55 protein-coding genes and 1 riboswitch (1 of these 56 running past the window's edge) are annotated in these 57,671 nt (G+C 48.4%); of the genes, 28 read left to right on the top strand and 27 right to left on the bottom strand.

Annotated features, from left to right (window positions below; translation table 11 throughout):
• Window positions 1-1,045 carry the 3' portion of an L-lactate MFS transporter gene (locus V7051_RS12495; protein ID WP_333875270.1) on the top strand. It extends 344 nt beyond the left edge of the window, so the window shows 1,045 of its 1,389 coding nt (coding positions 345-1,389); its start codon lies off the left edge, out of view; its stop codon occupies window positions 1,043-1,045.
• A 294-nt stretch (window positions 1,046-1,339) separates the two neighbouring features.
• Here the strand turns inward: V7051_RS12495 and V7051_RS12490 are convergent, their stop codons facing one another.
• The 3 genes from V7051_RS12490 to V7051_RS12480 form a co-directional block, all read right to left on the bottom strand.
• Window positions 1,340-2,422, bottom strand: coding sequence for a protein-glutamate methylesterase/protein-glutamine glutaminase (locus V7051_RS12490; RefSeq protein WP_442919655.1), 1,083 nt, complete (start codon window positions 2,420-2,422; stop codon window positions 1,340-1,342).
• A 30-nt stretch (window positions 2,423-2,452) separates the two neighbouring features.
• Entirely contained in the window at window positions 2,453-2,905 is a 453-nt protein-coding gene (locus V7051_RS12485; protein WP_333875272.1) for a chemotaxis protein CheD, read from the bottom strand.
• Window positions 2,906-3,042: 137 nt separating this feature from the next.
• The gene (locus V7051_RS12480) at window positions 3,043-3,834 is read right to left on the bottom strand and encodes a CheR family methyltransferase (protein WP_334168739.1); all 792 of its coding nucleotides are present in this window, start codon (window positions 3,832-3,834) and stop codon (window positions 3,043-3,045) included.
• A 129-nt stretch (window positions 3,835-3,963) separates the two neighbouring features.
• Here V7051_RS12480 and V7051_RS12475 point away from each other — a divergent pair, with 129 nt between their 5' ends.
• From V7051_RS12475 to V7051_RS12445, 7 genes are all read left to right on the top strand, one after another.
• Window positions 3,964-5,148, top strand: a complete 1,185-nt coding sequence (locus tag V7051_RS12475) for a methyl-accepting chemotaxis protein (RefSeq protein WP_333875273.1) — start codon at window positions 3,964-3,966, stop codon at window positions 5,146-5,148.
• A 33-nt stretch (window positions 5,149-5,181) separates the two neighbouring features.
• A complete protein-coding gene (locus V7051_RS12470; protein ID WP_333875274.1) occupies window positions 5,182-5,550 on the top strand; it encodes a response regulator in 369 nt (122 codons plus the stop codon).
• 18 nt (window positions 5,551-5,568) lie between these two features.
• Complete coding sequence (locus V7051_RS12465) at window positions 5,569-5,901, top strand: STAS domain-containing protein (RefSeq protein WP_333875275.1); 333 nt, start codon at window positions 5,569-5,571, stop codon at window positions 5,899-5,901.
• On the top strand, window positions 5,898-8,084 hold the full coding sequence (locus V7051_RS12460; RefSeq protein ID WP_333875276.1) for a chemotaxis protein CheA: 2,187 nt from the start codon (window positions 5,898-5,900) through the stop codon (window positions 8,082-8,084). The genes V7051_RS12465 and V7051_RS12460 overlap by 4 nt, the downstream gene beginning before the upstream one ends.
• Before the next feature lie 90 nt (window positions 8,085-8,174).
• Window positions 8,175-10,331, top strand: coding sequence for a methyl-accepting chemotaxis protein (locus tag V7051_RS12455; protein ID WP_333875277.1), 2,157 nt, complete (start codon window positions 8,175-8,177; stop codon window positions 10,329-10,331).
• Window positions 10,332-10,346: 15 nt separating this feature from the next.
• The gene (locus V7051_RS12450; RefSeq protein ID WP_333875279.1) at window positions 10,347-10,913 is read left to right on the top strand and encodes a chemotaxis protein CheW; all 567 of its coding nucleotides are present in this window, start codon (window positions 10,347-10,349) and stop codon (window positions 10,911-10,913) included.
• Window positions 10,914-10,938: 25 nt separating this feature from the next.
• Entirely contained in the window at window positions 10,939-12,813 is a 1,875-nt protein-coding gene (locus V7051_RS12445; RefSeq protein WP_333875281.1) for a methyl-accepting chemotaxis protein, read from the top strand.
• Window positions 12,814-12,888: 75 nt separating this feature from the next.
• Here V7051_RS12445 and V7051_RS12440 read toward each other — a convergent pair whose 3' ends face one another.
• The 17 genes from V7051_RS12440 to V7051_RS12360 form a co-directional block, all read right to left on the bottom strand.
• Entirely contained in the window at window positions 12,889-14,256 is a 1,368-nt protein-coding gene (locus V7051_RS12440; RefSeq protein WP_333875283.1) for a cobyrinate a,c-diamide synthase, read from the bottom strand.
• Entirely contained in the window at window positions 14,253-15,380 is a 1,128-nt protein-coding gene (locus tag V7051_RS12435; protein WP_333875284.1) for a CobW family GTP-binding protein, read from the bottom strand. Before V7051_RS12435 ends, V7051_RS12440 begins: the two co-directional genes overlap by 4 nt.
• Window positions 15,362-16,909, bottom strand: coding sequence for a precorrin-3B C(17)-methyltransferase (gene cobJ / locus V7051_RS12430; RefSeq protein WP_333875287.1), 1,548 nt, complete (start codon window positions 16,907-16,909; stop codon window positions 15,362-15,364). The genes V7051_RS12435 and cobJ overlap by 19 nt, the downstream gene beginning before the upstream one ends.
• Window positions 16,910-17,549: 640 nt before the next feature.
• On the bottom strand, window positions 17,550-18,293 hold the full coding sequence (locus V7051_RS12425; protein WP_333875289.1) for a cobalamin biosynthesis protein: 744 nt from the start codon (window positions 18,291-18,293) through the stop codon (window positions 17,550-17,552).
• Between the two features lie 154 nt (window positions 18,294-18,447).
• Window positions 18,448-19,218, bottom strand: a complete 771-nt coding sequence (gene cobM, locus V7051_RS12420) for a precorrin-4 C(11)-methyltransferase (RefSeq protein WP_333875291.1) — start codon at window positions 19,216-19,218, stop codon at window positions 18,448-18,450.
• 166 nt (window positions 19,219-19,384) lie between these two features.
• Window positions 19,385-20,119, bottom strand: coding sequence for a precorrin-2 C(20)-methyltransferase (gene cobI / locus V7051_RS12415; protein ID WP_333875293.1), 735 nt, complete (start codon window positions 20,117-20,119; stop codon window positions 19,385-19,387).
• A 216-nt stretch (window positions 20,120-20,335) separates the two neighbouring features.
• On the bottom strand, window positions 20,336-21,466 hold the full coding sequence (gene cbiD, locus V7051_RS12410) for a cobalt-precorrin-5B (C(1))-methyltransferase CbiD (protein ID WP_333875295.1): 1,131 nt from the start codon (window positions 21,464-21,466) through the stop codon (window positions 20,336-20,338).
• On the bottom strand, window positions 21,447-23,021 hold the full coding sequence (locus tag V7051_RS12405) for a precorrin-8X methylmutase (protein ID WP_333875297.1): 1,575 nt from the start codon (window positions 23,019-23,021) through the stop codon (window positions 21,447-21,449). The genes cbiD and V7051_RS12405 overlap by 20 nt, the downstream gene beginning before the upstream one ends.
• Complete coding sequence (locus tag V7051_RS12400) at window positions 23,011-23,730, bottom strand: cobalt-precorrin-7 (C(5))-methyltransferase (protein WP_333875299.1); 720 nt, start codon at window positions 23,728-23,730, stop codon at window positions 23,011-23,013. The genes V7051_RS12405 and V7051_RS12400 overlap by 11 nt, the downstream gene beginning before the upstream one ends.
• A 128-nt stretch (window positions 23,731-23,858) precedes the next feature.
• Window positions 23,859-24,407, bottom strand: coding sequence for a HEPN domain-containing protein (locus V7051_RS12395; protein WP_333875301.1), 549 nt, complete (start codon window positions 24,405-24,407; stop codon window positions 23,859-23,861).
• Between the two features lie 4 nt (window positions 24,408-24,411).
• Window positions 24,412-25,596: a DUF262 domain-containing protein gene (locus tag V7051_RS12390; protein ID WP_333875302.1), complete on the bottom strand. Its 1,185-nt coding sequence runs from the start codon at window positions 25,594-25,596 to the stop codon at window positions 24,412-24,414.
• A gap of 83 nt (window positions 25,597-25,679) precedes the next feature.
• Entirely contained in the window at window positions 25,680-27,626 is a 1,947-nt protein-coding gene (locus V7051_RS12385; RefSeq protein WP_333875304.1) for a putative cobaltochelatase, read from the bottom strand.
• Window position 27,627: 1 nt separating this feature from the next.
• A complete protein-coding gene (locus V7051_RS12380) occupies window positions 27,628-27,987 on the bottom strand; it encodes a hypothetical protein (RefSeq protein ID WP_333875306.1) in 360 nt (119 codons plus the stop codon).
• Entirely contained in the window at window positions 27,984-32,255 is a 4,272-nt protein-coding gene (locus V7051_RS12375) for a cobaltochelatase subunit CobN (RefSeq protein WP_334168738.1), read from the bottom strand. The genes V7051_RS12380 and V7051_RS12375 overlap by 4 nt, the downstream gene beginning before the upstream one ends.
• Window positions 32,248-32,550, bottom strand: a complete 303-nt coding sequence (locus V7051_RS12370; protein WP_333875309.1) for a (2Fe-2S) ferredoxin domain-containing protein — start codon at window positions 32,548-32,550, stop codon at window positions 32,248-32,250. The genes V7051_RS12375 and V7051_RS12370 overlap by 8 nt, the downstream gene beginning before the upstream one ends.
• On the bottom strand, window positions 32,547-33,227 hold the full coding sequence (locus tag V7051_RS12365; RefSeq protein ID WP_333875312.1) for a CbtA family protein: 681 nt from the start codon (window positions 33,225-33,227) through the stop codon (window positions 32,547-32,549). The genes V7051_RS12370 and V7051_RS12365 overlap by 4 nt, the downstream gene beginning before the upstream one ends.
• Window positions 33,227-33,424, bottom strand: a complete 198-nt coding sequence (locus V7051_RS12360; RefSeq protein ID WP_333875314.1) for a CbtB domain-containing protein — start codon at window positions 33,422-33,424, stop codon at window positions 33,227-33,229. The genes V7051_RS12365 and V7051_RS12360 overlap by 1 nt, the downstream gene beginning before the upstream one ends.
• Window positions 33,425-33,548: 124 nt before the next feature.
• A riboswitch (cobalamin riboswitch) is annotated at window positions 33,549-33,780 on the bottom strand.
• Between the two features lie 158 nt (window positions 33,781-33,938).
• On the opposite strand from V7051_RS12360, the gene V7051_RS12355 reads away from it, so the two are divergent.
• On the top strand, window positions 33,939-34,682 hold the full coding sequence (locus tag V7051_RS12355) for a 3-oxoacyl-ACP reductase family protein (protein ID WP_333875316.1): 744 nt from the start codon (window positions 33,939-33,941) through the stop codon (window positions 34,680-34,682).
• A gap of 36 nt (window positions 34,683-34,718) precedes the next feature.
• Here the strand turns inward: V7051_RS12355 and V7051_RS12350 are convergent, their stop codons facing one another.
• On the bottom strand, window positions 34,719-36,344 hold the full coding sequence (locus tag V7051_RS12350; RefSeq protein ID WP_333875318.1) for a Na+/H+ antiporter: 1,626 nt from the start codon (window positions 36,342-36,344) through the stop codon (window positions 34,719-34,721).
• Between the two features lie 495 nt (window positions 36,345-36,839).
• Between V7051_RS12350 and V7051_RS12345 the strand changes: the two genes are divergently transcribed.
• The 10 genes from V7051_RS12345 (at window position 36,840) to fae (ending at window position 45,206) form a co-directional block, all read left to right on the top strand.
• The gene (locus V7051_RS12345) at window positions 36,840-37,562 is read left to right on the top strand and encodes a DUF5765 domain-containing protein (protein ID WP_333875320.1); all 723 of its coding nucleotides are present in this window, start codon (window positions 36,840-36,842) and stop codon (window positions 37,560-37,562) included.
• A 78-nt stretch (window positions 37,563-37,640) separates the two neighbouring features.
• Window positions 37,641-38,627, top strand: a complete 987-nt coding sequence (locus V7051_RS12340) for a hypothetical protein (RefSeq protein ID WP_333875321.1) — start codon at window positions 37,641-37,643, stop codon at window positions 38,625-38,627.
• Window positions 38,615-39,277 (top strand): HAD family hydrolase, encoded by a 663-nt coding sequence (locus tag V7051_RS12335; protein WP_333875323.1) that lies wholly within the window; start codon window positions 38,615-38,617, stop codon window positions 39,275-39,277. Before V7051_RS12340 ends, V7051_RS12335 begins: the two co-directional genes overlap by 13 nt.
• Before the next feature lie 133 nt (window positions 39,278-39,410).
• Window positions 39,411-40,322 carry a beta-ribofuranosylaminobenzene 5'-phosphate synthase family protein gene (locus V7051_RS12330; RefSeq protein ID WP_442919656.1) on the top strand — a complete coding sequence of 304 codons (912 nt, stop codon included), beginning with the start codon at window positions 39,411-39,413 and terminating at the stop codon, window positions 40,320-40,322.
• 8 nt (window positions 40,323-40,330) lie between these two features.
• Complete coding sequence (locus V7051_RS12325) at window positions 40,331-41,473, top strand: ATP-grasp domain-containing protein (RefSeq protein ID WP_333875327.1); 1,143 nt, start codon at window positions 40,331-40,333, stop codon at window positions 41,471-41,473.
• Window positions 41,474-41,478: 5 nt separating this feature from the next.
• Window positions 41,479-42,462: a methenyltetrahydromethanopterin cyclohydrolase gene (gene mch / locus V7051_RS12320; protein WP_333875329.1), complete on the top strand. Its 984-nt coding sequence runs from the start codon at window positions 41,479-41,481 to the stop codon at window positions 42,460-42,462.
• 11 nt (window positions 42,463-42,473) lie between these two features.
• Window positions 42,474-42,824 (top strand): DUF3147 family protein, encoded by a 351-nt coding sequence (locus tag V7051_RS12315; protein ID WP_333875331.1) that lies wholly within the window; start codon window positions 42,474-42,476, stop codon window positions 42,822-42,824.
• Complete coding sequence (locus V7051_RS12310; RefSeq protein ID WP_333875333.1) at window positions 42,821-43,726, top strand: ATP-grasp domain-containing protein; 906 nt, start codon at window positions 42,821-42,823, stop codon at window positions 43,724-43,726. Before V7051_RS12315 ends, V7051_RS12310 begins: the two co-directional genes overlap by 4 nt.
• Window positions 43,726-44,574 (top strand): triphosphoribosyl-dephospho-CoA synthase, encoded by an 849-nt coding sequence (locus V7051_RS12305; RefSeq protein ID WP_333875363.1) that lies wholly within the window; start codon window positions 43,726-43,728, stop codon window positions 44,572-44,574. The genes V7051_RS12310 and V7051_RS12305 overlap by 1 nt, the downstream gene beginning before the upstream one ends.
• A gap of 122 nt (window positions 44,575-44,696) precedes the next feature.
• Window positions 44,697-45,206, top strand: coding sequence for a formaldehyde-activating enzyme (fae, locus tag V7051_RS12300; RefSeq protein ID WP_027150261.1), 510 nt, complete (start codon window positions 44,697-44,699; stop codon window positions 45,204-45,206).
• 60 nt (window positions 45,207-45,266) lie between these two features.
• On the opposite strand, the gene V7051_RS12295 is transcribed toward fae, so the two are convergent.
• Complete coding sequence (locus V7051_RS12295; RefSeq protein WP_333875335.1) at window positions 45,267-45,953, bottom strand: HisA/HisF-related TIM barrel protein; 687 nt, start codon at window positions 45,951-45,953, stop codon at window positions 45,267-45,269.
• Window positions 45,954-46,014: 61 nt separating this feature from the next.
• On the opposite strand from V7051_RS12295, the gene V7051_RS12290 reads away from it, so the two are divergent.
• From V7051_RS12290 to V7051_RS12275, 4 genes are all read left to right on the top strand, one after another.
• Window positions 46,015-46,992 carry an ATP-grasp domain-containing protein gene (locus V7051_RS12290; protein WP_333875337.1) on the top strand — a complete coding sequence of 326 codons (978 nt, stop codon included), beginning with the start codon at window positions 46,015-46,017 and terminating at the stop codon, window positions 46,990-46,992.
• Window positions 46,982-48,034: a hydantoinase/oxoprolinase family protein gene (locus tag V7051_RS12285; protein WP_333875339.1), complete on the top strand. Its 1,053-nt coding sequence runs from the start codon at window positions 46,982-46,984 to the stop codon at window positions 48,032-48,034. Before V7051_RS12290 ends, V7051_RS12285 begins: the two co-directional genes overlap by 11 nt.
• 95 nt (window positions 48,035-48,129) lie before the next feature.
• A complete protein-coding gene (locus V7051_RS12280) occupies window positions 48,130-48,684 on the top strand; it encodes a MarR family winged helix-turn-helix transcriptional regulator (protein ID WP_333875368.1) in 555 nt (184 codons plus the stop codon).
• A 170-nt stretch (window positions 48,685-48,854) separates the two neighbouring features.
• Window positions 48,855-49,958, top strand: coding sequence for a sensor domain-containing diguanylate cyclase (locus V7051_RS12275; RefSeq protein WP_333875341.1), 1,104 nt, complete (start codon window positions 48,855-48,857; stop codon window positions 49,956-49,958).
• A gap of 201 nt (window positions 49,959-50,159) precedes the next feature.
• On the opposite strand, the gene pntB is transcribed toward V7051_RS12275, so the two are convergent.
• Together pntB and V7051_RS12265 are read right to left on the bottom strand one after the other, a co-directional pair.
• Window positions 50,160-51,551 (bottom strand): Re/Si-specific NAD(P)(+) transhydrogenase subunit beta, encoded by a 1,392-nt coding sequence (pntB, locus tag V7051_RS12270; protein ID WP_333875370.1) that lies wholly within the window; start codon window positions 51,549-51,551, stop codon window positions 50,160-50,162.
• 12 nt (window positions 51,552-51,563) lie between these two features.
• On the bottom strand, window positions 51,564-53,126 hold the full coding sequence (locus V7051_RS12265) for a Re/Si-specific NAD(P)(+) transhydrogenase subunit alpha (RefSeq protein WP_333875342.1): 1,563 nt from the start codon (window positions 53,124-53,126) through the stop codon (window positions 51,564-51,566).
• Between the two features lie 394 nt (window positions 53,127-53,520).
• Between V7051_RS12265 and V7051_RS12260 the strand changes: the two genes are divergently transcribed.
• From V7051_RS12260 to V7051_RS12240, 5 genes are all read left to right on the top strand, one after another.
• Window positions 53,521-53,697 (top strand): CsbD family protein, encoded by a 177-nt coding sequence (locus V7051_RS12260; RefSeq protein ID WP_333875344.1) that lies wholly within the window; start codon window positions 53,521-53,523, stop codon window positions 53,695-53,697.
• Window positions 53,698-53,789: 92 nt separating this feature from the next.
• Window positions 53,790-54,068 (top strand): CsbD family protein, encoded by a 279-nt coding sequence (locus tag V7051_RS12255; protein WP_333875346.1) that lies wholly within the window; start codon window positions 53,790-53,792, stop codon window positions 54,066-54,068.
• A 57-nt stretch (window positions 54,069-54,125) separates the two neighbouring features.
• Window positions 54,126-54,266 (top strand): hypothetical protein, encoded by a 141-nt coding sequence (locus V7051_RS12250; RefSeq protein WP_333875348.1) that lies wholly within the window; start codon window positions 54,126-54,128, stop codon window positions 54,264-54,266.
• Window positions 54,267-54,295: 29 nt separating this feature from the next.
• Window positions 54,296-54,703 (top strand): BON domain-containing protein, encoded by a 408-nt coding sequence (locus tag V7051_RS12245; protein WP_333875351.1) that lies wholly within the window; start codon window positions 54,296-54,298, stop codon window positions 54,701-54,703.
• A gap of 17 nt (window positions 54,704-54,720) precedes the next feature.
• Window positions 54,721-55,236 (top strand): hypothetical protein, encoded by a 516-nt coding sequence (locus tag V7051_RS12240; protein ID WP_333875352.1) that lies wholly within the window; start codon window positions 54,721-54,723, stop codon window positions 55,234-55,236.
• A gap of 201 nt (window positions 55,237-55,437) precedes the next feature.
• Here V7051_RS12240 and V7051_RS12235 read toward each other — a convergent pair whose 3' ends face one another.
• The 3 genes from V7051_RS12235 to V7051_RS12225 form a co-directional block, all read right to left on the bottom strand.
• Window positions 55,438-55,911, bottom strand: coding sequence for a hypothetical protein (locus V7051_RS12235; RefSeq protein WP_333875354.1), 474 nt, complete (start codon window positions 55,909-55,911; stop codon window positions 55,438-55,440).
• A 16-nt stretch (window positions 55,912-55,927) separates the two neighbouring features.
• Window positions 55,928-56,683, bottom strand: coding sequence for a tetratricopeptide repeat protein (locus V7051_RS12230; RefSeq protein WP_333875356.1), 756 nt, complete (start codon window positions 56,681-56,683; stop codon window positions 55,928-55,930).
• Window positions 56,684-56,790: 107 nt separating this feature from the next.
• Entirely contained in the window at window positions 56,791-57,537 is a 747-nt protein-coding gene (locus V7051_RS12225; RefSeq protein WP_333875358.1) for a COG4705 family protein, read from the bottom strand.
• Window positions 57,538-57,671 lie beyond the last annotated feature (134 nt).

Below are 57,671 nucleotides of genomic sequence, written 5' to 3'. Positions count from 1 at the left end.
GCTGGGCGTTGAGCTGCATGCCATCTGGCTGCTGTATTTGGGTTACGGCGTGTTGGGCGGTATCGGTTTGGGCTTGGGCTATGTGTCGCCGGTTTCAACATTGATCAAGTGGTTCCCGGACCGGCGCGGCATGGCGACCGGCTTGGCCATTATGGGCTTTGGCGGCGGTGCGATGATCGGCGCGCCGTTAAGCGTATTTTTGATGAAGCATTTCTCGTCACCGACATCGGTCGGCGTTGCCGAGACTTTTGCGGTCATGGGCTGTATCTACTTGGTTTTTATGATGATCGGGGCATTCAGCATCCGTTTGCCGGAAGAGGGCTGGTTACCGGCTAATTTTCAGCCGGACACACGTAAAAGCAAGTTGATAACCGACAACCATGTGCATGTCGAGCAGGTGCTTAAAACGCCGCAGTTTTATCTGATGTGGTTGGTGTTATGCCTGAATGTGACGGCCGGAATCGGTGTTTTGGGTCAGGCTTCGGCGATGAGCCAGGAAATGTTTAAGGATCAAATTACACCTGAAAAAGCCGCCGCGTTCGTTGGTATGCTTAGCTTTTTCAATATGGGCGGGCGGTTTTTCTGGTCAACGTTGTCCGATTATCTGGGCAGGAAAAGCACTTATTTCACTTTTTTCATGTTGGGCTGTGTGCTGTATTCGATCGTGCCTTATACCGGACGAATGAACAATGTACTGCTGTTTATGGGTTGCTATGCGGTGATTATGAGCATGTACGGCGGCGGTTTCTCAACCATCCCGGCTTATCTGGCCGATATTTTCGGCACCAAATATGTCGGTGCGATTCATGGCCGCTTGTTGACGGCCTGGGCCACGGCAGGGGTTGCAGGCCCGGTGTTGGTGAATTACCTCAGGGAAAGCCAAATCGCTCAGGGCGTGCCTAAAGCCGATGCCTATAATATGACCATGCAGATTATGGCCGGATTATTGTTGGTAGGCTTTTTTTGTAACCTGGGCATCAAGGCCGTCGATGAGAAACATCATCTCAAGCATGACCAAGTGAATGATGAGTATGATGCGGCATAAGGCTGTCAGCTAACTGATATAGGCTGGACTTTTTTGATATTGCAATAGCTCAAAACTCTGTAGTTAAATTTTTTATTAGTTTTGAGTCCCGCTGCATTTTTGAGATAGTTCAGGCGTTGTGATCTCTTTACTTGTTCATGCGGTTCTTCCGCTTTCGCCAGAAGGCAATGCTGCTAACTCAAGCTTAGATAACTGTCGTTATTGTCCTTGTTTTTTGTATTACAGAGGACAGGGACTTCATATATATTTAAAGCGTGCAATTTGCCCGCACTGTAGATATCCGGGTTTAGCTATTTACGATTTTTTAAATAGTGCTCGGGTAGGCGCTTGCATAATGAGTTGCGGGATAGCCGATAAAGGCAAAATACCATCGACGGCGTCCAGCTTGACCGCTTCTTTAGGCATACCATAGACCACGCAACTGGCTTCATCCTGGGCTATCGTAAGAGCACCGGCATCGTGCATCTCTTTCATGCCGCGAGCGCCGTCATCACCCATGCCGGTTAGGATGATGCCTATCGCATTAGCCCCGGCAGACTGCGCACTGGAGCGAAACAGTACATCCACAGACGGGCGATGCCTGCTTACAAGCGGGCCGTCTTTGACATCCACCCGATACTGGGCTCCGCTACGTTGCAGTAACATATGCTTGCCGCCGGGGGCTATTAGGACTACACCGGGTAAAGCCCGGTCATTTTGAGTGGCTTCTTTTATCGTCACTTGACAAATACCGTCCAGCCTTTTGGCAAAAGCAGCAGTAAAATGTTCAGGCATGTGTTGTACCACGACTATCGGCGGAGCAGTGCGCGGCAGCTGAGTGAACAGGTATTCCAACGCTTGCGTGCCGCCGGTTGAGGTGCCGATGACGATCACCCGGTCAGTCGTTTGTGTCATAGGCTTTAGAGCGCTGGTATTTAACATACTATCTGCGTTGGCAACGGCACGGCTGGGCGCGATATGAGTTGACTTGATTATTTTGGGCCGAGATTGGGCCGCGGCTTTAATGACGTCAATAATGATCGATTTAGACTCTTGCAGGAAGTTACGCAAGTTTACTTTGGGTTTGGTAATAATATCGACCGCACCGGCGCTCATAGCCTGCATCGTCACTTCCGCGCCTTTTTCCGTTAAGGTGGAACAAATGACCACTGGCGTCGGGTGCTCACTCATCAGTTTTTTAAGGAAAGTCACTCCATCCATGCGCGGCATCTCAATGTCCAATACAATGACATCAGGCCATTCAATCTGCATGCGCTTCAACGCAAAAATAGGGTCAGGCGCTGCGCCGATTACTTTTATGCAGGATACGCCATCCAATAACCCGGTTAATACCTGCCGCACTACGGCAGAATCATCGACAATTAACACTTTAATCATGTGCATGTTCTTTAATTATTAAGAATGCCGTTACCAAAAAATTACCGGTTCCGGTGGCGGTGGAGTTTGAGCTGCGGCATTTTTCCATAAACGGTTGTTCCTGTTTAATATCGACTGTTCTTCGGTGTGTTCAATGCGTTTAAGATATACGGAAAAATCGTTCGCCAGAAAAAAAATATTGCGGCCTATGTTACCGCCCAAATCGGAGGCTACTAATGGGATACGTTCAGTGCTTAAAAAGGTTTTTATAAATGCGCAATTGATCGCACCAATGGATTTTCTGCCATGTAATTCATTGTTCAGTTTTAGTACATCGCCGCCGCCGAAAGCCTTGGCTTTTAAATACGCGCGTTCAGCACCCTGTTTTAACATCTGGTTGATCAGTAACTCCATCGCATGTATGCCGTAGCGTCCGCCTTCAGTGCCTAATAAGTTCGTTTCATCAGCAGAATGATGATGTTGAACCAATAAAAAATGATTCATGCCAATTATGCGATTGACCGGATCATATAAGCACGTCGCTACACATGAACCCAGTAGCGTGGAAATGATTTCATCTTTTTTTGTGACATAATTTTCTCCGGTATTAATGATGACACGCGGAAATCCTTGGTATCGTGCTATTTGCATAGCTTTTGATAAATCGAAGGTATTACCATGGACAATTCAGTTTTAATGCTATGCAGCGTTTCAGAATGGCTGATAAAAAAATAGCCACCCGGCTTTAGTGTTGAAATCACGCGCTGGACTATATCCTGTTTGGTTTCTGTATCAAAGTAGATCAATACATTACGCAAAAAGATAACATCAAATTGCCCAAGGCTTTTAGGTAGCGGAGCTTTAAGATTGATTTGCTTAAAACTTATGTGTTTTCTGATATTTTCATCGACGCGAAAATAACCTTCCTGAGAACGTACGCCTTTAAGACAGTATTTATCCAGATAATGCTGACTCATGTTGTCCAGCCTGTCCATCAAATAAACACCTTTCTGTGCGGTTTCCAATACTTCGGTGTTGACATCGGAACCGAAAACTTCCCATTTCTTCATGCCCAAATTCTCGGCTAATAACATACCGATGGAATAACTTTCTTCGCCTGTAGAACTTGCAGCGCTCCACAGGCGGAAATTATCACCGTGCCAGGGTTTAATGATGCGTTCCTGAAGAAAATCAAAATGCTTGGGTTCACGAAAAAAATAAGTTTCATTAGTAGTCAATATATTGACCATCAATTGAAATTCGTAGGGATATTGGCCGGTATTCAGCAATTGGTAGTATTGCCCGTAAGTTTGCAATCCATAATGTAGTAAACGCTTGGCTAGCCGGCTGGCGACCATGATTTTTTTTTCAGGTGTGAGGGCGATGCCTGCATAATCGTAAATTAAACGCCTGAAATGGGAAAACTCTTCGATGCTGATGGGGTCAATACAGATAGCAATCTCCCTGCTTTGTAATAAACATATGCATATAACACAATCAAAATAGCACTAAGCAAAAATACATACTAGACTATGTCCTTTACAAGAACAACGGGGATTTTAATGCTGCAGGACCAAAGAAACAGCAACAATAAGTTTTTGTATGGTTCACTGCCGACCTTGCCGGTAATCCTGGGTGCAATAATCATTACTTGGCAACAAGGAGTTACTTTCTATAACGTGTTTGCCGGCTTGCTGCTAGTGTTCTGCGGAGTGATGAGTGGTTTGTTTTTGTGGCATCGCCATGTTAACGAATTGACGCAAATTAATTCAAGTTGGCTGTTAGACGAGACTAGCAAGATAGATGCGGTTGCGACCTATACCACCGAATTGGAGCGTTTGCTGTTGACCGTTAGTCCCATAATTTCTCAGCAAGTAATGGTTTCACGTGAACATACCGAGCAGGAGATTATCTCGCTAACCAATCGTTTTGCCGGCATGATCAATGGACTTCAGCAGATCGTTGATAGTACCGATGATACCTTGAGCGGACAGCAGCATTATCATCTGGACAGTGTCATCAATAACAGTCGTGACTTACTGCAACCGGTCCTGGAATCACTCAGACAGATTCAACAGATAGAACATAATACGATGGATGAGTTGAAAGAATTATCCAGTCGCATTAGCGGCCTGAATGCCATTACAGCAGAAGTAAATAGCCTGACAGCACAAATCAATTTGTTGGCGCTTAGTGCAGCTAATGAGGCATCTTTAGCCGGAGAGCAGGGGCAAGGCTTTACGGTTGTTGCTGGTAATGCACGCAGATTGGCGGATGGTGCTTCAAAAACCAGTAAGCAACTGATAGGTAAAGTTAATGATATTGTTGCGGCGGTTAATGATGCGCTAAAAACGTCTGAGAATTCTGTACAGGTTGATGATTCAACGCTGTTTCAGGCCGAAGCCAATATCAACCAAACTTTATCCCTTTTGAGCCGGACATTAATCCATTACCGCGGTGATGTTGATGCGCTTAGAAATAACGCTGAACAAATTCACGGCGAGATCAATAGTGTGTTGGTGGCCTTGCAATTTCAGGATCGTGTCAGTCAGATATTAACGCAAGTCGAAAATAATTTGCTGAATCTGCAAAAAACCATTGAAAAAATACAACAGCAAGGCAGTGATCGTGACAGCAATATGCTTCAAGTCGATGAAGCCGTTGAGCATATAGAAGAAAATTACAAGTCGGTCAGTGCGCGGCCTAATCATGGGCCGAACAGCTCAGACGACTTAACCTTTTTTTAATCATTTTTTTAATACAAAGGTAGGCTTTTAGTTATGGCAAAAACAATTATGATCGTGGACGATTCCGCTTCAATGCGACAGGTTGTCAGTATTGCACTTAATGGTGCAGGCTATGAGGTGATCGAAGCGTGTAACGGTAAAGAGGCATTAAGCAAGCTAACGGGCGTTAAAATCCATCTTATTATCAGCGATATTAATATGCCGGTTATGGACGGCATTACTTTTGTTAAAGAGGTTAAACAACTCGACCATTACAGATTCGTCCCTATCATTATGCTGACAACCGAAATGGAGCAGGAAAAAAAACAAGCGGCTAGAGATGCCGGCGCCAAAGCTTGGGTAACCAAACCCTTCCAGCCACCTACCTTACTCGCGGCCATTGCCAAATTGGTGCTGCCTTAACCTTATACGAGAGATGTCATGACTGAAAAAACAAATAAAAAAGACGAGGCACTGTGTGTGTCCATTAAAGACGACATGACTATCTACAACTCGCAATCGTTAAAGGAAACTTTGTTGAGCTATTGCCATTCCGGTACGCAGGAGCTGCAACTTGATTTATCGGCGGTTACCGAAATAGACAGTGCAGGTTTACAGTTGCTGCTGTTATTGAAGGCTGAAGCACAGAAGCGCGGGTTTACCCTGCGTTTAGTGCAACATAGCGAAGCGGTGATTGAGGTCTTTGAACTGCTCAAACTCGGCATGTATTTTGGCGATCCTATCGTAATTCCCGCTAATTGGACAAAATCATGAGCGATATAAATTCTGCTTTGGAAACTTTTTCCCAGGAAGTTGACGAATTGCTGGCAGCAATGGAAGAATCCCTGTTAGGTTTGGAAGAGGCACCCGATGATGCCGATTGTATTAACAGTATTTTCCGCGCCATGCATACCATTAAAGGCTCCTCCGGGCTATTCGGTTTTGATGATGTCGTTGCTTTCACTCATGAAGCTGAAACTGTCTTGGACCAGGTCAGAAACGGTGAGCGAGCAATTGATGCCGAACTCGTCTCTGTTTTGCTGGCCTGTAAAGATCATACGGCACATATCATTCAATATTTTCTTTCCAGCGAAAACGAACCGCTGCCGGAGACGCTGAAACAGCAAAGTCAGGCACTGATTATTCAATTAACCGGCCGACCGTCCGCAGCTGGCATGCCCTCCACCCAAGAGGAAAAAACCGGTCATTTTGAAGTTGATGTCAACACCACGAACAGTAGCGATAATTGGGTTATTACCCTGACATTCAAACAAAATACGCTACGCAACGGTATGGATCCGCTGTCGTTTATTCGTTATTTGCAAACGCTGGGCAAAATCATTGAAGTGATTGTCACCATGCCAACGCTTCCTCGTATTGAGGATATAGATCCCGAAGACTGTTATCTGAATTTTAAAATCGCTTTTAACAGCAGCATCGATAAAAAAACGATAGAAGACGTGTTTGAGTTTGCCGAAGATGATTGCGATATTTATATTTTGCCGCCAAATTCCAGGCAGGAACACTATCAGCAGTTACTGGAAAATTTACCGGAAGATCAAGTTAAACGCTTAGGTGAAATGCTTATTGAGATAGGCGCCTTAACTGACAAAGAAGTTGCACACACACTCCACGAGCAGAGTAAAAATGACAAAGCCGAGGCGAAACTGCTGGGTGAAATGCTGGTGGATAAAAATATTTTGCAGCAGCCTGTCATAGAACAGGCGCTTAAAAAACAAGAATCGGTCAAACAAAAAGTCAACAAGGAGTCCAATTACATCAGGGTAGATGCCGGTAAGCTGGGCTACCTCATCGACTTGGTTGGCGAGTTAGTGATTTCAGGGGCTGCGATGCGGCTTATGGTCGATAAGCATGGCTTATCCGATGTCGATGACGTTGCTTCGACCATGAGCAATTTGGTCGAAAATATACGCGACACTGCATTGCAATTGCGTATGGTGCAAATCGGCGAAACGTTTACCCGCTTCCAGAGAGTAGTGCATGATGTCAGCAAGGAATTGGGTAAGCAAATTCAATTGCAAATAACCGGCGGCGAATCCGAATTGGATAAAACCGTAGTGGAAAAAATCAACGATCCGCTGACCCATCTGGTACGTAATTCGCTCGATCATGGTATTGAAACGCCCGAAGTGCGTATTCAGGCGGGTAAGCCTGAAAAAGGCACCATACAACTTAACGCCTATCATGACTCAGGACGTATCGTGATTCAGATCAGCGACGATGGTCGGGGTTTGGACCCTGAAAGAATTGTTGCCAAAGCGATAGCCAAAGGACTGGTTAAACCGGATCAAATACTGAGTAAAAATGAAATTTATAATCTTATTTTTGAACCCGGCTTAAGCACTAAAGAGGAAGCAAGCAATCTGTCCGGTCGAGGGGTTGGCATGGACGTGGTCAGACGCAATATCGAAGCATTACGAGGTAGCGTCTCCGTCGATAGCGAGTTGGGAGAGGGCACTACAGTAACCATACACTTGCCGTTAACATTGGCAATTATTGATGGATTTATGGTGGAAGCGCAAAAAGAACGCTACATCATCCCGCTGAGCATGGTCGAAGAATGTGTCGAAATGAGCAGCAATGAATGGCAAATTGATGAAGTTCAACATTACATCAATTTACGCGGGCAAATTTTACCCTATTTGCGTTTGGGCGATTTTTTCCATAATCATAAAAAACACACTCATACTCAGCGGGAAAGTCTGGTCGTTGTACGTTTTGGCGAGGCAAAGGCGGGGTTTGTCGTCGATGAATTACACGGCGAAAACCAAACAGTCATTAAACCCCTTGGCAAACTGTTTGAGAATTTGAATGGTATTGGTGGAGCAACTGTGCTCGGAAGTGGTGATGTTGCGTTAATTCTCGATGTGCAAGGACTTATTCAACATGCAAAAAAACGGACAGTTCCGACTTTAGCACTGTCATCGGCTGTTTAAAATCAGTTTTTGCAGCTTGGGTTACAAACTCAATCCTGCGCAAAAGCTTTTAAATTATTTAATTTCCATTCCCAAATAAGAGAACGCTCCATGAAGATTAACATGCCGATCACTAATGTTGAACATGCTCTTACAGAGTCCATTACTACCAAGACCGACCTAAAGGGGAGAATTACTTATGCCAATGAGGCTTTTATCAAAATTAGCGGGTTTACCAAAGAAGAGCTGATCGGTGCCCCTCAAAATATAGTTCGCCATCCTGACATGCCACCAGAAGCTTTCGAGGATTTGTGGAAGTCGTTGAAAGCGGGGCGTCGATGGAGCGGGCTGGTCAAGAATCGCTGCAAAAATGGCGACTTTTATTGGGTGTTAGCGAATGTGACCCCCTATTACGAAAACGATAAGCAGATCGGCTATATGTCGATACGCACCAAACCCAATCAAAAGCAAATTGCAGAAGTTGCCGATGCTTATAGAAAATTTCGGGAAGGCAAGGCCGGTAACTTAAAAATCCAGGACGGAAAGGTCGTCAAAAAAACGCTGATGGGGGGAAAGTTCCAGTTTTTACAAAATATTAAAACCCGTCTGATTCTGGTCGTGGGGCTGATGTCATTGCTGTCCATCACGCTGGGTGCGCTCGGCTTAAACGGTATGAAAAAAGCTAATGAAGGTTTGTTCGCCGTTTATGCCAACCGCACCGTTACGATGGGTGAATTGGCCCAAATCAATGCAAAATTGTTGGATAACCGCATCGTGGCTGTCAATGGTTTAGTATTCAAGGGAGAAGAGCAACAAAACGCCGAACGTGTCAGGCAAAACATTCTCGATATTAACAAGCTCTGGGATGAGTACATGACAACCACCATGACAGTGGAGGAAAAGAAACTGGCCGACCAGTTTACCAAGGATCGTAAGCGCTTTGTCGACGAAGGATTAAATCCCGCCATGGAATATCTGGCTGCCGGAAATGCAGAAGCAGTAGAAAAAACTATCAAGGAAGCTGTCCGTCCATTATTTAGACCCGTCAGAGACAGCATCAATGCATTGATGCAGTTACAGTTGGATGTCGCTAAACAGGAATATGACAAAACTCAAACCCGTTATGAAGACACTCGTTTTATTTCGATAGCGCTGCTGATTGGAGGATTGTTATTGGCGATATTTTTCAGTTTTATGCTGATTCGCGGTATTTCACGCTCCTTATTAACGATGCAACAATTTGCAGAATCTTTAGCGAAAGGCGATCTTACAGCGCGCCTTGACCTCAATCAAAACGATGAAATTGGCATATTGGCTCGATCAATGACAGGAATGCGCGACCAATTGAGTGGCGTTGTACAACAAGTCCGTACCAGTTCTGACGCATTAGGTAACGCGTCACAGGAAGTCAGTGCAACCGCTCAAGCGATCAGTCAAAGCGCTACCGAACAGGCTACCGGTGTTGAGGAGACTACGGCTTCCATTGAAGAGTTGAATGCATCAGTTAAAGAAAATGCTAATAACGCTAAAGTAACCAACAGCATGGCGATGACAACTGCTGAAGAAGCGGCTAATGGCGGGCAGGCGGTAAAACGCACAGTGGAGGCGATGAAAGAAATTGCCGAGAAAATCAGCCTGATCGAGGATATTGCCTATAAAACCAATCTGCTTTCACTTAATGCCGCGATTGAAGCGGCTTTGGCCGGTGAGCATGGCAAAGGCTTTACCGTAGTCGCTGCCGAAGTCAGGAAGCTGGCGGAAAACAGCCGGATCACCGCGCAAGAGATTAATACCTTGGCTAAAAACAGCGTCAAGATTGCCGAAGATGCGGGTAGCCTGTTAGAGCAAATGGTGCCCAACATCCAAAAAACGGCAAACCTGGTCGAAGAAATTACAGAATCTTCAGAAGAACAGGCGCAAAGCATAAGCCAGATCAGTGAGGCAGTCGGCCAGCTCGATAAAGCGGCGCAACAAAATGCGTCGAGTTCGGAAGAGCTTGCGGCGACAGCGGAGGAACTGAGTAGCCAGGCCATGCAACTGCAACAGGTTATGTTATTTTTTAAAACAGAGGTAAACCAAAGCCGCATAGTCAGAGGTCAACCGACCTCATTTAACAAACCGACAGGCGTAAACAGAACAGCCAATAAAAAAACAGAGCCTCATTTTACCTCGGTCCGGTCTTCGCCGGTAACTTCCAAGTCTCTGCCGACCGGCAATGCAGGAGGAGCTAAACCTGAATTTAATGAGCATGATTTTGAACGATTTTGACAGGTAGAATGAACCATGGACCAATCAATACAAAAAAAAGAACACAAAACCGAGTTAATGGCTCAGGATCAGCTACGCCAGTACCTGACTTTTTGTGCAGGTAATGAAAATCTGGCTATCAGCATTTTAGATGTCAAAGAAATTATCGAAATGAATACGATTACTGACGTGCCGATGACTCCCGATTATATACGTGGCGTTATTAATCTGCGTGGTAATGTCGTGCCGGTAATCGATTTATCGGCGCGCCTGGGTCGGCAAAGCAGTGAAATAACCAAACGCAGCTGTATTGTGTTGGTGCAGGTTGAATATAAAGATGACGCTCAGCTACTGGGTATGTTGGTGGATGCCGTCGATGAAATTCTTGAAATCCCTGAAGCGAATATTATGCCGCCCCCCGATTTTGGCGCTGATATTCGGACTGATTTTATTCAATCAATGGGACGCGTGGGTGACGAGTTTATTATTTTGCTGAATATTAATCGCGTACTTTCTATAAAAGAGTTATCTCAACTCAAACAAGTTGCGGAATACGACGGCGGCAATACAAACAAAGAAACCAGCTTCGCCGCACTAAACTGATAATCCACACAAGGACCTATTCTTTATGAACATACAAGATTTAAGTATAAAAACCAAGATATTAACCGGTGCGTTGCTGTTGGTATTGATTACCTGCGGATTTGGGATGTTGTCAAAGCTTTACATAGGCAAAGTATCGGATTCACTGTTTGGTATTACCGACAACAACGGTAAAGCGGTTGAATATGCAACAGGCGTCGAGCGCATGGCGTTAGCGACCATTATGGAAGAAAAAAATTACCTGTTACAGGAAAAAGATGAAATTCACCAACGTGCCGAGCAGAACGTCAAGGAACTGAATAGCTACTTGGACAAAGTGGATGCATTGGCCAAACAATACAAGAATTCGGAGTTGTTGGAGCAATCGAAAGCCGCAAGAGACGGGACCGCTCAGTATGCAGAAAAATACAGGGCGGGTGTTGCGGCTTTGAAAGCTAACAAGCAGGCCGTGGCGGATATGGTGGAAAAAGGCAATATCGTAGCCAATGCAGCCGACACATTTTTAAAAAGACAAGTCATTCTTTACAGTGAAGCGATGAAAAAAGGTGTGAGTGGACAGGAGCTTGATGCGTATGTTCAGCGTTATATCATTGCGACCAATATCTACGTAAAAGCGATGCAAATCATGCGCGCTGAAAAGGAAGAAGTTAATTATAAGAACCGAGTCGCCTGGAAAAAAATGGAAATTTTATTACCGGAACTCATGAACTTATATGATGACCTGCAAAAAATCACTCAGAGCGAAGAAGGACTCAAATTGATTGCAGATTCACGTAAAGGAACGCAAGATTACACTCAGTCAGCCAAAAGCTGGATAGAAAACGACGATAAACTGAAAGCTATTTTGTCGGATATGGCGAGTTTGGGAAGTAATGTCATTAAACAGGCGCAGAATGCCGAGGCCGCCGGTTACGCCCAGTTAGGCAGTGCACGTACCGAAGCCGAACGATTGGTCGGTGAAGCCAACACCATCATTATTGGTACTATCATTCTTGCGATAGTGCTGGGTGTAATTATTGCGTTGACGTTAGCTTCGATGATTACCAAACCGATTATCTTGGGTGTTAAATTTGCCGAGTCTTTATCGGAAGGGGATCTGACTGCACGGATTGATATTGACCAAAAAGATGAGATCGGCATGCTGGCCAATGCCCTGGAAACTATGCGAGATCAGCTCAGTAGCGTGGTGCAACAAGTTCGGACCAATTCCGATGCTTTAGGTAGCGCTTCGCAGGAAATCAGTTCGACCGCTCAAGCTATCAGTCAAAGCGCTACCGAACAGGCTTCAGGCGTTGAACAAACCACTACATCAATTGAAGAGTTGAGTTCCTCTGTCAAACAAAATGCCGATAATGCCAAAGTGACCAACACTATGGCGACGACGGCTGCGGAAGAAGCGGCCAACGGCGGGCAGGCGGTAAAACGCACGGTAGAGGCGATGAAGGAAATTGCCGATAAAATCGGTTTAATTGAAGACATTGCCTATAAAACCAATCTGTTATCGCTCAATGCGGCGATTGAAGCGGCGCGCGCCGGGGAACACGGCAAAGGTTTTACCGTAGTTGCTGCCGAAGTCAGGAAACTGGCTGAGAACAGCCGGGTCACCGCGCAAGAGATTAATAGTTTGGCCAAAAGCAGCGTCAAGATTGCTGAAGATGCAGGCAGTCTGCTTGAAAAAATGGTGCCTAATATCCAAAAAACAGCAGATCTGGTCGAAGAAATCACCGCGTCTTCAGAAGAACAGGCGCAAGGCATAGGCCAGATCAGTGACGCGGTCGGACAGCTGGACAAAGCGGCGCAACAAAATGCTTCGGGATCGGAACAGCTCGCCGCCACAGCGGAAGAATTGAGCGGCCAAGCCATGCAACTGCAACAAGTCATGGCGTTTTTTAAAGTGTGATTTAAGCGTTAATCGGGTTACTGTTTTGCCGGTTGGATTAGGTTCGCCTTCCACACAGTAACCCGACGGGTTTCTTTAAGGCAAAAATAATTGTGCCGCAGCATCAGGGTTTGAAGCAAAATAACAGTGCAGATAGCTGGCTGTTAAACGGTTTAATTGATAAACGGCTTCGCCTTCTGAAGTATTATGTACACGTTCGCCAAAGGCAACAGGGACAAGCGATGTTTCTATCAACGAATGGTGGAATGTATGGCCACGCAATACGCCGCCGGGCATCGGTGCGGATTGATAACCCAAACCTGTTAGCCGGTTTTGCATAACAGCATGTCCGGGCAACAGGCCGGTCATGTTGCCGCGGTTTCCTGCTGTATCAACGATCGATTCCAGCAAATACAACATACCTCCGCATTCGGCATAAATAGGTTTGCCATGTTGAAAATGCGTATGCAATGCCGCTTTCATTGCAGGATTATCCTGTAGCGATTGCAAGTGCAGTTCCGGATAACCGCCGGGCAGATAAAGGCTGTCAATATCAGGCAGAGTGGCATCTGCAAGCGGGGAAAAGAAAACAAGCGTAGCGCCCATCGCCCGCAGCAAATCCAGATTAGCGGCGTAAATAAATGAAAACGCAGTATCGCGGGCTATGCCGATGCGGATGCCGGACAACAGCCGAGGGAGTGTTTCTTGTTTGGGCTTTGCAAACTCGACAGTTTCCGGCAAGTTTGCCAGCCCGGTTGAAGCAATTGCTTTTGCTGCGGCCGACATCCGTGATTCGAGATCATGCACTTCCTCCGCCTGGACCAAACCCAGATGCCGTTCCGGCAATACAAACCGGTTATCGCGCGCTATCCCGCCGAAATAGCGCATATCTATTGGCATGCCTTGCATGATCATTTCGTTATGCCGCGGGCTGGCGACGTTATTGGCTAAAACGCCGGCGAATTGAAGTCGGGGGCGATAGTTGGCAAGCCCATAGGCAACAGCTCCGAGCGTTTGCGCGCTACCGGTTGCATCGATTACCGCCAGCACCGGCACCGAGAATAATTCGGCAATATCGGCGCTGCAAGGTTCGCCATCGAACAAGCCCATGACGCCCTCAATCAATATCAAATCCGCTTCCAGCGCGGCTTCGTATAACAATCGCCTGCATTCGGTTTCGCCCATCATCCACAGATCAAGCTGGTACACCGGATGGCCGCAAGCGCGTTCGAGTATCATCGGGTCGAGAAAATCGGGGCCTGATTTAAACACCCGGACTTTGCGGCCTTGTTCGACATGATAACGGGCCAGCGCGGCGGTGATGGTGGTTTTACCGTGATTGGAGCCGGGCGCTGTGATGAACAGGGCCGGGCATCGAGGTGGGCGCGAATTTATTCGCGTTGCCGCAGACGCGAATGAATTCGCGGCCACAGTAAAGCATTTGTTTTTGCTTGGGGCATTCATTTCCAGGCAGTTCCGGTCAATTTGGATAAAAGTACCGCTACGGTATTACGGTTCAAGTGATACCCGATAAAAACCAGTTCCGATTCTTTTGATGATTGTTTGGCGGTATCGGCACTTACCGCTACCCGTGTGCGCACAGCTTGCACCAGAACAGCCTGATTGGGAGCGGATATAAAGCCTTTGACGCGCAACAACGGTTCCGCTTTAGCGACTTCGATTAACACCTGTTTCAGTGTTTCCGGCTGCTGCAGTTCTTGGCTACGCAATACGAACGACAGCCAGCCCGGGTCCTGCTCATGAAAATGTTTGTGTGTTGCCAACCCATGACAATGGCTTGTCAAACCGGAATGAGCGTGGCCGTTCAGTTCGGTATGACTGTTTAATGTCGGCGTGCAGGAACCGGGCACGGCTGCCTGCGGTGTAAACCGGTGATTATGCGCTGTAAAGGTAGGTTGGTGTAGCCGCAGGCCAAGGGCAAGCCGGATATCCAGCTGTGCGTTATAAGCGAGCTCAAGAAAACGTACGTTCGGCGCGCGATCGCGAACCCGTTGTTCCGCGAGCAGCAAGGCATCCTCATCCAGCGCATCGATTTTGTTTAATACCACGACATCGGCATATTCGAGTTGCTGTTCGAACAGGGTCGCGACAGAATCCGCAACCGCCGCATGCGGGCTGTCAGCGTTCAAGTGACGATCAAACTGGTCGGACAACAGCAAAGGCGTATCCACGACGGCCAGCGTCGCATCCAGGATGAAATTCCCGGCCAATTCTGGCGTTTGCAATAGTTCCATAACCGCAGTAGGCAACGCAAGCCCCGAGGTTTCTATCAAGACATGGTCGACATTGGCCCGGCGCTCGGCGATAGCCTGCATGGTCGGGATAAAGTGTTCGTCATCGCCGTAGGCAATCAATCCGTAAGGGAAATCATGAATGCGTACATGTTCATCACCGGCTGCGCTGTCGTTAATCAGCATACCGTCGATGGAAATTTCGCCGAATTCATTGATCAATAACGCAAGACGACGGGTTTGCCTATTTTTAATCAGGTTGCCCAGCAAAGTCGTTTTACCGGAACCGAGAAAACCGGTAACGATGGTGACAGGAATCATGCGTTGATATTCCATGCTTGTAACTGCTGCAATAGCGCATCGAAAGTTGAGGCAATAAACGGATAGTCCAGTTTAGGACGTTCGATGACCAGCAACGGAATGTTCAGCGCCTGTGTTGCTGCCACTTTGGCTTGATAGCCGCCGGCGTCGCCGGAGTCTTTGGTGATCACGCAATCGATTTTTAAGTCCTGCCATAAGGCTTCATTGAAAGCTTGCGAGAAAGGCCCCTGCATTGCGCAAATGTGGCTGCGCGGCACACCCAGATCGATTGCCCGTTGGATGAATTCAGGCTCCGGCGTCATGCGTACAAACCATTCGCATTCGTTAGCTCCAGGCGCCTGAAGAAAAGTCGCCAGATCTTTGGAGCCGGTAGTCAGGAAAATACGCTGACCGAGTTTAATGGCTTGTTCGGCTGCTTGCTCGGTGGAATCGCATTCGATGCCGGTATCCGCTACAAAAGAGCTGGGCCGTTCATAGCGCAAATACGGAATATCCAAACTTTCCGACAAGCCCATTAATTGCTCCGAAATCAGCTTGGCATAAGGGTGCGTTGCATCGACAATCGCCCTCGCTCGATGCTGAGTTAGCGCCTGCCTTTGCGCTTCAACGCCTTGATGACCGGCCCAGACCGATACGCCGGAACAATGCCGGGCAGCAACCTCGCCGCCGTATTTCGTTGCGGCGGATACCACGACCGGATAGCCTTGCTGCACCAATTCGTTAGCCAATGCATTGCCGTCGCTGGTGCCGGAAAAAACCCATAGCGCCTGTTCGGACAAACTATTTTCAAGCGGCTGTTCGGCGGATGTATCCCAGTTATTGTAGCCGCGCGGCGTAAAAATATAGCCTCGTTTGCGTTGGGTAAAACGGTTGCCGATTACGATGGTCGTCAGCATATCGAACTGCAAAGACAGCAAGTCTTCCAGATGATGAATACCGACTTTCTGTCTGGGCCGATAGGCATTATGTATCACGCCGCACAGCGTTTTTGGCGATTTTGATTCCAGCATGATATTGAGGATGCGGTACACGCCTTCCTGGCGACCGGCGCTTTGCACGTTATACAAAACGCAAGCCAGATCGGCTTGGGCAATATGCCGTCCGCGCTGCTCTATCCAATCCCAGGGACATAGTAGATCGGACAGGCTCAGCGTGGCAAAGTCATGCGACAACGGCGAACCTAATAACGAAGCGCAGGCATTGGCGGAAGTGATGCCGGGTATCACATTGACTTCATAGTCGTCGTCTTCGTGCATTTCATCGAAAGCCAGCGCCGCCATTGCATAAATACCGATGTCGCCGCTGGAAATCAGCGCGACTTTTTCGCCGCTACGGGCTTTTTCGATCGCAAGCAAAGCGCGCTCACGCTCCTGCGTCAGTGGAGGCGTATGGATTTCCTTGCCGGTTATCCACGGTTCAATCCAGCGCAAATACAAGTCATAAGCCACGATCACATCGCTATTCCGCAATGCCGCTTCGGCGCGCGGAACGATCAAATCGCTAAATCCCGGCCCGACCGAAACCAAATTCAATACACCTTTCATTCTTTTATCCACTGATTATTGCTCTGTCTATTTAAAAGCGATCACCACGAAGGCACGAAGAACACGAAGTTTTATTTCTTCGCGTATTCGTGGTGAGTTTTTCATGTTGCTGCGCTGATTCCCAAGCTCCAGCTCTCGTCGTTATACACAAGTCTATAAAAGCACGTCATTCCGGCAGGGATTGCCGGAATCCACGACTGCACGGATGCAGGAGGTAGAGCAACGCAGGAGCGGTTGCCGAGAGCACAGGGATGTGAATGCTCGTCATTAGGCAATTCCCGCGTTGCATGACTTACTGCCAGCTTGGACATTGCCCATTCATGGCTTCTGGATCCCGGCAATCCCTGCCGGGATGACGTTGTCACCCAGACACTTGTGTATAACAACGAGAGCTCCAGCTTGGGGACCCAAGTCTCGAAAGCTCCAGCTTTCAGTGTCTCGGGAAGCGGCATTCCCAAGCTAGAGAGATTGTGAAAGTATTCATGTGGGAGGGGCTTTAGCCCCGACTTTCGGGGCTAAAGCCCCTCCCACGATCAATAAAACAATGACTTAGAAGTCACTAAAATAGTATGCGTCATATTTTCAAAAATACTTTCACAGTCTCTAGAGCTTGGGAACGAGCGATCTGGCGGATGGCGCTCTATATATTATCTTCAACAACGGCAACAGCTACACCGTTTAAAGCCGTTTTCGGAACAATCAATCTGCCGCGAGTGCCGGCAATCAACGCGCAAGGTTCGCATACGCCCGGCAATCCCACATTCTGCTGCACCCAGTCCGAGGCCTTTGTTACCCAAGGCATGGCCGCCACTGTTGCGCTTGCTAATACGCGTAGCGGCAAATCATGTTGTTCACAAAACGCCAGCAAGCCCGGCTCGTTTGCCTTCAAGTCGATGGTCGCTATTTCACGCACTTCGTTTAACTGTCGCTCGCCCAGCGCCTGATACACGGCAGCGGCAATCTGCCCAGCCGTGACACCTTTGCGGCAACCTATGCCGATAACCAGCGGTTTTAAGGCCTCAGTAGCGGTGGTGATGACCGGCGCAGCACCGATTATATTGGCAACGCGGTAAGCCAAACGGTTGGCGCCGCCTTCATGGCCAGCCAGCAGCGACACCGCGAATCGTCCCGCTTCGTCCAGCACCACGACGGCCGGGTCGCTATGTTTGTCCTGAGTCAAACCATCGAGAAAGCGCACTGCGATGCCGCTGGCTGCAATCATGATCCATTGGTCATGTCGGCGGTAGGCGGCGGCGAACTGTTGTTTCTGGGGAGTCGCGTTATCAAGCCAAGGCCGATACAACACGCCTCCCAGCTGTTCTTGCAGGGCCAAAGCCAATGCCTCGCTTTCCGGTCGCACCAGCCAGATGCCGAAATCAGTCATGCTGCGTCCTTTTTTCTAACATACCCATCAACTTAAGCAGAAATTCCATATATTTAATCAAAAAAATTTATTCACCACGAAGACACGAAGTTCACGAAGGTTTTACTTTAGTTTTCTTTGTGAACTTCGTGTCTTCGTGGTGAAAATATGATGTTTATGACGACTTTTTCTTCACGACGCGGAATATATGCGTGAAATCTTTCGAATACAGACTGGATTCTGTTTGCGCATCACGCCCCAAAGCCGCGCCCACCAATAGCATGGTGGTCAGGTTCCAATCGCTGCTCTTGGTTTCTTTTAGAATAGTGCTCAAGGTGCCTTGGTAAGTCCGCTCTTCCGGCCAAGTTGCCCGATAGACCAGCGCTACCGGCGTATCGTCCTGGTAATGCAGGCGCAGGTCGGCGACAATTTTTCTCAAATGCGGCCCGGACAGAAAGATACACATCGTTGCTTGATGTTCGGCCAGTCGCGCAATCGATTCCAGTTCCGGCACGGCGGAGGCGCGGCCGGAAACGCGGGTCAGGATCACGGTTTGCGACACTTCCGGCTTGGTCAGCTCAGCTTTAATCGATGCGGCCGCCGAAGTAAACGAAGACACGCCCGGCACAATTTCGTAGTCAATGCCCAATGCATCAAGCCTGCGCATTTGTTCGGCGGTTGCACCGTAAATAGCCGGGTCGCCGGAATGCAGGCGCGCCACATCGCAATCGGCTTGCTGAGCGCGGCGATAGCAGGCTTCCTGTTGTTCAAGGTCGAGCTTCGCGGTGTCGATCAATTCGGCATCGGCGCGGCAATGCTGCAACATGTCGGTAGGCACCAGCGATCCGGCGTACAGCACCATGCTGACCCGGCCAAGAATATTTGCGCCGCGTAATGTAATCAGATCGGAAGCGCCGGGGCCAGCGCCTATAAAATAAACTTTCATTCTAAAGACCTTATTTGTCCACGAAAAACACGAAAGCCACGAAATAAATCATTATTCGTGTGTTGAGTTAGCCAGTCATTCTTTGGGTGATGATCCGCAGTTTTATATGTAGCTGAACATTTTCGTGCTTTTTGTGTTGTTCGTGGACAAAATGATTTTTCTACGTTCATGTATGTCTTCTCTCTCTGGGTGTTTTGCGTATCAATAAAGTGGCGAGATAGCCCATCGCCGAGGTAGCGCATAACTCGCTGATATTATCCGCCAGCATTTCGTCTTCCAAGCCGATGCGGCGGGCAAAAGCGCAGTGCTCGGCGATGCCCATTTCACGAAGCAGGGCCAACACCCAGGGCAGGCGAGGGCCGATCTTCATCAGTATGACGATGTCATGGCTTTCGATGTCTTGCCGCAATGCCGCCTCATCTTCGGGACAAGGCAGAATCAGCATGCGTTCCTTGCCGACACCCAACGGCCAGCCCATAGCCGAGGCAGCCGCCGCATAACTGGTGATGCCTGGAAAAGTGCGTTGCCGCAAATCAGGCAAATACTCGCGCAAAGCAGCCAATATATAGCCGTAAGTGGAGTAAGTCAGGCTGTCGCCTATGGTCAGGTAAGCCACATTGCGACCTGCGCGCAAATCGACGGCGATAGTCTCGGCCAGTTGTGCATAATGCTCGCTTAGCACGGAACGGTCGGGATCCATGTTGAATTCTATTTCCCGTATCCGTTCCGGAGCGATGTCGATGCCTGCCAGGCATTGCAAGGCCACCGAAGTCTCCGAGCTGCGCGCACGAGGCGCATAAACGATGTCGGCCTGCTGCAATGCTTCGACCGCAGCCAGCGGAATGTAACCCGCAGGCCCCGGTCCCACCCCTATGCCCAAGAATATACCTGGCAAACTCATATTGCTTCTCTCATAAATAAGTATTTTATCGTTTAAACGCGCTGCATCACTGTCATTAAGTTAAGAAGACAATGACCATCGTAGGAGCGGGCCGCGCCCGCGACATTTGGCCGACGATTGCAGAGTTACAGCTCTTTCATCGCGGGCATGGCCCGCTCCTACAACGCTTAACTTAATGGCAGTGACGTAGCGCATGGGAGCGAGAATATGAGTGACTCATGCGGCTCTCAAGCTATCGCCTTGTAAATTAAATAGCCGCACTTCAACTGTTTTCACGGCAGGCACACGGGCATGAACAAGTGCGCCGATGCGCTGCTCAATGTCTATCCACAACGCTTGCGAACCGGGTTCGTTTGTCAATATTTCTATAGCGGCTTCCACGGTGTTCGCCTGTTCCAGCTCTTGTACCAGACGGCTGCTAAATCCTCGTTCCGCCGCTATGCGGGCGACAACGCTCATCGCCATGTCGCTCCTGCTGGAGTGTGTGTCCCATACGCCATCCAGCACTTTGGCCAGTTTGCCCGGATGTCCCAATAGCCATAACACATCCAGGTCACGCTGTTGTTCAACCAAGGCCTGCTGCGTAAAGGCCAGCGCATCGCCAAGAAAATTGGCGATTTGCACTGCGCGTTGCTCGGGCAAATCCAGCACTTCTCGGGCATAGGCTCTGCCGATTTTGCCGGGCAGCAAAGCGATGCTGTTTATATCATTACCGCCCAAAGCGACTCGGACATAAACTTCAATCGAGGCAATCCAGGACGCCAGCGATAAGGGTTCTACTATGCCCGAGGTACCGAGTATCGAAATGCCGCCGACTATGCCCAGTCTTGGGTTGAAAGTCTTTTTGGCAATCGTTTCTCCGTTGATACAACCTATGGTCAGGTCGAAGCCTTCGTCATTGCCGGACAGTTCGGCGACTGCCTGCCGCATCATACTGCGCGGCGTCGGGTTGATTGCGGGCTCTCCGACTGGTACGCGCAAACCCGGTTGAGTCGCAGTGCCGACGCCGTCTCCGGCGAAAAAGCGTATCTGTCCTTTATCGTTTCTTCGCACTTCGGCAAAGAGGGTGGCTCCGTGCGTGTTATCCGGGTCATCGCCGCCGTCTTTTAGCACTTCGGCTCGTACCGTTTGTTCGTCCAGCCGGCGGCAGCTCTGAATCGGTACGGTCAGGTAATGGAGATCGTCAGGCAATGTTATTTGCACCTGTGTGCGACGCTCGCCGTGCAGCAGCAGATAAAGCGCGGCTTTTACCGCCGCCGTGGCGCAGCTGCCCGTAGTGCGCCCGCGCCGTAAACCGTTCGATGCGAGTACATTAAGATCGAATTGTTTAAGCTCCGTCTGAGCCATACTCTGCAAGCTGATTCACCGCATCGATCATCAAGCCGTTGACCACAGTTGCTGCCCAGGGCGAACCGCCGCGTGTACCGCTGTTGGTGATACGCGGCACTTGCAGGCAGCGTTTTAATTCCGCTTTGGATTCGCAGGTGCCGACAAAACCGACCGGCAGGCCGATCACCAGCTGCGGCCGCCAGCCGTGCTCCCGGATCAAGCGCACCGCTTCCATAATTGCAGTCGGCGCATCGCCTATCGACAGTATGATATCGTTACCGAATTTTTCAAAAGCGCGTCGTATTCCGGCTGCGGAACGGGTGATGCCTTGCGTTTGCGCCATTAGCGCCGTTTCATGGTCATGGACTCCGCACCAGGTTTCGATGCCGAGTTGTTCAAGCAGCGCACGCTTTAGGCCGGTCTGTACCATGGTCACATCGGTCACCACCACCTTGCAGCGGAGCAGAGCGCGGATGCCGGTTTCAATGGCACCCGTCGAAAAATAAATGTCATCGACTGCATTAAAATCGCCGCTGGTATGCACCAAGCGTTGCAGCACGGTTAGATGCGCCTCGGGAAAAACCGACCAGTCACGTCCGGCGGCGATAATGCGAAAGCTTTCGGCTTCTATCGGATGCGGCACGTAAGGCGCAAATTCTGTTGCAGCATCAGCTGTTTTTTCGGCTAAGCCGCGCACTTGAAGATGATGAGGACGCTGCGGTTCGCCGACCTGTTGCTCAAAGCCGACGATTTGCACCCGGTATTTACACAAGGAGCAGTTCATCTCCGCACGGCCTTCTATCGCTTCTTGGGCTCTGGCGATCAGGACCTCGGCGACATTCGGATGTACGCCCAGATAACCTGATTTGAGTACTTCCAGGTCGGGCTCGCGTTCCTGCAACGCATCGGCCGCTTCATAAATACGCTTGACCAATATACCGTCGAACAGAAAAAACGGCACCACGATCAACCGTGCATAGCCCAACTTAGCGGCAGTGCGCAGGCCATCGGCAACCAGCGGCTTGGCCGTGCCCGAATAACAGACATAAGATCCGCCAAAGCCCATGCCTTCTTCAATCATCCGTGCAAACTTGGCGACTTCGCCGTTCGCGTCGGGATCGGTAGTGCCGCGGCCGACCAGTACCAGGCAGGTTTCGTCGCGGCGTACCGTTTTAGATGATGTCGCTTCGGCCTCGACGATGCGTTCTTGCACTACTTGCAACAATAGCGGATGCAAGCCCAGCGGTGCGCCGAAATGAAAGTCGATCTCGGGATGTTCGCGCGCAAAAGTCAGCAGTTCGCTGGGCATGTCGTTTTTGGCATGCGTCGCTGCCAGTAATATGCCGGGTACCATGACGACTTGTTTGGCGTCGGCGTCGGCGTTGAGCTGTTCTGTAATCGCCTGATCGATAGTCGGGGCGGCGAATTCCAGGTAGCCGTGGCTGACTGTGTGCTGCGGCGCACGTTCCTTGACCAGTTCAATCAGTTGCTCGAATTCCCGAATGCCGTCGGCATCGCGGCTGCCGTGTCCTGCGATAACGATGCCGAAGGGGTGTTGTGTTTCAGCCTGCATCCGATAACTGCTCCGTTGCGGGTTCGATCTGGCTGGACATCGGGCTGCGGGTGCGGATTAGCATGATGCTCATATCGCTGAATTCCTGTGTCGCACAGTCGGCGAGTGTGCCATGCCATTCCGCTTCCGAGCGGGTTAAATTTTCCCAAACTTCGGTCGGATGGTCGGGCGATATACCTTGCTCCAACAGGTAAGCGGCGATATGTCGCGGCATGAATGAGCGCGCTTCGTCCCACGGGCAGGGGATCACGATTGCATTGCGTTGGTCTTGCAGCGCATGCACCAGATGTTGCTTAAACGGGGTTAAATCGCCGCGGCGGTGGAAAGTGATAAATGTCGTTTCGTCGAAACAGACCTTGGCCCGTGACGCAAGTATCTGCGCCGAAGATATGCCCGGCACGGTTTCGACCGGGTGGCCGCAGGCGCGCTCTACCCGTTCCAGATACTGGAAGCCGCTGAAATGGATGTCGCCCATGAACACCACGACACAGTTTTTGCCCGCATGGTGTTCAATTGCCACCTTCGCCAACTGCTCGGTCTGGTCGCGGTAATTCATCAGCACGGTTTCCGCGGTAGCGGGAATCAGGCTTTGCACGACGTTAATGACGGCATCGAATCCGGCTACTACGTCGGCATTGCGGATCAGTTCCGCGCCGCGCTGGGTTAGATAAGCAACGTCGCCAGGGCCTGCGCCTATGCAGATGATCATACAAACCTCTTAATAATTTTTAACTTTAAATGGTTAATCATAAATTCTTAAACAACTTTTACTACGAAACTGGTGCTATGTGTTTTTTTAAAACGGCCAGCCCATGAAATATGTGTGTTAAGTAATTATCATGTGGTTTGCTGAAGTTTTTTTTGAATGTAATTAATGAATTGTAATCCCTCTTCATAAAGTTTATAAATTTCAGGGACTGTTTTGTTATCAAGGTTGTATGCAGCGAAATTACTATGTACCAATATATTTCTAATGTGACCTATTTCAAGAAATGCTTTGACTGCCGATTCAAGGTTTTTGTCAGCATTAATTTCCGCTTCAACATTTTTTTTGAATTCCTCGCCGAACAGCGAGAAAAAAGCGTTTGCATTCTTACCAGGTTTATCAAGATTATCTTTTTCTCCCCAGTTAAAATAGGTGTGATATTGCATCCCAATAGCTTTTTTTTTGAAAAAACTAATTACTTTTAAATTGTTATTTGTTTCTTTTGAAATAAAATCGATCAATATATGTTGGATTAAATGTTCAAAGTAACTTGCAGAAGACAAGGCAAATATTTTTTTGAAGTTTTTGTCAGCATAACTGGACAATGATGGCTGTGATTGTTCATTCAGAACATCGACAATACTTTTATATTCTTCATTTAATATGTCTACTGGAGTCATAATATTATCCCAGCATTTGTTTTGCCAGAGAGATTCTAAACCTCACATTTTTCTCGCTCGCCGTGCCAGATTGCGTAGCATCAATAAATCGTTCGTCGTTTTTTAGCAGTTCGACTTTTGAGAAATTCACATCATTTATATCTAGGGTATTTTCTAAGAAGGGTTTTATGCAACTGGCGACAAATATTGATTCAAATACAGAAATATTAAATCGGCCTGTTTTGCTATGAAAAAGTTGGTCATCATTGGTAGATGATTTATTTAAAAAAGACATGAAAAGAGACTCAAGATAATTAATGTTTTCATCTGGAAATCCTTTTGCTTTAAGTGAAAATTTATTGAGAAATTTTGTCATTGATGGTTTGTAGGATTCTCCATCAATCAACATTGCAAAACCTCTCAGAAGTATTTCAATATCCTTCATATTCAAGTCAGGTGTGTTAGATGGGGTAAGTTTTCTCCATTCTGGATTGAGATTTATTTTATAAAGCATGTCATAAAACTTGGAATGGAAAAGACTGGTTCTGATTTCTTGAGGCTTTAAATTAACACCACCTGAATTGAGACGATTAAAGATTTCAAATACGACAGAGTGTTCGTCATCGGGTGCATTTTGTTTAATAATGATATTTCTGATAGTTCGCAAGTCAAATGAAACTTTGTCTTCTTCGTCTAAAGTAAAGTAATTTAACCCATTAAATTTATTTGTTTGCCCCCGCTGAGAAGTTGGGAGTTTGAGATTGAAGTCTGTAAAGTAGTCATTGTTATTCAGTATAGAATCAGGGATGCCTTTGTTTTCGTCAAAAATCATGCGAAGTTCAAGGCGTTTTTCATTCCGAGGAAATCTTTTTTTCATGAAGTAATAGATAGTCATATAACGCTGCTGACCATCAATAACTATAAATTTATTTTTTGCTTCTTCGTATAGAAATATCTGGGGAATTGGAATACCTATAATTATGGATTCAATTAGTTTCGAGGCTCTCTTAATGTCCCAGACATAATTACGCTGAAATCCGGGTATTTTTACAATTCCTGATCCGATAAAATCAAATAGTGTCTTTATATTAAAGTCATTTGGCGATGCTGAAATATCATATTCAGTAAAGCTAATATCTTCTGATGAACTATTCAAATCGTCTTCAGGATCAATCCAGATAAGTTCTTCTTGCATAGGGTTGTCTTTCATTAAAATCTCCAAATATTCTTAATATTTAACGCAGTAAGTGTGATTTATAGGGTAAATCTAGTATTACACAACTCAATACAGGGTTAATCATTTTTAAATTTAAGCTGTCCCCGTATCGTCAGCGCCAGATTTTCTGCCGATAATTCTTCCAGCGTCAGGCATTCAGCGCCCAATGCTTGTGCCAGTTGACGGGCGCGACCCAATCGTAAATAGCCTGTTTCGGTATCGAGCACCAGAGCGGGTATGCCACGATCTGCCAGTAGTTCTGCAAATCTTAAGGATTCCTGCCAAGGATCGTTGCCATCGTTCAGTGCAACATTGGCTTTGCCGTCGCTGAGCAGCACCAGCAATGGCGGCATGCTGGTTTTTTCCAATGTTTCCAGCGCTACAGAAAGCGCATGAGGTAACGGAGTACGGCCGCCGGTAGGAAGGTTGCGCAGGTTCTGTTCAGCAAGGTCGACGCTGCGGGTGGGCGGCAGCAATAGCTGGGCAGACTCGCCGCGAAAGCTGATTACCGCGACTTCATCGCGCTGCTGGTAGGCATCGGTCAGCAGCGATAACACAGCGCCCTTGACCGCTTCCATGCGCCGTTGCGCGGCCATCGAGCCTGAGGTATCGACGACAAACAAGATCAGGTTCGCTGTTTTGCCGGTGCGGATCTGCTGGTGCAAATCGTCTTTTGTGACCTGAAAATTGTTTGAATCTCGAAGCGCTGCGCTACGCAATGTGGCGCCGACGGCAAGACTGCTTGGATTCAGGTCGGGCACGGCGCGTATCACCCGGCCGCGCGGCGCATCGGTCGCAGTGCTGCGCTTGCCTGAGCTGAAACGGTTGGAAACCGTATCGACGTCTATTTTTCGGACATTACCGGCAGATGCGGCGGCAAAGACTTGTTGTTGGTCTTCCGGCTCGCCGTCATTTCGATCATTTTCCTGCTCGCTATCTTCAGCATCGGATTCGCTTTGATCCAGTGGCTGCATTGCCTGTTGCATCAGGTCATCGAGCTGATCTTGATCCAGCCCCGGTTGTTCGAACGGCTTGCGCCTGCGCCGATGCGGCAGCACCAGTTCAGCCGAGCCGCGCACGTCTTTCGGCGTTACCTGCGACCGTCCTTCGAGCGCCGCCAATGCCCGCGATGCTTTGTGCATGACGATATCGGCGCGAAGACTCGCGACGTCGAATTCGCAGCACAAATGGCTGATCAAATCGAGCAGCGCATCGTCCAGCGTCACTTCCGGCAGCAATTGCTGAGCGGTGGCGAGTTGATGGCGTAAAGCCTGTTGTTCCTGCATCCAGACGGCAGCGTAAGCCGTAGGGTTAGCTTCGTAAGCAATGCGTCTGCGCACGACTTCCGAGCGCAAAACCTTGTCACGAGGCGCGGTCACTTCAACCATCAGCCCGAAGCGATCCAGCAGTTGTGGGCGTAGATCGCCTTCTTCCAGGTTCATCGTGCCGATCAGTGTGAAGCGGGCAGGGTGGCTGATTGACAAGCCTTCGCGCTGCACCGCATTAACGCCCATGGCAGCCGCATCCAGCAGCACGTCGACCAGATGGTCGGGCAGCAGGTTGACTTCATCGATATAGAGTATGCCCCGGTGCGCCGCAGCCAGTAAGCCGGGCTTGAAAACGCGCTGACCACCTTTAAGTGCCTGCTCCAAATCCAGTGTGCCGATAACGCGGTCTTCGGTGGCTCCCAACGGCAGGGTAATGAAAGGCACGGGCTGTGGATGCGAATTTATGGTGGGAGAGACTTTAGTCTCGGCAAGCGCGGCTAAAGCCGCTCCCACAGGATTACATGTTTCGCAGTATTGATACGGCGCACCGGGCGCGCAGTTGAACGCGCAACCGGCAACCCGCTCGATCAGCGGCAGAATGTCGGTCAACGCCCGTGCCGCCGTGCTTTTTGCGGTGCCTTTGTCGCCGCGTATCAGTACGCCGCCCAGCGACGGATCGACCGCGCACAGCAGCAATGCGGTCTTGAGCTGGGTTTGTTCGACGATAGCGGAAAAAGGGAAGGTGGCTTGGGTCATCTTAAAAACGGATTTTGTCCACGAAAGGCACGAAAAAAATCAAAAAAGTAGTCCCTAATATTTTTACTAGGTCCGCATTTTTAGCAAAGTAGGCCGGAATAAGCTGATTCAAGCGGCAGCGAGAATTAGCGTTTCCGGCAAGCATTTGAGTCTGCCGGAAACGCCACCTTGCGCTACGCGCTTGGATGGTCTTATTCCGGTCTACTTGGCTAGCAGGAAGTGACGGGATTGCAAGCTTTGCTTGCCAAAGCAGGCGAAGCCTGCACTCCAGCGCCAAGGTCATTTTGGTATCAATGGAATCTTGGCGACTATAAGGATGTTTTTGTGCTTTTCGTGTATTTCGTGGACAAAAAATCATCATACCCCGCGCGGTGTTTCGCCGCGCGCCTCCAACAAGGTTTCGCTATGCAGGTATAAAGCCTGCAATGCATCCAGCGTCTGTTGCTTTGGCTCGGCCCACATGCCGCGGCAGGCGGCTTCCAGCAGGCGCTCGGCAATCGCGTTTTGCGCCCATGGGTTGGCTTCCTCCAGAAAGCGTTGCATTTCCGGGTCCATCGCATAAGTCTCGGCGACTTGCTCGTACATCCAATCATCCATGACTTGAGCGGTGGCGTCATAGCCGAATAAATAATCGACGGTTGCGGTCAGTTCCAGGCCGCCTTTGTAGCCGTGACGTCGGATACTGTCCAACCATTTAGGGTTGACCACGCGCGAGCGGAATACCCGCAAAGTCTCTTCTTTCAAGTCGCGCACTTGCGCCCGCGACGGATCATGGCTGTCGCCGAAATACTTGCGCGGCTGCGTTCCGGTCAAGGCTCTGATCGTGGCGATCATGCCGCCGTGAAATTGCAGGTAATCGTCGCTGTCGAAAATATCGTGTTCGCGGTTGTCCTGATTGTGCAAAGCGACCTGAACGCCGGACAGGCGGGTGCGGAATGCGTCGCGCTGATCGTCGCCCTGTTGACTGCGCCCATAGGCATAGCCGCCCCAGTTGACATAGGCTTCGGCAAAGTCGGCATCGGCTTGCCAGTTTTTTTCCTGGATCAGCGGCAAGATGCCTGCGCCGTAACTGCCGGGCTTGGCTCCGAAGATACGAAACCCGGCGCGCTGCGAGGCTTCATCTTCGGTCAGGCCTTGGCCTATCCATTCGCCCAGTTCGGCAAGATAATGTTTGCGGACAAAGTTTTGCGACAGCGGCTCGTCCAGCGCAATAACGGCGTTGACTGCATCGTCAATCAAATCGATCAGTTGCGGAAAAGCGTCGCGGAAAAAACCGCTGATACGGGTCGTGACATCGATGCGCGGGCGTTTTAATTCGTCCAGCGGAATGACTTCAATGCCGGTCAAGCGGCGGTTTTCGGCTTGCCATACCGGACGCACGCCGAGCAGCGCTAAAATCTGCGCCACGTCATCGCCGTGGGTACGCATCGCGCTGGTGCCCCAGATGCTGATCGCGACGCTCTCGGGATAATCGCCTGTTTCGCGAACGTAGCGAGACAGCACTTCATGCGCTAATTGCTGGCCGACGCGCCAGGCTGATTGGGACGGTACGCTACGCGGATCGACCGAGTAAAAATTACGTCCTGTTGGTAGGATGCTGGCCATGCCTCGTGTCGGCGATCCGCTGGGACCCGCGGGTACGTAGCCGCCGGACAGGCCGCGCAGCAAGTTGTTGATTTCGTCTGTGGCACGGGCAAGATTGGGAACCAGTTCTCGGCAGGCAAAGTTCAGTACGCGTTTTATTGCGGCGAAATCATCGTTCCCACGCTCTGCGTGGGAATGCAGGTTGAATCGCTCTGCGGTTCGGGACGCTGGAGCGTTCCCGACTGGGTTACCACGCAGAGCGTGGGAACCATAAATACTGGTATCAAAGGTTTTACTGATAGCTTGGTCTATGGCTGACTCGGAGTAAGCGTGTATCTGTAATTCACTGAATAATCGTTTGCATATCGCTTCGATGGTTTCCAGTACGTCGGCATGGGTAGGCAAAGGTCGCTCGGACAGTTTTTCAAGCTCAATATTTGCTTGTTCCAATCGACGGCCCTGATGTTCCAGTAACGAGTCCATGCTCAGTCCAAATAGCCGCGCAATTTCTATAGGCAGTCCCGGGATGTCCTGATTCGGCAAGCGGGTAAGAGAGACCAACATATCTACCAGTTGCTCGTTTTCCGGCGCTTGTCCGAGGATATGTAAACCGTCGCGGATTTGCGCCGCGCCCAGTTCGCACAGATAGCCGTCCAAATCCTCGATCAAATGCGCGACATCGGCACCGGCCATTTTGGTTAGCAATTCGGGCAGTCCATCTTCTTGATGGTGATGATCTGGATCGTAGTCATGATGACGCCCGTGGTGGCACTCCGCATGTTCATCGTTATGATCGTGATGATGTTCGTCATGTGCATGATCATGGTGACTATGAGGGGCACAGTGTCCCTCGCCATGGTCATGATGGTGATCATCATCGTGTTCATGTTCATGATGATCATGACCGTGATGCTCATGTTCGCGGTGATCGTGGTCATGATGATCGGCATGGTGATGATCTCCATGATGTTCATCATCATGGTCATGATGCAGCAGCCGGGCCTGCAAGTCGGTATCCAGATTGGTTTCTTTGACCAAGTCCCAGATTTGTTGCTGCAACAACGGCAGTTTGGCCGGATCGAGCACTTCAACCTGATAATATTCATCGACCAGTTGGGTCAGCTGGGCCAATGCGCCGTAAGTGTCGGCGGTAGTCATCGGCGGCGTCAGGTGATCGACAACGACCGCATGGGCGCGGCGCTTGGCCTGCGCGCCTTCGCCGGGATCGTTGATAATGAACGGGTAAAATAACGGCATGTCAGCCAGCAACGCATCGGGAAAGCAGTTTTTCGACAAGCCCACAGCTTTGCCTGGAAGCCATTCGAGCGTGCCGTGTTTCCCGACATGCACAATTGCATCGGCTTTCCATTCGTCACGCAACCAGCGATACAGCGCATAGTAATGATGAGTGGGCGGCAAGTCGGGCTGGTGGTATATCGCGTCGGGGTCCATGCCGTAGCCGCGCGGCGGCTGCAAGGCCACGAAGCTGTTGCCCAGTTCCAGTCCTGCCAGCGCGAGATGGCCGTCATGCAGATAAGCCTCGCCCGGCGCGGCTCCCCATTGCGCGATCATTTTTCTCTGCATTTCAGCGGGTAAGTCTTCAAACCATGCTTGATATTGAGTCGCCGGTACGCGGCCGATGGCATGGGCTAGCTGTTCGCTGGTCAGATAAGTGTTGTCGTAAGCGCAACGGTCGATCAGTTCGTGGATCAGTGCGGTGCCGCTTTGATGAAGCACATCCCAGTGCTTCACCCTTCGGGTGCTTTCGCATCCCAATGCGCTCCCGGCGCATTGGTCCGGCAGTTCGCCGATGTTATAACCGGCGGCTTGCATGGCTTGCAGAATCCGCATCAGGGATGCCGGTGCATCCAGGCCGACCGCGTTGCCGATTTGCGAGGCCTTGCTGTTGGAATTGGTGAATACAAAGGCGATCCGCTTATCGGCATTGTCCAGGCGTTTAAGCCGTGCAAAGCGTGAGGCGATTTGGGCAATGCGCGCGCCCCGATCCTGCACCGGTTCGTATTCGATCAATTCATTCGATAGGCCGGAGGCTTTCGCTTTGAACGATAGCGGCACTGTGATGATGCGTCCGTCGAATTCCGGCAATACCACATTCATTGCCGCATCCAGCGGATTGAGGCCGCGCGCCGATTGTTCCCATTGATTCTGCATCATGCCGCTGGTGATAGCTTGCAGCACCGGCACATTGAGTTGCTCCAGCACCGCCACCGACCAGCCTGCGGGCGTGGCTCCGCCTGGGGTGATTTCGCCCATCGCAAACGCGGTGGTGTTGATCAGTACGTCGATATGCGCGCTTTGTTCGCCGCTAAAATAACTTAAGGCTATGGGCAGGGTCGCATCACTGTGGCTTGCGCGTAACGACGAGGTGAATACGGGCAATACGTTCAGGTCGAGTTTTTCCAGTTGTTCAATCAAAGCATCGATAAAGCGCGTGTTGCCGCTCATCCAGTGGGCGCGGTAAAACACGATGCCGACGCTGGCTCGTTCGGGCGCTCTCAGGACAAGCCAGTCGTCTATGTCGGCATCTTGGGATAAATCGGGGTGATAAATGCCGTGTTCGGGCAAATCGACAGCCGGTTCAAAACCAAAACCGGTCAGCAAAAAATGATCGGAAAGATAGCGCAGCAGTTGCGCCATATTGACGCTGCCGCCTGCCTGAAAATAGGCCTGTACTTGATGCAGCACGTCGGACGAAACGGTGGATGCTGCGGCCAGTTCGGGATCAGGCTCGCCGGTGCCGCTAATGGCGATTAAGTGCAGTCCTCGGCTTTTGGCATGACGCACCAGATCGGCAAAGCCCGGCACACTGCCGAGACGGCCCAGCACGCGCAGTACGATGATATTTGCCGAGGTAAGCTGATGCTCCAACAACTCGGCCATTTGCGCATCGCTTTCCAATGCCTGCAAGTTGATGCCGGTTATTTCTGAGAAACTTTCCGGCAGTTGCGCCTGTGCGCTTTGCAGCACCATCAGGTCGTTGGGTGCATGAGTCAGCAGGGCAACAGGCCTGTTCAAATCAGACATCGCCGGTGCCCAGGCGGTGGAAAACATGCTCGCTAACTTCGGTGTCATTTTCCAGGTGTTCGCTAACAATGCGCTCCAACACGGACTCGTCGGTACAGGAATACCAGACGCCTTCAGGATAAACGACCAGGATCGGGCCATTTTTGCAGACCGCAAAACAGTTTGAGCGGGTGCGTTTTACGTTGAGCTGAGGGCGGGCATCGATTTTCTGGCCCAGTTGTTGAAATGCTTCGGTGTTATTTCCAGAACAGCGCGGACCAGTACACATCAGTACATGTTTGTTGTGGGTTCTCATAACTTTTTTTTGTAAAACCGACCCATCAAACCGCCAATCGCCAGCCAAAAGACAGCGTTCGCAAAAACAGTGGCGACTATAAAAGATTGTGCTAATTCGGCAGGTGCGGCACTGCTGTGAACTTCCGGCTGCGGCGCGCTGATTAAATGAGGTGCTGCGAGCAATACGGCACCGAAAAATTTGTTGGTCCTTGTTTTTGCAAAAGCCAGCAGTGATAAACCGAAGCCGGTATCGAGCACCGTTATCAGCCACCAGCTTTGCCGGTCTGCCAGTTTGGCTGCTGTTGTGCCGGGTACCTCCGGCGGCAATCCCAATGACGGCGCGACGAAAAAGGTTAAATAACCGGCCAATCCCCACAACAGTCCTATGCGCCAACTGCCGGGGCGGCCGCGCAAACACATCACAGAACCAATCAGCAGGGCAAAACCCACACCCAGACTGATATTGGCTACCGCGGTAAAAAACGTCCGCTCCACGCCGTTCTCAGGCTGCCAGTCGTGATGTTCATGGCTGTTGTCCGTGTTGGGAATAGTGACAGCAGCTTCCTCGTACACCTCGGCCTTGAGTAGGGTGGGGATGACTTGAATTTGTTGAACGGCGGTTAATAACAAACCCGCCAGTAAACCCGTCCAGAGAGCTGCAATAACCAGCTCCCTGAAGGTAGTCAGATTAAACATTAATGGCACGGAAAGCTGGCGGAATGGCGTCCGTCATGTGCGGCGTTATGCAGTTGTGCGGCTTCTGCGAAACCGGCGGCATACAACAATCCCAATCCAAGCATGCCGGCCAGCATTGCAGGCAGTATTCTGTCTTTTAAGACTTCGGAGTGGGTTTGTGGTTGAGCGTTATCGAGCAAAACAGGTGTTGATGACATGTGTTTTCTCCTGAGTGAAGAGACAGCAAAACCGGCGATGCTACCGGCGGAAATAATCTGTACAGGGAGAAAAACAGGACGGACGCGAAAGAGAGCAATCCATCTGGGCGCCCTCCGCGCACAAATTCGATTATTGCTTCAGGCCGGTCTCCGGGCTCACGAGTTGGATGTCAATGCTTGAATTTCCAAGGTTAGCGCCTTCCCATGAATTACACAGTGGCGTCTACTAACTTTTACTCGTTTACCGTTGCGGGGGCAGCGTAGGCTTTGTTTGCTTGATCTTGAGCGAACTCACCGACTTCCCGTTTCAATTCTGCGGACGATAGTCCATGAATACCTAAAGCAGGTTATACGGAGCTAGTATATTCACTCGATTAAAAACTAGCAAGCGCCAGTCATTTGGGTATTCATACGTATTGTATAGGGGCTTGACGTATTGTATTTAGGGTTTGTAGTTGAAGCTGCTCGAATAATGCCTGATCCTTTTTAGGCATTTCTGATCAAGAGGAAGGTTATGAATCATCAACTTGAGAATAAACGGGTATTGGTAACTGGCGGTAGCCGGGGCATTGGCGCCGCGATTGTAAAGCGTCTCGCTCAAGAAGGCGCCCATGTCGCGCTGACCTACGTTAGCAAACCCGACCAAGCGAACGCAACGGCAAAGGCGGCTCAGGCGTTTGGAGTCAAGGCTATCACGATCAAGGCCGATAGCGCAGATGCCAATGCGGTGGTATCTGTCGTGGAACGGACGGTGGATGAGTTGGGCGGCATTGATATTTTAGTCAACAACGCCGGCATTGCCGTGATAGCGCCCATTGACGCCTATCGGCTCGAAGATCTTGATCGCACCTTGGCTGTGAATCTGCGTGCGGTGTTCGTTGCCACCCAGGCCGCTGTAAAGCACATGAAGACGGGCGGGCGCATCATTACGATCGGCAGTTGCAACGCCGAGCGCGTACCCTTTGAGGGCGGTGCAGTCTATGCCATGAGCAAGGCTGCGCTGGTGGGCTTGGTCAAGGGACTGGCGCACGACCTCGGTCCTCGCGGCATCACCATCAATAATGTTCAGCCGGGGCCTATCAACACCGACTTGAACCCCGAAGACAGCGACTTTGCAGACATGCTGCGGAAGCAAATGGCCATGCCACGCTACGGCACTACCGACGAAGTAGCGGCTATGGTCGCTTATCTTGCCGGAGCTGAAGCGGGCTTCGTAACCGGAGCAAGTCTGACGATTGACGGTGGATTCACTGCGTAATCATCGTCGGATAAGCGTTTGACTTTGTTTGAAGTGCTATGGCTTCTTAGAGCGCGGCCCGGATGAAACCCGTAGCTCGCCAATGCCGATCCGCAGTGCCTCGACATCAAGTTCATGTTCAAGGCGATGCAGGATCTCGTCGCTGATCACGTCATCGTTCCTAAGGCTAATCACGGCTAATCGCTCAGCTGTCAGAGTCTCGTGCCGCAAACGCCTGAATGCCTTGGTTACCTCTTTTGTGCATTCCGCCCCAGGAGCGTCAAGATTGACGTTGCGTTGCAAGCGACGGCTGTAGTGGACCCGTAGCTGTTCGATGTGGTCCGGAACCGGCCAACCTTCATCGGCCACCGTATCAAGAAGCTCCAGAGCGGCCATTGCTGCACGCTCCCTAGCCTTTCTCTCCTCATACTCAATGGTTCTGTCTTCAGCTAAATTCAAAAGGCGGATCAGCAGCGGAAGCGATAAGCCTTGTAATACCAATGTGACCAGAATGACCATGAAGGCCATCAGGATTATTTCCGCACGAAAAGGAAAAGGAGCTCCTGCGGCTGTAGTGAAAGGCAGCGCTAATGCAGCAGCAAGGGACACAACGCCACGCATACCGCTCCAGCCGAGAATAAGCAGATTCGACCAAGGCGGCATCGGATCCCGTGCCCGTAACGAAGAGCTTAGGAATCGGGGCAGCCAGGCCGCTATAGGAACCCATATCAGACGTACAACGATGGCTGTCGTACTGACCAGTATGCCGATCACAGTCAGCGAAGCCAATTGGCTGGACGGAATCGCCTCACGGAGAGTATCGAGTTGCAGGCCGATGAGGATGAAAATGATGCCGTTGAGTAAGAACACCAGAAGATCCCAGACCGCCCTCGCTTGGATTCGGGTAATCGGTGCAACGATGGCGCTGAAATGTTGGCGGAGATAAAGGCCTCCAGTCACGCAGGCCAATACTGCCGAGGCCTGAACTTGGTCGGCCAGGACCCATGCAATGTAAGGAGCCAGCAATGTAATGGCGATCTCGCTGAAACTGTCTTCGGTCAGGCGTAACACCCAGCAGCTCACGATGCCCACGATGATCCCGACAGCAATGCCCATGCTTGCTGCAAGAAAGAAGTCCATGACTGAGTTACTAAGCTCAAAAGTGCCGCTGACCGCCGCTACAAGCGCCGTGCGATAAAGCACCAAAGCGGTCGCATCGTTGACCAGACTTTCGCCTTCCAGTATGGTGACGCCCCTGCGGGGAAGGTGAAGTTGCTTCACGATCGCAGTAGCAGAAACAGCATCGGGTGGCGAGACTATAGCGCCCAAAACAATGGCTTCGGCCCATCCAAGGCCCGGCAATGCGGCATGAGCTACACCCGCAACCGCAGCCGTCGTAACCAGTACTAAGCCTACAGCCAATAGTGTGATCGGGCGAGCGTTGGCGCGAAAATCCCGCCAAGACGTAAAATAGGCTGCCGCCCAGAGCAGGGGGGGCAAAAAGACCAGGAATACCAGATCAGGGTCAAGATGAATCGTGGGCAGGCCGGGTACGAAACTTAAAACCAAGCCTCCGATCACCAACAGAATTGGATAGGGAATGGCAAGCTTGCGTGCGATTGTTGTCAAAGCGAGTACGGCCATTAACAGCAGAATGATTATCTTGAGCTGATGAAGATCCATACATTCTCCTTCTAGTCGCCGGCGTTTAAAGATATCGTCAGGATTTCTATAGAATGTATCATCGACGCATTGAAATCGCTATATGATTCCATGCCTTTATATCCCGCTTATGCAGATTAATTTGGCGTTACCGTCGGTATTTTGTTCCGGCTGTGTAACTGACGTTACGCACGGCGGATTAAAAACGAATGTGCTATAAACATCAAAGACACGAAAATTTAATAACTTTCGTGTCTTTCGTGCTTTTCGTGGACAATGCGTAACATCAGCCGTGTAAGCTATTTTAACGGACGGTAATCTATTCGGATTCACCCCGCTCACTTGTCGTGATTAATCATGCACTAAATCTATAGTGTTTCGATATCAAAATAATTACTTTTGAGCCGGACTGGGTGGTCATGACACTTTCAAATCTGTAAAATAAAAACTACTGTAAAAAAATAAAGGTAATTTTTTTTGCGATTTTTTTAACAACAATGAGTTAAGGAATAATTTATGTGTTTTAGTGCTGATATGTCTCTTGGCCTGGGGCTGGCCGGATTGGCCGCATCCGGTGTCACTTTTCTGGATAAAGATGAACTGTTATGGGTTCGGGTTGCCAGGGCTTACGCTATTTTTCATTTTTCCTTGATGGAATTTATTCAGTATTTCGCTTATCCGGTTGCAGATCAGTGCGGTTACGGTACAAATCAACTTTTGAGCGAGATGTCGGTCTACCACATCAGCTTGCAGGCATTGGCGATTATGCCCGCTCTGGCGACTTATTCGTCCGATAAAACCGCGTTGAAAAAGGCGACCATTACCGGCGTAATCTTGAGCTCTTCATTTCTGCTGTTCAGCTTTATGCCAAAAGAATGGCAATTATTAGAAATTGCGCCGAATTTTATAGGTAATATGATCTCGTGCTTGTTTATGGGCAAATACCATATCGGTTACCACATCTCCAGCGCCTTTGGCCTGTTGGTTACCTGGGGTTCGTTGTTTGGTTTGGCGGTCAGCGGTTTTGTCTGGAAAGATAACTGGCGTATCGCTTCGTATCATTTTGTTATGGCGATTATGACGCTGTTTATGCCTCAGTGGATATTCGGCGTATCAACCGGCGAAGCCGCAGCAATGTATTGTTTTTATTCCATACCGATCACAGCCAGCTTTATGCCGTACTTTAAGAAGTTCTTCACCGCGCCCGCCGCAATGGATGAACGTCATTTCGCTTATTAAATATCTTGAATCCAGGCTTTCTGCCTGGATTTTATTCGTTTACCGTTGCGATAAAAATAAGCCCATCATTTGTTGATCATGTTTTTTGCCAAAGATTTTATTGAAACTGCTGAAGGGCTTATTTTTGCTGTGGTTGAGCAGGGATTGGAAGATGGCAAAGTGCTGTGTTTTTTACGCTATGTGCTGACGCCGTCCGGCTGGAAAAAAGTCGTCACCGAACAAGCCAATAACCTGCTGCAACAACAGCACTCCGATTATCTGCATTATTCCCCGGTTTTAGATGCGCATTTGCATGCGGTCGCAATAGATCGAATCGTCACGCATCACCAGCCCAAACACCGCTTGCAACAGCTCATGCAAGCGAATCGGCATGATATTGCCAGGGATGGTGTGTATGCCGCAAGCATGCTGGGAGCAGGCGCGGCGGCTGTCGAACGGGATTTGTTCAGGTTGTGTGAATTATTTGAGCAACATGGGCTGGATTTGGCGCAAACCGGCGTCACAGGCTCTATTTTGGTCGGCGTGCAAAAGCAAGATTCGGATATTGATTTGGTTTGTTACAGCAGGGATGTTTTTCATCAATGCCGGGCAATAACCCGCGAGCTTATCGAGCAAGAATGTTTACAGGCCTTGAATGATCAGGATTGGCAGCAATCTTATGAACGCCGTTCATGCGATTTGAGTTTTGATGATTATGTCTGGCATGAGCGGCGTAAATGCAACAAGGCGGTGATTAACGGGCGAAAATTCGATTTGAATTTTATTGATCATTGCGCCGATTCCAATGCCGTTGTATATCAAAAATGCGGTGCGGTTACTTTGCAGTGCAGGGTAACTGACGATGCTCACGCGTTTGATTATCCGGCTGAATTTACAATAGATCATCACCAGATCAGTTCTATTGTCAGTTTTACGGCGACTTATACCGGGCAGGCGGTTAGCGGCGAAATGATTGAAGTGTCAGGCGTGCTGGAGCAATCCGAACATGGCGTTAAACGCATCGTAGTCGGTTCCAGCCGTGAAGCGCATGGCGAATATATCAAGGTTATTCAGTGCTCAGATTAGCTGATTTTGCTGCGGTGATATTCGATATGGACGGTTTGGTTCTGGATACCGAAAGCACTTATTTTATTGCTTGGCAACAGGCTGCAAGCGCCATGGGTTATGACTTTTCCGATGAGTTTTGCCGGGCGCTGTCAGGGCTGCATTATCAGGATATAGAGCCGAGACTGCTTGAATATTGCGGGGCTGAGTTTGATCTGCAAATTTTTAACCGCTTAAGCGGCGAGTTTTGGCGCGACTACGTTAATGCCCATGGCATAAACATCAAACACGGTTTTACCGGAATGTTGGAATTGCTGATTAACCAAAACATGCCTTATTGTCTGGCGACTAACAGCCTGATGGTAAACGCGTTGGAATGCCTTGAGCTGGCAGGGATCGACGATGTTTTTCCAATCATTATCACCCGCGACCATGTTCAGTACGGCAAGCCGGAACCGGATATTTTTTTAAAAGCCGCAGAGGTGTTGCAGGTGGACATCAGCCGCTGTCTGGTGCTTGAAGATTCTCATGCCGGTATTGTGGCGGCATCCAGAGCGGGAGCTGTTTCGGTGTTTATACCATCGACAGCGCAAGTCGATCCGCTGACAGTTGAGCTGTCCGATTTAGTGGTCAATGATTTGGCTCAATTGGCGAATGTCATCAGTGCTTAGTTCGCCGCGGATAGGCCGATCATGTATACTTCCAGCAATTTTTTGCAGCATAACCTTTTGCATTACAAGACAGTCATAACCCTTGATAGTTCATCATTCTAAAGTCTCAGTCATTGCTCCCGCCAGATTACACATGGGTTTCATCGATTTAAGCGGATCATTAGGCCGACATTTCGGCAGTATCGGCGTTGCGCTTAACGAAATCAGTACCCGTGTGTCAGTATCCGGCGCCGATCAACGCTCCGTTACCGGTCCCACCGCCCAACGGGCAGATAAGTGTGTGTCGATGTTGTGCAAGGCATTGCATGTATCGGACAAGCTCAATATTACGATTGAAACAGCAATTCCGGAGCATGTAGGGTTAGGTTCAGGCACGCAAATGTCCTTGGCAATCGGTGCGGCGCTTAGTGAATTTTACGGCTTGGGGCTTAGCGTGCGTGAAATCGCGTCCATGACCGACCGGGGTTTGCGTTCCGGCATCGGCATCGGTGTTTTTGAGCAGGGCGGCTTGGTTGTCGATGGCGGCCGCGGTGAAAAAACTATTACGCCACCGGTATTGGCGCACATGGATTTGCCGGACGATTGGCGCTTTATTCTGGTGTTCGATCAGCGAGGCCAAGGTTTACATGGTCAACAGGAAATACAGGCGTTTAAAGAGCTGCCGCCTTTCCCACAACAGGAAGCTGCACGGTTATGCTATTTACTGTTGATGCAGGGTTTGCCTGCGGTAGCCGAAAACGACATCGTTAAATTCGGCGATGCGATTACCCAATTGCAACGCTCGGTTGGCGAGCATTTTTCTTCGGCACAGGGCGGCGTTTTTACCAGCTCCGAAGTTGCGGCGGCCATGCAATGGCTGGAGCGGCAAGGTGCGTCTGCTATCGGCCAAACTTCATGGGGGCCGACCGGATTTTGTGCTATTGACGGAGCCGAGTTAGCTGAATCGATTGCCGGTCAGGCCAGGCAGGCGTTTGCGCATTTCGATAATTTGAGTTTTGTTGTGGCTAGTGCGCGAAACAGTGGAGGCGCTGTTTTTGTTGGTTGATATATAAGATGGGGGAAGCGACAGCGAAACCTATCGATGCCGACAGCATAGAAACAGTGTTGATAGTCGCGGGTTCAGGTCGAATGTTGGCGCAGGCAGCAAGAAAGGCGGGCTTAAAGCCGCTGGTTATTGACCTGTTTGCTGATCTGGACACCCAAAGCTACGCGGAAGATTTCCGTCAGGTAAAATCATTAGCTGAACAAGACTTGGCACCTGCCGTCGATTATTTTATCGATCGTTATGCAGTTGCCCATGTTATTTACGGCAGTGGCTTTGAAGGTTGCCTTGAAAGCTTGTATTACCTGAATAGCAGGTTGATTATACTGGGTAATCATCCTGATGTTTTTACAAGGCAATTTGATAAGCAGGCATTTTTTTCGGTTCTGGATCAGTTAAATATTCCATACCCCGATGTTGTTTTTAGTGCGCCTGATTGTGCCGAAAATTGGCTGGTTAAGCCCATGCAAGGGCAGGGCGGTATCGGGATAAAACGTTATTATGCCAATGCTGCCGATAGTTCGGTTTACTGGCAAAAATTTCAAACCGGTACGGCGCATTCGGTGCTGTTTCTGGCCGACGGTCAGCAGGTGGAAATCATCGGCTTTAACACCCAGTGGCCTGTTCGTTTAAGCGAGACTCAGGAATTTGTTTTTTCAGGCCTGGTCAATAACGCTGATCTGCAGGATAAACACAAGACCGAGATAATGGGCTGGCTAAAACAAATGGTTCCGGTGTTTCAGTTAAAAGGCTTGAATTCTCTGGACTTTGTTCATGCGAAAGATTGCAGCTATGTTCTGGAAATCAACCCGCGTCTTTCTGCCAGTATGCAGTTATATGATGATCAGGATTTACTGGTCAGGCATATTCAAGCCAGTGTAGGGACGACTTTATTCGCCCAGCGATTAGACTCTGGTTGGCTAAAAGCGCCTCTACAGACCGGCTATCAAGTCATTTATGCCGAGCATGAATTAATTATCCCAGACTATTTTGAATGGCCGGGATGGTGCATGGATTTGCCCAAACCCGGCAATATGTGTCGCGCAGGGCAGCCATTGTGCAGTATTATTGCGCACCAAAATAACTTACAGTCTGTAGTGGAACAGCTACTGACCAAGCAACAATTTATCATTAATAAACTAGAAAGGTTTTGATCAACATGGAATATACAGCCAGCGTTAATAAATTAACCCAGCCCTTGGTGCAGCATTTACTTGAGAATGCCGATAAATTACGTTTAGGCGTGGAAAAGTTAGCCAATGGCTGCACTATTATCGATGCGGGCATTAAAGTACCGGGCGGAATCGAGGCGGGGCGTATTATTGCTGAAATCTGTCTTGGCGGCATGGGCACTGTGACTATCAATCACAGCTCTTATACCGATAACTGGCCGTTGTCGGTAAATGTGCATACCGGTAATCCGGTTCTGGGGTGTTTGGGCAGTCAATATGCAGGCTGGAGCTTGTCCCATGAAAAATATTATGCATTAGGTTCAGGCCCTGCGCGCGCTATGGCTACCAAGCTGAAAGACGGTAAGCAGGAACCGGTTGAAGAGTTATACAAGGAATTGGATTATCAGGATAGCCATGATTCCACTGTCTTGGTGATTGAAAATGATGCAGTGCCGCCGCTTGAAATTGTTGAAAAAGTCGCCGCCGCTTGTAAAGTCGATCCATCCAAACTGACCATCATTGTTACCCCAACCAGCAGTTTGGCTGGCGGCGTACAGGTTGTTGCACGAGTGTTGGAAGTGGCGATGCATAAGGCTCATGCCTTGCATTTTCCATTGGAAAATATTATCGACGGTAGCGGCAGCGCGCCTATCTGTCCTCCGCATCCGAATTTCGTCAAAGCGATGGGGCGTACTAATGATGCAATTTTGTTTGCCGGTCAGGTGCATATTTTTGTCAAAGGCAGTGACGAAGACGCTGAAAAACTGGCTAAAGAACTACCCAGTTCAACCTCTAAAGATTACGGCAAACCGTTTGCGGATATCTTTAAACAGTATGAATACGACTTCTTTAAAATCGATGCAATGTTATTTAGTCCAGCTAGCGTTATTGTGACTGCGGTGGAATCAGGCAAAAGTTTTCGCGCAGGCAAGCTGGATAATGCTTTGTTGGATCAGTCGTTTGGGGCATAAAACGCACTGTAATGCTTTATTACATTCTGAAGTTTTCTATTTCCGCACTCATCGTCGTACTTATTTCGGAAATTGCCAAACGTCATAGCGGCTTTGCAGCACTGATCGCTTCATTGCCGCTTACTTCGTTGATGGCAATAATCTGGATGCACTTTGATGGTGCTGAATCCTTCGAAATTGCAGCGCTTTCCAGTCAGGTTTTTTGGTTGGTGCTACCGTCATTAATGTTTTTTTTAATGTTGTCATTGCTACTTAAACACGGTTTGGTCTTTTGGTTGAGTCTCGGAATGGCGGTAATTGCCACCATTGTTTGCTATCTTGCGTTATTGCCCCTACTTCGGCGGATGGGAGTGCTGATATGAAAGGGCGTATAGCCATTTTTACCGATGATCCGGGCTGGCATGGCAAACAATTAAGCTTGGCCTTTGCCAGTCACGGTTATACCTGTGACTATGTTTCGCTGACAGAATGCCGGTTTGTAATCGAACCCGGCCGACAGCCGATTTTTATTCCGGGCTTTGAGCATGAGCTTCCCGATGCGGTTTTTGTGCGCGGCGTTCCCGGCGGTTCGCTTGAGGAAGTCGTGTTATATCTGGATTTCTTGCATGCGCTAAAGGCTATGGGAATTCCCGTCTACAATGACGGACATGCGGTAGAGCGCAGCGTCGATAAGGCCATGACTAGTTTCTTACTGCACAATGCGGGACTACCGACGCCGATGACCTGGGTGTTACGTGATCGTGAGCATGCATTAAGGATTGCGGGAACTGAATTAAAGCAGGGGAATTTTCTGATTAGCAAACCCTTGTTCGGTTCTCAGGGTGAAGGCATACGCCGCATCGAAAAGTCGACCGACTTGTTCTGGTTGACCAGCAGTCACGGCGTTTATTATCTGCAACGCTTTGTGCATTGCGAAGGTGCCGGTTTTTCCGATCATCGTATTTTTGTGATTAATGGTAAAGCGGTTGCTGCAATGCGCAGACGCGGAAAATTTTGGTTAAATAATGTTGCTCGAGGAGCAGCCTGTGAGCTGATCGATTTGGAACCCGAAATGGTTAATTTGGCCGTTAAAGCGACGACAGCACTAGCGATGGATTATGCCGGAGTCGATATTATTCGGGATAGGGAAGGGCGTTGCACAGTCATTGAAGTTAACAGCATACCGGCATGGAAAGGATTGGAAAGCGTTTGCGATGTCAATATTGCCGAGCTGATGGCGGACGATTTAATAACGCGCAAAATGAACAAACGTGTAGCGGCGTGATGATTTCGCAGGAACAACTCAGCGAGCTTTATCGGCAAGCCTGCGAGGTTGACGTGCAGGCATTTAAGCCCGGCAATGTCAGTGTTTATGCGGATGGTCACGATATGACCGTGGCTGACTTTAGACTTAGCGCGAAAGTCAGTGCGGAACCTCTTTGCAATCCGGATTATTCCTTGGGCGAAAAGATCTATTATGCGGTCAAGGCCACACGCGAGGCTGTAGGTTGCAATACCAATTTAGGTATTATTTTGCTTTGTGCGCCACTGGTCCAGGCAATCAGTCATAAACATCCTGGATTAACGTTAAGGCAGGCTGTCAGCAAGGTTATTTCCGATACCACAATAGGAGATGCAGATTGGGTTTTCAAGGCTATAACATTAGCATCGCCGGGTGGATTGGGTGAGTCTGAGCAGCAGGATGTTAATGCTCAAGCATCAGTTACACTGGCTGAGGCAATGAAAATAGCCAGCGAGAGGGATCGTATCGCGCTCCAATACACAACTGATTATCAAGATATTTTTAATTTCCTACTTTTAAGGTATAATATTGGACTTGATCGATGGGGTGATAGGAATTGGGCGGCAGTCGCGATATATGCTGATATGCTGAGCCAGTTTCCCGATAGTCATATCGAAAGGAAATACGGAGATCAGTACTCTGAGATGGTAGCAAGCAAAATGGCTCGGCTCAGTGGGGAGCTGTTAAAAACTGATAATCCTGAGCAGATAAAGCCGTTGCTTTTTTGCCTGGATCAGGAGCTTAAACTTTATAGTATAAATCCGGGTACTACAGCCGACATGATTGTGGCGACAGTATTTACGGCATTTTTAGAGGATCTTAATCAGTAACAATACTGTACTGTTACTAATAGGGCTTCAAATGGAATTTGTTAAAAACAAATAAGGGGACATTAATAATGTCGATAGTAGATTCAATTTTTTCATTTTTTTCTTCACAGGGGATAACAAGCATGGCTAAAATTAATAAATTATGCGTTGGCGAATCGTTAGTTGGTGAAGGCAACGAAGTTGCTCATATCGATTTGATGGTTGGACCACGTGGTTCAGCTGCTGAAACTGCATTCGCAAACTGCTTAACAAACAACAAAGACGGCTTTTCAAGCTTATTGGCTGTTGTTGCACCTAACCTGATGGTTAAACCATCAACTGTTATGTTCAACAAAGTAACAATCAAAGGCGCAAAACAAGCTGTTCAAATGTTTGGCCCAGCACAACGCGGTGTTGCTATGGCTGTTGCTGATTGTGTAGAAGACGGCACAATCCCTGCTGCTGAAGCTGATGATTTATTCGTGTCAGTTGGTGTATTCATTCACTGGGCTGCAGAAGACGATGCTAAAATCCAACAATACAACTACGAAGCTACTAAAGAAGCTCTGAAACGTGCTGTTGCCGGTACTCCTACAGCTGCTGAAGTTGTTGCTGCTAAAGGTACTGCTGTACATCCATTCGCTGCTAACTAAGTTTTAATTTAGTTACTAAGAATGCTAAAAATACCCCGGTTTAACGGGGTATTTTTTTGCCTAAAATTCTGCAATATCTTCAGTTTTAATGGCGCCGGAATGCAGCGCACTGGCAACAAGCGCTTGATGAATGCCTGCGTTACTTAAAAGTACACAGTCTTGTTTATTTCTTATACCGCCTGCGGCGATAAAATTTTTGTCCGGATATTGCCTGCAAAACTCAGTTAACTTGTTCAGGTCGGGGCCATGATTGCTGCCTACGCGCTCCAATGTCATGATGATGATGTTTTTCGGCCAAAAAGTTGAGTCGGAATAAAGACTTTCCGCACCCAAAGCACCCGAATTTGAATAATCCAGCGAAAGAATAAAATTGTTTTTAAAAGCTTTAATCTCCGAGATCGTTTCATTCCGATAAGACTCGCTGCCCAAAACAGGCAGGGTGTTTCCTGGAAGATGTACATCCTCATCGTATTTTTGATAACCCTTGTCTATCCAGAATATTATTTTCGGAAAACGAGCCAGCACCTCAGCTATTAAAGGATTATGATCACCTTGACCGGTAATCGCATTAAGGTCTGCAATATAAAAGATATTAAACTCATAAACACTCCGGAACGCCTCAATCACCTGAAAAATATCAGATGACTTGCACAACTCAGTATTAATGGGCTGATAATGCTCGCGATTGCCTTGCCGGGCATGAACGACGACACCGTTTTTTAAATCTATTACCGGGATTATTTTCATGAAGCAAAATTTGCTGGTGATATAATATAACGTTGTATTTTATAGTTATTTATTGGATATTGTGAAAATTCTGGTGTTCGAGTATATCACTGGCGGCGGCTTTAATAAGCAGGAGTTGCCGGACTCCCTGACGGGTGAAGGGAGTTTGATGCTTAATGCGTTGCTTGATAATTTGATTCGATTAAACAGCTTCGAAGTAACCATCATGCTCGACTGGCGGTTAGCAAATTCAATCGAGGTAAACAGTGTTATTATCAGGCCGGAACATGATGTTACAGAAGAGTTTGTCCGACTGGTTAAGCAATCCGATCTGGTATGGCCGATTGCGCCGGAATTTGATGGTATCTTACAAAACCTGTGTCAAACGGTTGAATCATTGGGTAAAGTATTACTGACATCGCCCGCAACTGCCGTTGCCATAGCCGGCAACAAATTCAAGACTTATGAATTGCTCAATCGACATCATATAACCTCCGTTCCTACGCGTATGTTTGATGATGCTTATTCCCCCGGTGAATGGATGATTAAACCGATAGATGGCGTAGGCTGTTCAGACAGTCGTGTCATCACTAACCGGCTGGATTTTGAGCAAATGGTTACATCAGAGGGGCAATACGTCATACAGCCGCATCTTCAAGGCGTTAAAACCAGTTTGTCGTGTTTATTCAAGCAAGGCCGGGGTTGGTTAGTTTGTGCCAACTTACAGCGCTTCGAATTCACCGATCAGCAATATCACTTGACAGGCATCGTAGTGAATCACTATCGCGACTTAAGTGCGTACCAGCAATTGATTGATGAAATTGCCGCAGCTTTGCCTGAGTTATGGGGTTATGCAGGTATCGACTTGATAGAAAACGATCGTACATGGGTACTTGAAATAAATCCCCGCCTGACCACTTCATTTGTAGGCATATACGATGCTTTAGGTATTAATATTGCCGAGGCTGTTTTACAGTTAATGCATGGCGAGCCGATAATCAATCCGGCTTATAACAGGCCCGTTACCGTTCAAGCAAAACAGGAAACTCATGCAAGCTAATATCATAGGTTGGGATATAGGCGGTGCCCATGTCAAAGCGGCGGTAATCAATAACGCCGGTCAGATTATCGCCGTTTATCAGCAACCGTGCCCATTATGGAAAGGGATCGAGCAACTGCAAGGCGCTGTAAATGCAATTATGCAGCAATTGGCTGACTCGAATTATTGTCATGCGATGACCATGACGGGGGAGTTGGTTGACTTGTTCGATAATCGGGACGATGGCGTTAAACAAATCATTCGCACCATGACCGATTTATTGCCGGGATCAAGTATGCTGGTTTTTGCCGGTCAACAAGGTTTAGTGGAATCCTCACAAATTGAAGTCCGGAATTATACCTCGATCGCCTCAGCCAATTGGCTGGCCAGCGCCTCATTTGCCGCGCAAAAGTTAGGCAACGGGCTTTTTGTCGATTGCGGCAGTACTACCACGGATATACTCCTGCTCAAGTGCGGGCAAGTGCGGGCGGAAGGTTACACCGATTATCAGCGTTTAATATCTCAAGAGTTGATTTATACCGGTATCGTCAGAACCGCGGTGATGGCCGTTACTCAAACAGCAGATGATCAAGGCAAAAAAATCGGTCTGATGGCCGAGTATTTTGCGACCATGGCCGATGTTTATCGCGTCACCGGAGAACTCAATGATGCGCATGACCAAACCGACACAGCGGATGGCGCCGAAAAAACCGTTCCAGCCAGCGCCAGACGGTTATCACGAATGATAGGCTGTGATTTTTATGCTGATGAACTGCCACGTTGGCAGCAATTTGCCGAAAACATTCGTGCTCGGCAAATACAGCAAATACAACGCGGCTGCGAAATTCGGTTATCCCAACATGAGCTTTCACAAAACAGTCCATTAATCGGTGCCGGAGTAGGACGGTTTCTGGTTAAACAGATTGCATTGAACTTAGATCGGCCCTATCTTGATTTTTCCGATTTATTTCCGGCAACTTTAAATCAATCAGATATGACTATAGCGGACTGCGCTCCTGCGGCTGCTATAGCGTATTTAGCCGACAAGCAGTACAACAAATAAAAATTTGCTTATGCAATAACAGTATCGATTCGATACACGGTTAGTTGTGATAGAATATTATTTTTTGTCAACATTAATAAATGTTTACAGGTTCTATGGAAAAAATTGATGTATTTGATCTGATTGAGCGGATGTCAGCACTGATCCGTTCTGAAGAACGTAAAAAGTGTACAGAATTAGGCTTGCAACCGGTTCATTTGCAGGTAATGGATTATTTGTCCCGCTGCAACCGCTATAGCGACACCCCGGCAGCGCTGACCAATTATTTGGGCATGACCCGCGGCACGGTTTCCCAAACCGTGCTTTTATTGGAAAAAAAAGGCTACATAAAAAAAACAGCGGATGTCAATGACCGGCGCATGGTGCATCTAAGCCTTGTGTCCGAAGGCGATGCTATTTTGAATAAAGCCCGTCCTGTAGATTTATACAGCCAAGCTTCGGCTATTTTTAATAAAAACGAAAGCCAGGAAAATGTTTTCGTTAATGCGCTGACCGCTCTGCAAAAAGCCAATAAATCCCAATCATTCGGGCTTTGTAAAACATGTAAATATTTCACCAGAACTTCGGATGGCTTTGTTTGCGGCTTAACCAAAGAACGACTTAGCCAAACCGATAGTGAAAAAATATGCCAGGAGCACGCTGTTTGTTGATGATTGTTTGATCGAATAAATATATTTTTACCGGTCAACACCAAACAGGCGAAAATCTTCAATGAACAAATAAGAAATTACAATTTGTGCAATAAAACAGACGATTGATTCAGTTTTTTTTCAAGGAACTGCTAGGCTTACGTGACTGTCTTAATTATTCAGAGAATAACTTGGAAGAAGATTTAACCAGCGGTTTAGTCGTGCTGCAAAGCCATTTAGAAACTATGCTTGATCGCGTTCAGCAAAACAGCGCCACGTTGCGGAAGTTCCAGGCATTTGAAATAAGATTGCTCAAGCTCAATGCCTTACCGGATATCATTGATCACCTGCTGGAAGATGCTAAAAATTATTTTGATCTTGACGTGATCAGCTTATGCCTGATTGACGAAACAGGCGAAATTGCAAAAGCGCTTAGCGATAACGCTTATCCATACAACTCAAAAAGCGGGTTAATGCTGCTCAGTAAAGAGTTAAAAGCAACAGCTACTCAGTCTTATATTGGTGTTTATGACAGCGCTCAATGCGCCGACTTTTTTCCGCATATTCAAAGGCAACCGGCCAGCGTTGCCATTACGCCCTTAACTCGACGAAACAAATATCTTGGGACTTTAAATCTGGGCAGTTATCAACCTGATAGATTCGTCGATAATATGGGCACGGATTTCATTGAACACCTCAGCTCCGTAGTCAGTGTTTGCCTGGAAAATAATCTTAACGTCGAAGAGATGAGACGGGTTAGTTATATTGACGCACTCACCAGCGTTAATAACAGGCGTTTTTTGGAACAGCGTATCGGTGAAGAATTAAAGCGAAGTCAACGCAATGCAAAACCGCTCTCCTGTCAGTTCTTCGATATCGATTTTTTTAAGCTGGTCAATGACCGGCATGGTCATCAGGGCGGTGATCTGGTGCTGTCTCTGGTAGCTGCTACGATAAAACACCAATTAAGAGATGATGACGTATTTGTCCGTTATGGTGGAGAAGAGTTTGTCGCTTTATTGTCCAATACCGATGAATCCAAGGCTTTGGAAACGGCCGAACGAGTGCGCAAAGCTATCCAGACGCTGGTTATTGCAGTTAATGATATTTCAGTCTCAGTCACTATTTCTATCGGTGTGTCGACGTATGTGCCGGATAGCACATCTATTTCACTAGACGGTGAGATTGCCAGCCGTCTGATTAAAGCCGCCGACTCCGCCTTATACAGGGCCAAACATAATGGCCGGAATCGTGTGGAAAATGGCGGGATTGTTTCAGATAATCAGGCTTTATAAATTTACAAAAAGATTAAATGTTGGGGTTCGCAAGAGACTGTGAAAGTATTTTTGAAAATATGACGCATACTATTTTAGTGACTTCTAAGTCATTGTTTTATTGATCGTGGGAGGGGCTTTAGCCCCGACTTTCGGGGCTAAAGCCCCTCCCACATGAATACTTTCACAGTCTCGCAAGCTCCCCCCAACTCACAGTAAACCTTATCCTTTCAAAGCCTTCAACACCGCCTGCATCGTCGCATTCGCATCGCCAAACAGCATGCGGGTGTTTTCCAGTACAAATAACGGATTCCCTACACCGGCATAGCCTGACGCCATACTGCGCTTAAGTACGATCGTGGTTTCGCCTTTCCAGCATTCCAACACCGGCATACCGGCAATCGGGCTGTTCGGATCATCCAGCGCTGACGGATTGACAATGTCGTTAGCGCCGATCACGATGGATACGTCGACATGATCCCAGTCTTCGTTGATTTCGTCCATTTCATAAACGATGTCGTAAGGCACTTTGGCTTCGGCTAATAACACATTCATGTGGCCGGGCATTCTTCCTGCAACCGGATGGATGCCGAAACCGACTTTTTTGCCTTTGTCCCGCAACAGTTTGGTGATTTCATTAACCGTATGCTGGGCTTGTGCAACCGCCATACCGTAGCCAGGAATAATCATGATAGATTTCGCATCCAGCAATAATTGTGCGGTTTCGTCGGCGCTGATCGGTGTTACTTCGCCTTCAATGACAGCGGCTTCGCCGCCCGAACCGGTACCAAAACCACCGGCAATAACGCTGATAAAGTTGCGATTCATCGCGCGGCACATGATGTAACTCAAGATCGCGCCGCTGCTGCCGACCAATGCGCCGGTCACAATCAATAAATCGTTACTTAACATAAAGCCGGTTGCCGCAGCCGCCCATCCGGAATAGCTGTTCAGCATCGACACCACCACCGGCATATCAGCACCGCCGATAGCCATGACCATGTGTATGCCGAACACCAGCGCAATTCCGGTCATAATCAATAAAGGTATAGAGCCGCCGCCCGTTTCGGTTTGCTGTAAAAACATCCAGCCCAGAACGATCGCTGCAATCAGTAAACACAGGTTTAACCAATGACGACCAGGCAATAACATCGGTTTACCGCTAATACGTTCGCTGAGTTTACAAAAAGCAATCACCGAACCTGAAAAAGTCACAGCCCCGATAAGAATACCGATGTAGATTTCTACTTCGTGAATGGTTTTTTCTACGCCGATCAGATTGGTAGAGCTGTCCATAAAGTTGGCGTAACCTACCAATACAGCCGCCATACCGACCAAGCTGTGCATGATGGCAACCAGCTCGGGCATTTGCGTCATTTCTACTTTTAATGCAGCTCTAGCGCCGATAGCGCCGCCGATTAACAACGCAACGATTAAAATAGCGTACGAGGTAACCGATGCGCTTAACGCGGTAGCGATAATGGCAATCGCCATACCTAACATACCGTAATAATTGCCTTTGCGGGCTGTTTCCTGATTACTTAAACCACTCAGGCTGAAAATGAACAGAATGGTGGCGACGATGTAAGACATCGTGACTAAACTATGGGACATCATATTCTCCTGTTATTTTCTGAACATTTCTAACATACGACGGGTGACTAAAAAGCCACCGGCAATATTGATAGATGCAATGAGTATCGCCAATCCGGCAAGGATGCTGATATTTAAGGTTGGCGAGGAAACCTGCACCAAAGCGCCGATCACAATAATGCCGCTAATAGCATTGGTTACACTCATTAAAGGGGTATGTAGCGATGCAGAGACATTCCATATCACCTGATAACCGATGAAACACGCCAGCACAAACACAGTAAAGTGAGTCATGAACGACGCAGGGGCGACCGAACCGATGCCGAATAGCGCCAACCCGGCAATGACTAAAGGTATAAACTGTTTAACCGAATCGGGAATGAAAGATTTTTTTTGTTCTTGTACCGATACATAAGCGGGCGCTTCGGTTTGCGGGGCAGGGGCTGCGGAGAGTTTTGGCGGTGGTGGCGGCCAAGTGATTTTGCCTTCTTTAATAACTGTAGTCCCGCGTATCACTTCATCGTCCATATTGACGTTGATTGTGCCGTTCTTTTCGGGGCAAAGTTCCGTTAATAAATGCCTGAGGTTGGTCGCATAAAGCTGACTCGATTGGTTAGCCAAACGGCTGGGTAAATTGCTGTAACCGATAATGGTCACGTCGTGTTTTACCACCACCTGATCTTTCTCGGTCAACGCGCAGTTACCTCCTTGTTCGGCAGCCAGGTCGACAATAATACTGCCGGGTTTCATGGACTTAACCATGCCTTCAGTGATTAGCTTGGGTGCAGGTTTGCCGGGAATCAGCGCAGTGGTGATAATGATGTCCACTTCCATCGCCTGTCTGGCAAACAAGGCCATTTCAGCTTCTATGAATTCCTTGGACATAGTTTTTGCGTAACCACCGGTACCGGAACCTTCTTCTTGAAAGTCCAGCATCAAAAACTCGGCATCCATACTTTCAATTTGTTCTTTAACTTCGGGGCGAGTATCGAAAGCCCTAACGATAGCGCCCATGCTTTTTGCGGTACCGATCGCGGCAAGACCGGCAACGCCGGCGCCGATAACCAACACCTTAGCGGGCGGGATTTTACCGGCGGCGGTAATCTGTCCGGTAAAAAAACGGCCGAAATGCTGTGCGGCTTCAATAACGGCGCGATAACCGGCAATATTGGCCATAGAACTCAGCGCATCCAGTTTTTGCGCTCTGGACATGCGAGGCACGCTGTCCATAGCCAGCACCGTGGCTTTTTTGGCTGCGAGTTTTTGCATTAATTCTTCATTTTGCGCAGGCCAGATAAAACTGATTAAACGGCCGCCTTCGGGTAACAGGTCGATTTCGTCCACCGCAAGCACCGGATGCTGCTCGGGAGCGCGAACTTTCATGACGATGTCTGCTGATTTCCACAGCGTCTTGGCATTGTCAACGATTTCAACGCCGACTTCTTTGTAGGCTTCATCGGAAATATTAGCGTTAATTCCCGCGCCGCTTTCGAGCAGGACGGAAAAACCCAGTTTTATAATTTGTTCTGCGGCCTCAGGCGTAGTGGCCACACGTTTTTCACCTGGGTGGATCTCTTTAGGTATACCAATCTTCATACAGTCTCCAATGCGAGTAGTTTAGAGCATAGTGAGCAAAGGCTTTAACTTCAGTCAAAACCTCAGCAGGGAGGATAGGAGATTAAGCTATGTTTTTCAATAAAAAACATAATAGGGGTAAGTGAATGTGGGTTTTGAGAGGCCGGACGGGTATTCAAAAAGACGTAAAATGTATGGATACATCGAATTAGCGTTTTTACACAGCTTGAACTCTTTTCGGTTATTCGAATAAGAGTAAAGGAAAAGACTTGACTCCCGTCTTTTTCGCCTATGTTTGTTAGCGCACGGACCGTCTTCAGCTTTATCTGTATCTTTTAACAGGCGATAGGAAACATCATTCCCCGCGTTGGTCACGACTATCTGGTCATGGCTAAATAATTATCAGGAGATGCACATGAACAAAGATCAAATAAAAGGCCGGGCCGAAGAAGCCACAGGCAAAATTAAGGAAATTACCGGCAAAATACTGGACGACGATGAGCTGGAGCAGAAAGGCAATGTCCAAAAGAATGTCGGCAAGGTTAGAGCAGGCATGGGTGATCTGAAGGAAGATATTAAGAAAAACCATTAAGAGTACTGCTGAACTTTGCAATCGAGTTCATACAGACTGGACTACTGCATAGCGGCAACGAATACTCCCCCATTTTTTTACAGGAAATAAACATGAAATTCACAAATATAAAGCTCACAGGTTTAGTGGCGGCCATCGTTTTAACATTCTGCTCGTTTGGCGTTTACGCCACAGAAAGTCAAGAGACGCCGCCTTTGAATAAAGATCAAGTAGAAGGCCGAGTCGATGAAGCCAAAGGTAAAGTCAAGGAAGCAACCGGCGTGATACTGGACGACAAAAAAATGCAGGTAGAAGGCAATGTCCAAAAGAATATCGGCAAGGCTCAGGGTAATTTTGGTGATATCAAACAGGATATTAAAAAAGGCAACTAACCCAGCTCTAGGCTTTAGGAAACCAGATGTTAGAAGCGTTCAAAAACGAGAAAGTCTGTGCTAAAACAGCCGCTGTTGAACCATGGCGCGCCTGATGACGCAATTGATAGCATGTCAACTTTGAAGAAATCCAACGAAGCCATCCTGAAATTCTCGCAATACGACCATCAACTTCTGTTCGGCATGGATGCCTGTTAATAAATACTTACTATTAAAGAGGGCACACTATGTTTACACGATTATTGCCAGTTATTCTCACTTTAACGGGCGCTCTACTCATGATGACCGGTCCTGTTCGAGCTGAACAAAATACCGCATTCCATCTAGCAGCTAACTCGGAATTGGAAAATACCGAGCGTAATGCTCGCGACAAGAGCGACACTACGCTAACCCCGGAGGATCAAAAGGAAACCAAAAAAGATATCAAAATCACGGCTAAGATACGTCAGGCTGTGGTCAGAGATAAATCCCTATCAGTCGATGCGCAGAATGCAAAAATCATCACCCGTAATGGCGTGGTAACTTTACGCGGACCTGTTGCAAATGAAGCTGAAAGCCTGAAATTGCAAGAAGTCGCCAAGAAAATGCGTGGTGTCGTGCAGGTAAATAACCAACTTGAAAATAAAGCGCCTTAAGGGCATCGGAGAATATCATGACTAAAGCAGTTTTTTGTATCGCCAAAAATATCGAGCAGACAGAAGTTATTATTACTAACCTGAAGCTGGCGGGGTTTTCTAATAATGATATCTCTGTATTATTTCCCGACAAATCCACCACCCAGGATTTTGCTCATGAAAAGCACACCAAATCGCCGGAAGGGGCGGCTATCGGTGGAACTGTAGGTTTAGGCGCCGGCGCAGTAGTTGGATTGTTAGCCGGAATTGGCGCTCTGGCTATTCCAGGCGTCGGTCCATTAATCGCCGCCGGACCCATTATGGGAGCATTAAGTGGTGCGGCAGTAGGCGCAGCCACTGGAGGCTTGACCGGCGGTTTAATCGGACTGGGTATTCCTGAGTATGAAGCCAAACGCTACGAAGGAAAAATCATTGGCGGAAATGCCTTGATTTCTGTTCATACGAAAAGCAGTGAAGCGATCGATAAGGTAAAAGAAATCTTCAAGTTTGCTCACGCAGAAGATATTTCCTCAACCGAGGAAGAGGCCGTCTGATAGGTTGTCAAGGAACTCAAGTGCATCATTCTCGTATGATGCGCTTGAGGTTGATGAAGCTATTACATTATTTTAACAGAAAGCGGGCTCGCGTTTGACTACAAGCCGCGCTGTTACCTTTATGATCTAAGGCCTGCCAACTGACGCTTTTCATTGTTGATCAGGCTTTATATTTACTCGTTGAATTCATCAGTTGGAATGTTAGTAATGGTCTTGCCCCTCAATATTGCCTTTTTCATTAATAGATACTTTCCAATTAACGCCTCCGGCAACCAAATAGAGTTCGTATTCTTCTCCTGGCCCATTGGGATTCGCTATCAACTCTGCTTTTTTAAGTTCATAACCTGGAAAATTTTTTTCTAGTGCTTCTTTAACAGCGGGTGGCGCTTCATTCAAACTATCCAACGGCAGTTCATCGGTAAACAAATTACCATCAGCTTTGAATAGCTCCAGCTTGGTATCTTTGTCATCTTCTTTGAAGGTGACTTCTAACAGTTTATGACCAAAATGATTCTCATGACTGGCTTGTAAATCATGAGCCGTGGGATGTCTTTTTATAATATCGGCTTTTACTTTTTCAGGAATACTGATTTCGGCAGATTGCTCGGCACTCACTGTAAAAGTGACGGCGGATAGTAAGAGAGCGCCTAGGGTTGTTGTTATTATTTGACGCATTTTGTTTCCTCAGTAGTTAATGTAAAACAGGATGCCATAAGGCTGCGCGTTTTTGTGCGTCAGCAATTTGTTCTGGCGTTAATTCCGATTCAAGTTTATCAAGAAATCCATGCGCTTGCTCATCGCCCTGTGCCGCGGCGAGTGCAAACCAGACATACGCCTCCTGATCGTCCTTTGAAACACCTTCACCCTCAGAATAACATAAACCAATGTGGTATTGGGCTATGTCATTGCCTTGCTCTGCCGACTGCCTAAACCATTTTACGGCCTCATCCGGATTTTTAGCGGTACCCTCGCCGCGAAGGTACATAAGGCCAAGATCAACCTGAGCTATCGAATGCCCTTGCTCAGCAGCCTTGCGAAACCATTTAAATGCTTCTTCATAATGCCTGGGGACGCCATCACCAGTAGCATACATTAAACCCAGATTGAACTGTGCCGGTACATCGCCCTGTTCAGCCGCTTTTGAAAACCATTTCTTCGCTTCTTTAAGATCGGCCGGTAAGCCTTCGCCATGTGCATACATTAAGCCCAAATTGTATTGGGCAAGTGGATTGCCTTGTGCAGCAGCAGTTTGGAACCATTTTAGAGCCTGATGATAATCCTTTGCCACTTCGCTACCTAAAGCGTATTTTGCACCTAAGTCGGTTTGGGCAACAGCATCGCCGTGCTCCGCCCGTTGTGTTAAGTCAGTTATATTATCCGCCCATAGAACTGGAGAATAAACTATCCCGACACTCAATACCCATGCCAACCATTTTGATCGCATCATGCTTACCTGTTAAAAAATTAGAATAGAGGAAAAACTCAATGCTTCATCGCTAAGAAGCAGGTCAAATTTATATTTTGCATCACAATAACCCAACAGGGGTAAATTGGTTAGGCCAACGCTTCCGGTGACGTGCGCTTTTCTCTAATGATGGTATAGACGAGAAACGCTACAAGTAGAACCGCGAGTATCATTGATGATCCGACAGTGCCAAATCCCAGCCCACCTTTTTCGACAGGTTTTGTCAGTAAGTCTCCGAAAGTCGCTCCAAATGGACGCGTCAGAATAAACGCGAACCAAAACAACATAACCCGATTCAATTGTGTGAAGATTGAAGCAGCGGCGATTAATGTGATGATTCCACCAACAAGAATGGCTCCGCCAAGAAATCCTAAGCCGGAATCATCGGCTAAAAAGTCACCCAAGGCTGTACCCAGGGTATTTGAAAATAAAATGGCCACCCAATAGAACAACTCCGCTTTGGTTGTTTGAATGTTACTAACGGAGAGCGTTTTTTCACTGAAACGCCAAACTGCTAGAACGATCAATAAACAAGTGATCAAGATCAATGAGCCCTTCGCGTAACCTAAGCCAAGAGTTCGATCCATATAGTCAGACATTGTCGTGCCAGCGGTGCTGGTCGTAAGGATGACTGACCAATAAAGCACCGGATGAAACTTACAAGAAAGAAGCTGCATGACAAGCGTAATCAAGAACAGACTAAGTAAGATAATGGAGCTGATGGCGTAGCCTATGTTCATAGTCATCGACAAGAGATCACCTGCGGTTTCACCTAAAGTAGTCGCACAAATTTTCATGATCCAAAAGTAAAGTGTCACTTGTGCGACTTTATTCATGGTTTTTCGCCTCTAAAAATATTAGGACTTTCGCTATCCTCCTGAATAAGCCTTAATTCTAGGGTCACGCAGTTCAGCCCGCAAATAGTCGGAAAACAAGTCGGCCCGGACTTGATAGAGGGACTTTGTCAAGG

This window comes from Methylobacter sp., from assembly GCF_036845245.1.
In the GTDB taxonomy this organism is placed as follows: domain Bacteria; phylum Pseudomonadota; class Gammaproteobacteria; order Methylococcales; family Methylomonadaceae; genus Methylobacter_A.
This window is presented reverse-complemented; position numbering and strand designations above follow the sequence as displayed.

What these genes read in the sequence shown, in the direction of transcription:
- V7051_RS12490 (WP_442919655.1), bottom strand. Translation starts at nt 2,422, where the DNA reads ATGATTAAAGTGTTAATTGTCGATGATTCTGCCGTAGTGCGGCAGGTA.
- V7051_RS12485 (WP_333875272.1), bottom strand. Translation starts at nt 2,905, where the DNA reads ATGAATCATTTTTTATTGGTTCAACATCATCATTCTGCTGATGAAACG.
- V7051_RS12475 (WP_333875273.1), top strand. Translation starts at nt 3,964, where the DNA reads ATGCTGCAGGACCAAAGAAACAGCAACAATAAGTTTTTGTATGGTTCA.
- V7051_RS12470 (WP_333875274.1), top strand. Translation starts at nt 5,182, where the DNA reads ATGGCAAAAACAATTATGATCGTGGACGATTCCGCTTCAATGCGACAG.
- V7051_RS12465 (WP_333875275.1), top strand. Translation starts at nt 5,569, where the DNA reads ATGACTGAAAAAACAAATAAAAAAGACGAGGCACTGTGTGTGTCCATT.
- V7051_RS12460 (WP_333875276.1), top strand. Translation starts at nt 5,898, where the DNA reads ATGAGCGATATAAATTCTGCTTTGGAAACTTTTTCCCAGGAAGTTGAC.
- V7051_RS12455 (WP_333875277.1), top strand. Translation starts at nt 8,175, where the DNA reads ATGAAGATTAACATGCCGATCACTAATGTTGAACATGCTCTTACAGAG.
- V7051_RS12450 (WP_333875279.1), top strand. Translation starts at nt 10,347, where the DNA reads ATGGACCAATCAATACAAAAAAAAGAACACAAAACCGAGTTAATGGCT.
- V7051_RS12445 (WP_333875281.1), top strand. Translation starts at nt 10,939, where the DNA reads ATGAACATACAAGATTTAAGTATAAAAACCAAGATATTAACCGGTGCG.
- V7051_RS12440 (WP_333875283.1), bottom strand. Translation starts at nt 14,256, where the DNA reads ATGAATGCCCCAAGCAAAAACAAATGCTTTACTGTGGCCGCGAATTCA.
- V7051_RS12435 (WP_333875284.1), bottom strand. Translation starts at nt 15,380, where the DNA reads ATGGAATATCAACGCATGATTCCTGTCACCATCGTTACCGGTTTTCTC.
- cobJ (WP_333875287.1), bottom strand. Translation starts at nt 16,909, where the DNA reads ATGAAAGGTGTATTGAATTTGGTTTCGGTCGGGCCGGGATTTAGCGAT.
- V7051_RS12425 (WP_333875289.1), bottom strand. Translation starts at nt 18,293, where the DNA reads ATGACTGATTTCGGCATCTGGCTGGTGCGACCGGAAAGCGAGGCATTG.
- cobM (WP_333875291.1), bottom strand. Translation starts at nt 19,218, where the DNA reads ATGAAAGTTTATTTTATAGGCGCTGGCCCCGGCGCTTCCGATCTGATT.
- cobI (WP_333875293.1), bottom strand. Translation starts at nt 20,119, where the DNA reads ATGAGTTTGCCAGGTATATTCTTGGGCATAGGGGTGGGACCGGGGCCT.
- cbiD (WP_333875295.1), bottom strand. Translation starts at nt 21,466, where the DNA reads ATGGCTCAGACGGAGCTTAAACAATTCGATCTTAATGTACTCGCATCG.
- V7051_RS12405 (WP_333875297.1), bottom strand. Translation starts at nt 23,021, where the DNA reads ATGCAGGCTGAAACACAACACCCCTTCGGCATCGTTATCGCAGGACAC.
- V7051_RS12400 (WP_333875299.1), bottom strand. Translation starts at nt 23,730, where the DNA reads ATGATCATCTGCATAGGCGCAGGCCCTGGCGACGTTGCTTATCTAACC.
- V7051_RS12395 (WP_333875301.1), bottom strand. Translation starts at nt 24,407, where the DNA reads ATGACTCCAGTAGACATATTAAATGAAGAATATAAAAGTATTGTCGAT.
- V7051_RS12390 (WP_333875302.1), bottom strand. Translation starts at nt 25,596, where the DNA reads ATGAAAGACAACCCTATGCAAGAAGAACTTATCTGGATTGATCCTGAA.
- V7051_RS12385 (WP_333875304.1), bottom strand. Translation starts at nt 27,626, where the DNA reads ATGACCCAAGCCACCTTCCCTTTTTCCGCTATCGTCGAACAAACCCAG.
- V7051_RS12380 (WP_333875306.1), bottom strand. Translation starts at nt 27,987, where the DNA reads ATGATGATTTTTTGTCCACGAAATACACGAAAAGCACAAAAACATCCT.
- V7051_RS12375 (WP_334168738.1), bottom strand. Translation starts at nt 32,255, where the DNA reads ATGTCTGATTTGAACAGGCCTGTTGCCCTGCTGACTCATGCACCCAAC.
- V7051_RS12370 (WP_333875309.1), bottom strand. Translation starts at nt 32,550, where the DNA reads ATGAGAACCCACAACAAACATGTACTGATGTGTACTGGTCCGCGCTGT.
- V7051_RS12365 (WP_333875312.1), bottom strand. Translation starts at nt 33,227, where the DNA reads ATGTTTAATCTGACTACCTTCAGGGAGCTGGTTATTGCAGCTCTCTGG.
- V7051_RS12360 (WP_333875314.1), bottom strand. Translation starts at nt 33,424, where the DNA reads ATGTCATCAACACCTGTTTTGCTCGATAACGCTCAACCACAAACCCAC.
- V7051_RS12355 (WP_333875316.1), top strand. Translation starts at nt 33,939, where the DNA reads ATGAATCATCAACTTGAGAATAAACGGGTATTGGTAACTGGCGGTAGC.
- V7051_RS12350 (WP_333875318.1), bottom strand. Translation starts at nt 36,344, where the DNA reads ATGGATCTTCATCAGCTCAAGATAATCATTCTGCTGTTAATGGCCGTA.
- V7051_RS12345 (WP_333875320.1), top strand. Translation starts at nt 36,840, where the DNA reads ATGTGTTTTAGTGCTGATATGTCTCTTGGCCTGGGGCTGGCCGGATTG.
- V7051_RS12340 (WP_333875321.1), top strand. Translation starts at nt 37,641, where the DNA reads ATGTTTTTTGCCAAAGATTTTATTGAAACTGCTGAAGGGCTTATTTTT.
- V7051_RS12330 (WP_442919656.1), top strand. Translation starts at nt 39,411, where the DNA reads ATGGGTTTCATCGATTTAAGCGGATCATTAGGCCGACATTTCGGCAGT.
- V7051_RS12325 (WP_333875327.1), top strand. Translation starts at nt 40,331, where the DNA reads ATGGGGGAAGCGACAGCGAAACCTATCGATGCCGACAGCATAGAAACA.
- mch (WP_333875329.1), top strand. Translation starts at nt 41,479, where the DNA reads ATGGAATATACAGCCAGCGTTAATAAATTAACCCAGCCCTTGGTGCAG.
- V7051_RS12315 (WP_333875331.1), top strand. Translation starts at nt 42,474, where the DNA reads ATGCTTTATTACATTCTGAAGTTTTCTATTTCCGCACTCATCGTCGTA.
- V7051_RS12310 (WP_333875333.1), top strand. Translation starts at nt 42,821, where the DNA reads ATGAAAGGGCGTATAGCCATTTTTACCGATGATCCGGGCTGGCATGGC.
- V7051_RS12305 (WP_333875363.1), top strand. Translation starts at nt 43,726, where the DNA reads ATGATTTCGCAGGAACAACTCAGCGAGCTTTATCGGCAAGCCTGCGAG.
- fae (WP_027150261.1), top strand. Translation starts at nt 44,697, where the DNA reads ATGGCTAAAATTAATAAATTATGCGTTGGCGAATCGTTAGTTGGTGAA.
- V7051_RS12295 (WP_333875335.1), bottom strand. Translation starts at nt 45,953, where the DNA reads ATGAAAATAATCCCGGTAATAGATTTAAAAAACGGTGTCGTCGTTCAT.
- V7051_RS12285 (WP_333875339.1), top strand. Translation starts at nt 46,982, where the DNA reads ATGCAAGCTAATATCATAGGTTGGGATATAGGCGGTGCCCATGTCAAA.
- V7051_RS12280 (WP_333875368.1), top strand. Translation starts at nt 48,130, where the DNA reads ATGGAAAAAATTGATGTATTTGATCTGATTGAGCGGATGTCAGCACTG.
- pntB (WP_333875370.1), bottom strand. Translation starts at nt 51,551, where the DNA reads ATGTCCCATAGTTTAGTCACGATGTCTTACATCGTCGCCACCATTCTG.
- V7051_RS12265 (WP_333875342.1), bottom strand. Translation starts at nt 53,126, where the DNA reads ATGAAGATTGGTATACCTAAAGAGATCCACCCAGGTGAAAAACGTGTG.
- V7051_RS12260 (WP_333875344.1), top strand. Translation starts at nt 53,521, where the DNA reads ATGAACAAAGATCAAATAAAAGGCCGGGCCGAAGAAGCCACAGGCAAA.
- V7051_RS12255 (WP_333875346.1), top strand. Translation starts at nt 53,790, where the DNA reads ATGAAATTCACAAATATAAAGCTCACAGGTTTAGTGGCGGCCATCGTT.
- V7051_RS12245 (WP_333875351.1), top strand. Translation starts at nt 54,296, where the DNA reads ATGTTTACACGATTATTGCCAGTTATTCTCACTTTAACGGGCGCTCTA.
- V7051_RS12240 (WP_333875352.1), top strand. Translation starts at nt 54,721, where the DNA reads ATGACTAAAGCAGTTTTTTGTATCGCCAAAAATATCGAGCAGACAGAA.
- V7051_RS12235 (WP_333875354.1), bottom strand. Translation starts at nt 55,911, where the DNA reads ATGCGTCAAATAATAACAACAACCCTAGGCGCTCTCTTACTATCCGCC.
- V7051_RS12230 (WP_333875356.1), bottom strand. Translation starts at nt 56,683, where the DNA reads ATGATGCGATCAAAATGGTTGGCATGGGTATTGAGTGTCGGGATAGTT.
- V7051_RS12225 (WP_333875358.1), bottom strand. Translation starts at nt 57,537, where the DNA reads ATGAATAAAGTCGCACAAGTGACACTTTACTTTTGGATCATGAAAATT.